The organism is Ewingella sp. C233, from assembly GCF_055407225.1.
This window is the reverse complement of sequence record NZ_JBUZRI010000001.1, coordinates 1092569-1150239: the sequence shown is the minus strand read 5'-3', so window position 1 is coordinate 1150239 and position 57671 is coordinate 1092569. Positions and strand designations below refer to the sequence as shown.

51 protein-coding genes and 1 other annotated feature (2 of these 52 running past the window's edge) are annotated in these 57671 nt (G+C 48.6%); of the genes, 11 read left to right on the top strand and 40 right to left on the bottom strand.

The genetic code is table 11. The features are described from left to right. Nucleotides 1-707, bottom strand: partial view of a flagellar biosynthesis protein FlhB gene (gene flhB / locus ACZRKO_RS05260; RefSeq protein WP_463736173.1) — the 5' portion only. 445 nt of this gene lie to the left of the window's left edge; only the first 707 of its 1152 coding nucleotides appear in the window; it begins with the start codon at nucleotides 705-707; its stop codon lies beyond the left edge, outside the window. 677 nt (nucleotides 708-1384) lie between these two features. On the opposite strand from flhB, the gene ACZRKO_RS05255 reads away from it, so the two are divergent. Further along, on the top strand, nucleotides 1385-1936 hold the full coding sequence (locus ACZRKO_RS05255) for a tyrosine-type DNA invertase (protein ID WP_463736172.1): 552 nt from the start codon (nucleotides 1385-1387) through the stop codon (nucleotides 1934-1936). A gap of 109 nt (nucleotides 1937-2045) precedes the next feature. Here ACZRKO_RS05255 and ACZRKO_RS05250 read toward each other — a convergent pair whose 3' ends face one another. From ACZRKO_RS05250 to ACZRKO_RS05095, 32 genes are all read right to left on the bottom strand, one after another. Next, nucleotides 2046-2729 carry a LuxR C-terminal-related transcriptional regulator gene (locus ACZRKO_RS05250; protein ID WP_463736171.1) on the bottom strand — a complete coding sequence of 228 codons (684 nt, stop codon included), beginning with the start codon at nucleotides 2727-2729 and terminating at the stop codon, nucleotides 2046-2048. Nucleotides 2730-2793: 64 nt separating this feature from the next. Next, complete coding sequence (locus ACZRKO_RS05245) at nucleotides 2794-3435, bottom strand: LuxR C-terminal-related transcriptional regulator (protein ID WP_463736170.1); 642 nt, start codon at nucleotides 3433-3435, stop codon at nucleotides 2794-2796. A 171-nt stretch (nucleotides 3436-3606) separates the two neighbouring features. Further along, nucleotides 3607-4128 (bottom strand): fimbrial protein, encoded by a 522-nt coding sequence (locus tag ACZRKO_RS05240; RefSeq protein ID WP_463736169.1) that lies wholly within the window; start codon nucleotides 4126-4128, stop codon nucleotides 3607-3609. Between the two features lie 91 nt (nucleotides 4129-4219). Further along, nucleotides 4220-4753: a fimbrial protein gene (locus tag ACZRKO_RS05235; RefSeq protein ID WP_463736168.1), complete on the bottom strand. Its 534-nt coding sequence runs from the start codon at nucleotides 4751-4753 to the stop codon at nucleotides 4220-4222. Nucleotides 4754-4825: 72 nt separating this feature from the next. Beyond that, nucleotides 4826-5944, bottom strand: a complete 1119-nt coding sequence (locus ACZRKO_RS05230; protein WP_463736167.1) for a fimbrial protein — start codon at nucleotides 5942-5944, stop codon at nucleotides 4826-4828. 8 nt (nucleotides 5945-5952) lie between these two features. Further along, the gene (locus tag ACZRKO_RS05225; protein ID WP_463736166.1) at nucleotides 5953-8508 is read right to left on the bottom strand and encodes a fimbria/pilus outer membrane usher protein; all 2556 of its coding nucleotides are present in this window, start codon (nucleotides 8506-8508) and stop codon (nucleotides 5953-5955) included. A 109-nt stretch (nucleotides 8509-8617) separates the two neighbouring features. Further along, the gene (locus ACZRKO_RS05220) at nucleotides 8618-9304 is read right to left on the bottom strand and encodes a fimbrial biogenesis chaperone (RefSeq protein ID WP_463736165.1); all 687 of its coding nucleotides are present in this window, start codon (nucleotides 9302-9304) and stop codon (nucleotides 8618-8620) included. A gap of 91 nt (nucleotides 9305-9395) precedes the next feature. After that, on the bottom strand, nucleotides 9396-9917 hold the full coding sequence (locus tag ACZRKO_RS05215; RefSeq protein WP_463736164.1) for a fimbrial protein: 522 nt from the start codon (nucleotides 9915-9917) through the stop codon (nucleotides 9396-9398). Nucleotides 9918-10418: 501 nt separating this feature from the next. Next, nucleotides 10419-10967: a tyrosine-type DNA invertase gene (locus tag ACZRKO_RS05210; protein ID WP_463736163.1), complete on the bottom strand. Its 549-nt coding sequence runs from the start codon at nucleotides 10965-10967 to the stop codon at nucleotides 10419-10421. A 761-nt stretch (nucleotides 10968-11728) separates the two neighbouring features. Then, the gene (locus tag ACZRKO_RS05205; RefSeq protein WP_463736162.1) at nucleotides 11729-12463 is read right to left on the bottom strand and encodes an SDR family NAD(P)-dependent oxidoreductase; all 735 of its coding nucleotides are present in this window, start codon (nucleotides 12461-12463) and stop codon (nucleotides 11729-11731) included. A gap of 3 nt (nucleotides 12464-12466) precedes the next feature. Next, the gene (locus ACZRKO_RS05200) at nucleotides 12467-12715 is read right to left on the bottom strand and encodes an acyl carrier protein (protein ID WP_463736161.1); all 249 of its coding nucleotides are present in this window, start codon (nucleotides 12713-12715) and stop codon (nucleotides 12467-12469) included. A 65-nt stretch (nucleotides 12716-12780) separates the two neighbouring features. Beyond that, on the bottom strand, nucleotides 12781-13629 hold the full coding sequence (locus tag ACZRKO_RS05195; protein ID WP_463736160.1) for a MaoC/PaaZ C-terminal domain-containing protein: 849 nt from the start codon (nucleotides 13627-13629) through the stop codon (nucleotides 12781-12783). Beyond that, nucleotides 13626-14882: a beta-ketoacyl-[acyl-carrier-protein] synthase family protein gene (locus ACZRKO_RS05190; protein ID WP_463736159.1), complete on the bottom strand. Its 1257-nt coding sequence runs from the start codon at nucleotides 14880-14882 to the stop codon at nucleotides 13626-13628. The genes ACZRKO_RS05195 and ACZRKO_RS05190 overlap by 4 nt, the downstream gene beginning before the upstream one ends. After that, the gene (locus ACZRKO_RS05185; RefSeq protein ID WP_463736158.1) at nucleotides 14869-16284 is read right to left on the bottom strand and encodes an efflux transporter outer membrane subunit; all 1416 of its coding nucleotides are present in this window, start codon (nucleotides 16282-16284) and stop codon (nucleotides 14869-14871) included. Before ACZRKO_RS05185 ends, ACZRKO_RS05190 begins: the two co-directional genes overlap by 14 nt. Next, nucleotides 16281-18230, bottom strand: coding sequence for a MacB family efflux pump subunit (locus ACZRKO_RS05180; RefSeq protein WP_463736157.1), 1950 nt, complete (start codon nucleotides 18228-18230; stop codon nucleotides 16281-16283). The genes ACZRKO_RS05185 and ACZRKO_RS05180 overlap by 4 nt, the downstream gene beginning before the upstream one ends. Then, entirely contained in the window at nucleotides 18223-19401 is a 1179-nt protein-coding gene (locus tag ACZRKO_RS05175) for an efflux RND transporter periplasmic adaptor subunit (protein ID WP_463737475.1), read from the bottom strand. The genes ACZRKO_RS05180 and ACZRKO_RS05175 overlap by 8 nt, the downstream gene beginning before the upstream one ends. 14 nt (nucleotides 19402-19415) lie before the next feature. Continuing rightward, nucleotides 19416-21560, bottom strand: a complete 2145-nt coding sequence (locus ACZRKO_RS05170) for a peptidase domain-containing ABC transporter (protein ID WP_463736156.1) — start codon at nucleotides 21558-21560, stop codon at nucleotides 19416-19418. An 80-nt stretch (nucleotides 21561-21640) separates the two neighbouring features. Beyond that, nucleotides 21641-22591 (bottom strand): lysophospholipid acyltransferase family protein, encoded by a 951-nt coding sequence (locus ACZRKO_RS05165; RefSeq protein WP_463736155.1) that lies wholly within the window; start codon nucleotides 22589-22591, stop codon nucleotides 21641-21643. Then, the gene (locus ACZRKO_RS05160; RefSeq protein WP_463736154.1) at nucleotides 22591-23265 is read right to left on the bottom strand and encodes a DsbA family protein; all 675 of its coding nucleotides are present in this window, start codon (nucleotides 23263-23265) and stop codon (nucleotides 22591-22593) included. The genes ACZRKO_RS05165 and ACZRKO_RS05160 overlap by 1 nt, the downstream gene beginning before the upstream one ends. A 191-nt stretch (nucleotides 23266-23456) precedes the next feature. Beyond that, complete coding sequence (locus ACZRKO_RS05155) at nucleotides 23457-23651, bottom strand: DUF4762 family protein (RefSeq protein WP_463736153.1); 195 nt, start codon at nucleotides 23649-23651, stop codon at nucleotides 23457-23459. A 510-nt stretch (nucleotides 23652-24161) separates the two neighbouring features. Further along, the gene (gene cheZ, locus ACZRKO_RS05150; RefSeq protein ID WP_463736152.1) at nucleotides 24162-24791 is read right to left on the bottom strand and encodes a protein phosphatase CheZ; all 630 of its coding nucleotides are present in this window, start codon (nucleotides 24789-24791) and stop codon (nucleotides 24162-24164) included. Nucleotides 24792-24829: 38 nt separating this feature from the next. After that, nucleotides 24830-25219, bottom strand: a complete 390-nt coding sequence (cheY, locus tag ACZRKO_RS05145; RefSeq protein WP_463736151.1) for a chemotaxis response regulator CheY — start codon at nucleotides 25217-25219, stop codon at nucleotides 24830-24832. A 49-nt stretch (nucleotides 25220-25268) separates the two neighbouring features. Beyond that, the gene (locus tag ACZRKO_RS05140; RefSeq protein ID WP_463736150.1) at nucleotides 25269-26318 is read right to left on the bottom strand and encodes a protein-glutamate methylesterase/protein-glutamine glutaminase; all 1050 of its coding nucleotides are present in this window, start codon (nucleotides 26316-26318) and stop codon (nucleotides 25269-25271) included. Then, entirely contained in the window at nucleotides 26318-27190 is an 873-nt protein-coding gene (gene cheR, locus ACZRKO_RS05135) for a protein-glutamate O-methyltransferase CheR (RefSeq protein WP_463736149.1), read from the bottom strand. Before cheR ends, ACZRKO_RS05140 begins: the two co-directional genes overlap by 1 nt. A 117-nt stretch (nucleotides 27191-27307) precedes the next feature. Then, nucleotides 27308-28984, bottom strand: coding sequence for a methyl-accepting chemotaxis protein (locus ACZRKO_RS05130; RefSeq protein WP_463736148.1), 1677 nt, complete (start codon nucleotides 28982-28984; stop codon nucleotides 27308-27310). Between the two features lie 728 nt (nucleotides 28985-29712). Continuing rightward, nucleotides 29713-30210: a chemotaxis protein CheW gene (gene cheW / locus ACZRKO_RS05125; protein ID WP_463736147.1), complete on the bottom strand. Its 498-nt coding sequence runs from the start codon at nucleotides 30208-30210 to the stop codon at nucleotides 29713-29715. 78 nt (nucleotides 30211-30288) lie between these two features. After that, nucleotides 30289-32304 carry a chemotaxis protein CheA gene (gene cheA / locus ACZRKO_RS05120; RefSeq protein WP_463736146.1) on the bottom strand — a complete coding sequence of 672 codons (2016 nt, stop codon included), beginning with the start codon at nucleotides 32302-32304 and terminating at the stop codon, nucleotides 30289-30291. Nucleotides 32305-32308: 4 nt separating this feature from the next. Next, complete coding sequence (gene motB / locus ACZRKO_RS05115) at nucleotides 32309-33487, bottom strand: flagellar motor protein MotB (RefSeq protein ID WP_463736145.1); 1179 nt, start codon at nucleotides 33485-33487, stop codon at nucleotides 32309-32311. After that, nucleotides 33484-34371 carry a flagellar motor stator protein MotA gene (gene motA / locus ACZRKO_RS05110; protein ID WP_463736144.1) on the bottom strand — a complete coding sequence of 296 codons (888 nt, stop codon included), beginning with the start codon at nucleotides 34369-34371 and terminating at the stop codon, nucleotides 33484-33486. The genes motB and motA overlap by 4 nt, the downstream gene beginning before the upstream one ends. Before the next feature lie 196 nt (nucleotides 34372-34567). After that, nucleotides 34568-35194 (bottom strand): flagellar transcriptional regulator FlhC, encoded by a 627-nt coding sequence (flhC, locus tag ACZRKO_RS05105; protein ID WP_463736143.1) that lies wholly within the window; start codon nucleotides 35192-35194, stop codon nucleotides 34568-34570. A 2-nt stretch (nucleotides 35195-35196) separates the two neighbouring features. After that, nucleotides 35197-35541, bottom strand: a complete 345-nt coding sequence (gene flhD, locus ACZRKO_RS05100; protein WP_463736142.1) for a flagellar transcriptional regulator FlhD — start codon at nucleotides 35539-35541, stop codon at nucleotides 35197-35199. Between the two features lie 1339 nt (nucleotides 35542-36880). Then, nucleotides 36881-37711 (bottom strand): SDR family oxidoreductase, encoded by an 831-nt coding sequence (locus ACZRKO_RS05095; protein ID WP_463737474.1) that lies wholly within the window; start codon nucleotides 37709-37711, stop codon nucleotides 36881-36883. 357 nt (nucleotides 37712-38068) lie between these two features. Beyond that, nucleotides 38069-38191: a sequence feature (His leader region), on the top strand. A gap of 65 nt (nucleotides 38192-38256) precedes the next feature. Here ACZRKO_RS05095 and hisG point away from each other — a divergent pair. The 8 genes from hisG to hisIE are packed head-to-tail and all read left to right on the top strand — an operon-like array spanning nucleotide 38257 to nucleotide 45415. Then, a complete protein-coding gene (gene hisG / locus ACZRKO_RS05090; protein ID WP_463736141.1) occupies nucleotides 38257-39156 on the top strand; it encodes an ATP phosphoribosyltransferase in 900 nt (299 codons plus the stop codon). Between the two features lie 4 nt (nucleotides 39157-39160). After that, nucleotides 39161-40477 (top strand): histidinol dehydrogenase, encoded by a 1317-nt coding sequence (hisD, locus tag ACZRKO_RS05085; protein WP_463736140.1) that lies wholly within the window; start codon nucleotides 39161-39163, stop codon nucleotides 40475-40477. Next, nucleotides 40474-41610, top strand: a complete 1137-nt coding sequence (gene hisC, locus ACZRKO_RS05080; RefSeq protein ID WP_463736139.1) for a histidinol-phosphate transaminase — start codon at nucleotides 40474-40476, stop codon at nucleotides 41608-41610. The genes hisD and hisC overlap by 4 nt, the downstream gene beginning before the upstream one ends. Beyond that, nucleotides 41607-42689, top strand: coding sequence for a bifunctional histidinol-phosphatase/imidazoleglycerol-phosphate dehydratase HisB (gene hisB, locus ACZRKO_RS05075; protein WP_463736138.1), 1083 nt, complete (start codon nucleotides 41607-41609; stop codon nucleotides 42687-42689). Before hisC ends, hisB begins: the two co-directional genes overlap by 4 nt. Continuing rightward, nucleotides 42689-43279 carry an imidazole glycerol phosphate synthase subunit HisH gene (gene hisH / locus ACZRKO_RS05070; protein WP_463736137.1) on the top strand — a complete coding sequence of 197 codons (591 nt, stop codon included), beginning with the start codon at nucleotides 42689-42691 and terminating at the stop codon, nucleotides 43277-43279. The genes hisB and hisH overlap by 1 nt, the downstream gene beginning before the upstream one ends. Before the next feature lie 5 nt (nucleotides 43280-43284). Next, nucleotides 43285-44022, top strand: a complete 738-nt coding sequence (hisA, locus tag ACZRKO_RS05065) for a 1-(5-phosphoribosyl)-5-[(5-phosphoribosylamino)methylideneamino]imidazole-4-carboxamide isomerase (protein WP_463736136.1) — start codon at nucleotides 43285-43287, stop codon at nucleotides 44020-44022. After that, a complete protein-coding gene (hisF, locus tag ACZRKO_RS05060) occupies nucleotides 44004-44777 on the top strand; it encodes an imidazole glycerol phosphate synthase subunit HisF (protein ID WP_463736135.1) in 774 nt (257 codons plus the stop codon). The genes hisA and hisF overlap by 19 nt, the downstream gene beginning before the upstream one ends. 26 nt (nucleotides 44778-44803) lie before the next feature. Then, on the top strand, nucleotides 44804-45415 hold the full coding sequence (hisIE, locus tag ACZRKO_RS05055) for a bifunctional phosphoribosyl-AMP cyclohydrolase/phosphoribosyl-ATP diphosphatase HisIE (protein ID WP_463737473.1): 612 nt from the start codon (nucleotides 44804-44806) through the stop codon (nucleotides 45413-45415). Nucleotides 45416-45511: 96 nt separating this feature from the next. On the opposite strand, the gene gndA is transcribed toward hisIE, so the two are convergent. Next, complete coding sequence (gene gndA, locus ACZRKO_RS05050) at nucleotides 45512-46921, bottom strand: NADP-dependent phosphogluconate dehydrogenase (RefSeq protein ID WP_463736134.1); 1410 nt, start codon at nucleotides 46919-46921, stop codon at nucleotides 45512-45514. A gap of 412 nt (nucleotides 46922-47333) precedes the next feature. Here gndA and rfbB point away from each other — a divergent pair, with 412 nt between their 5' ends. Together rfbB and rfbA are read left to right on the top strand one after the other, a co-directional pair. Continuing rightward, nucleotides 47334-48398 carry a dTDP-glucose 4,6-dehydratase gene (gene rfbB / locus ACZRKO_RS05045; protein WP_463736133.1) on the top strand — a complete coding sequence of 355 codons (1065 nt, stop codon included), beginning with the start codon at nucleotides 47334-47336 and terminating at the stop codon, nucleotides 48396-48398. 16 nt (nucleotides 48399-48414) lie between these two features. Further along, nucleotides 48415-49278 (top strand): glucose-1-phosphate thymidylyltransferase RfbA, encoded by an 864-nt coding sequence (gene rfbA, locus ACZRKO_RS05040; protein WP_463736132.1) that lies wholly within the window; start codon nucleotides 48415-48417, stop codon nucleotides 49276-49278. A gap of 71 nt (nucleotides 49279-49349) precedes the next feature. Here the strand turns inward: rfbA and ACZRKO_RS05035 are convergent, their stop codons facing one another. The 6 genes from ACZRKO_RS05035 to ACZRKO_RS05010 form a co-directional block, all read right to left on the bottom strand. Continuing rightward, nucleotides 49350-50462 (bottom strand): glycosyltransferase family 4 protein, encoded by a 1113-nt coding sequence (locus ACZRKO_RS05035; protein ID WP_463736131.1) that lies wholly within the window; start codon nucleotides 50460-50462, stop codon nucleotides 49350-49352. A gap of 51 nt (nucleotides 50463-50513) precedes the next feature. Then, nucleotides 50514-51656, bottom strand: a complete 1143-nt coding sequence (locus ACZRKO_RS05030; protein ID WP_463736130.1) for a glycosyltransferase family 4 protein — start codon at nucleotides 51654-51656, stop codon at nucleotides 50514-50516. A 52-nt stretch (nucleotides 51657-51708) separates the two neighbouring features. Continuing rightward, nucleotides 51709-52743, bottom strand: a complete 1035-nt coding sequence (gene gmd / locus ACZRKO_RS05025) for a GDP-mannose 4,6-dehydratase (RefSeq protein ID WP_463736129.1) — start codon at nucleotides 52741-52743, stop codon at nucleotides 51709-51711. 37 nt (nucleotides 52744-52780) lie between these two features. After that, complete coding sequence (locus ACZRKO_RS05020; RefSeq protein WP_463736128.1) at nucleotides 52781-53824, bottom strand: acyltransferase family protein; 1044 nt, start codon at nucleotides 53822-53824, stop codon at nucleotides 52781-52783. A 127-nt stretch (nucleotides 53825-53951) separates the two neighbouring features. Then, nucleotides 53952-54860 (bottom strand): NAD-dependent epimerase/dehydratase family protein, encoded by a 909-nt coding sequence (locus ACZRKO_RS05015; protein WP_463736127.1) that lies wholly within the window; start codon nucleotides 54858-54860, stop codon nucleotides 53952-53954. Next, nucleotides 54861-57671, bottom strand: partial view of a glycosyltransferase gene (locus ACZRKO_RS05010; RefSeq protein WP_463736126.1) — the 3' portion only. The gene runs 99 nt beyond the window's last position; only the last 2811 of its 2910 coding nucleotides appear in the window; its start codon lies off the right edge, out of view; the stop codon is at nucleotides 54861-54863.

Genomic DNA, 57671 nt, shown 5'->3' with positions numbered 1-57671 from the left:
CCCTCCTGACTTTTATGTTCGTCGCGGATGTCCTGCTTACTCATGCGCAGTTTTTTAATGTGCGTCCAGATCTGCCAGAAGACGTCAAAACCCACCATCGGCGTCAACCCGAGCACAATCATCAGTCCGCAAAACACAATCATATTCAGCGCTTCACCCAGCGCCGGAATGGTCGGTTGCGCCATCAGACGCATCATTTCCGGCCAGTGGTGCCACAGATAGAGGCCGCAAATCCAGCCGACAATGGTGGCTTTCAGTATGGCTTTGAGCAATTCGGCCAGTACCTGACCGGAGAACATACGCTTGAGCCCCGCAATCGGATCCATACGGCTTAATTTCGGTGCGAAGGATTTGCCGCTGAAATTCAGCCCCCCCAGCAGCAGCGGTGCGGCCAGCGCGACCAGAATCAGACCACCGATCACCGGAAACAGCGCCCAGACGGCGCGCCCAAGCAGAGAGGCCATCTGTTGCAGCATTTGTCGGTCATTACTGATGATGTCGTGATCGAAATTCAGCCCCTGAGCGATCATCACCGCCAACTGGCGTGCCATCGACTCACCGGACATCCACAGCAATGACAAACCGGCTCCCAGCATCAGCATGGAAGTCAGTTCGCGCGAACGCGGGATTTGCCCCTCTTCGCGGGCCTTTTCAAGCTTGTGGGGTGTGGGGGCTTCGCTTTTTTCGAGATCGCTTTCTTCAGCCACCGTGAGGTTCCTGTCAGCTCTAGGTACAAATTTTCATGCCTATAATGACAAAGGTTACCGATTGTCATGGTCTGAAAAGAGGTGGAAAATGCAGGCTATTTGACACATTGATTGGCAAGCAGAAGAATGGGTTAAGGGTCAGATGAAAGGGAGAGTAGCTCGGGAAAGCCAAATCGCGGTACAAGAAAGACTTGATAAGTCTTTTTTACATTCTGAAATTAATATCTCGCTAAATCGCACTTTAATACTCAGCTTTTCATGCGAAACATCTTATTTACACGTTTATGTGTCGTAAATTATTACTCTATTACCCCACCCCGTGACATAACACTCCGCGTCAGCACTTTATCCTTTTTTCACATAAAATCTACATTAATTAATTAGTTAAAGTCATAAAATAAATATTTTATGCTTTAAATCTCATGCCTTTCAGAATATCTTTACAGAATTGAATTTCATAGCAGAAGTATTGAAATTCTAATTCATTGTTATTCCTAGTAATTAAAATTAATATTAACTTTCATCCATGAAAAAGCACAAATTAACGTATAAGTTAAATGAAAGAAGAATAATCCTAAGTATTATTGATTACATTGATAGCTCAATGTTTAATGAGCACGATTTACGTGGATAGGTTCGACCATGGTAGGAATAGTTAACTCAAAGGATAGAGAACGATGCAAAGGAGAAAGTTTTTAAGTCAGGTTGAGATTGAAAGTCTGATTGCAGCGACGGCGCTGGGGAAAAATAACTCTCGTGATAAATGTATGCTATTGATGTGTTTTATTCATGGTTTACGAGTCAGTGAGTTAATAAATTTGCGTGTTAACGACATCGAACTTCAGACAAAGAGAATGCAAGTATCACGTTTGAAAAATGGATTTTCTGTTCAACATCCCCTGCAACCGAGAGAAATAACCGCCATTGTTGATTGGTTAAATGTACGATCCCAATATCTGGACTCAGACAGTAATTGGCTATTCCTCTCCAGGCACGGCGGGCAACTATCCCGGCAGCAACTTTACCGGCTCATAAGAAAATACGGTGAAACGGGAGGGATTAATATCAAAGTACATCCTCATATGCTCAGACATGCCTGTGGTTATGCATTAGCCGATAAAGGATTCGACACGCGCCTTATTCAGGATTATTTAGGGCACCGTAATATTCAAAACACGGTTATTTACACTGCCAGTAATGTAGAACGCTTTCGGGTGGTCAATATTTGATCTAATAGCTTGAGTTCCATTTTTTAATCGCGCATATTGCCCCCCAATATCTTGCCCCCATTAGCGGGAGCTATTAGGGGACAATACACTTTCATCAGGCACCGATATCTTAACTTCTTCCCATCACCGCGAAATCCATTACCGATAGGATATCGTTTTTCAGCATAAATAATCCGGCATCATTTTTTACTTCTAATTTTCGCATCGCGTTACATTTATGCGCACTGATCGTTTTAATACTGAGTTTTTTAAGTGCGGCTATCTCTCCCAGACTCATACCATTAAAGAGGTATTTCAGTACCTCATTTTCGCTAAGCGTTAAATGACGCGCCGTTGAATCCACCGAACTTTTGGGCTTGGCTAAATAGGTGCAGATTTTATGACTTAAAAAACGACGACCGGACAACACTTGCCGGAAACAATCGGCAACTTTAGTTAAAGGGTCATCGCGGGCAACCAGGCTGACGTTAGGCTCACAAAGAAGTGAGCGCATCTCCTCACCCGACTGGCAAGAGGTATAGACAATAACTGTTAAATCAGGGAATAACCGGCACAAGCGAAGGATTGTGTCCCGACACTCGTTCAGGTTTTCACTGTAGCTATAGAGGTCAGTAATCAGCACGTCAAATGACTGGTACATCAGCGCTTCAGCGATTTTTCTGAGCCCCGTCTCCTGCAACAGAATCTCCTGTTGCACGCCGAGCGATTGAACAAAATAAGAAAGACCTGCCAGCGCTAAAGGACTGCTGTCCATCAGTGCTATTTTTAGCGTTTTGTCAGTGGCGATATTCACGATATAACTCCTTGTTGTTCGTGGGGCGGACCTCTTAGATATCGGCTGAGTCAGGCCCTGGCAATCAGATTGCGACGTGCGGACCGGTTTTAGCCATCCATGTGCCCTGCACGAAGAGTTCGCTGTCATTGTGAAAGCCGAGCTTCGCCATGGCATTACGTTTGTGGGTACTGACAGTGCGAATGTCACGGTGCATAGTAGCGGCCACCGAGGTGACATTCATCCCTGAGAACAGGTGTGTCAGTACGTCCAGCTCACGGGTAGTCAGCGACGTACCTTCATGTTTTTGGCTGATCCCTAACACTTCAAGACATAAAAGCTGTCGGACTTTCGGGCTGAAACACTTGCTCCCCACCATTACCTGAGATACGCATTGTGCCAGCGCCAGTGTCGGTTCATTTTTCAATAAGAGCCCCTGTACTCCCGAAGAGGCAACCAGTTGCAATATGCGATAATCATGAAACGCCGTGCAGACAATCACACCCAGCTCAGGCCAAAGCGTACGGATCCGAGATAACAGACGTAAGCCATCAAGCACCGACTCTTTTTCACCACACAAGTCCATCACCAAAATCTCTGGCCTCAGGCTTTTCATCAATTGCATAGTCTCAGCCAACGTGCTGACGTGGGTTATCTCCTCGTGAATTCCACAGTCTTCAACTAAAACGCGGCGCATGCCCAGTGCGATCATTGGGCAGGTATCCATAATGATCACTCCACTTCTTTTCGTTTCCGGCGGGGAATAGCGAAATAAGGGAGAGAGTCGTAAGTTATTCATATTCTCGACCTTGTGCTGGATGAAAAAACACTTCTCATCCAATGGAGTTTATTTCTAATTTACCCCATCACGGTTTGCCGTGATGGGGTGATTTCCAGTTTATTGGTAGGTAAAGCTTGCCTGCACGGTTCCCACGATGGTGCCCGGCATGACACCGCCTTCAGCGGTGTATGCACGCGCTTGCAGGTTGTACACAGCCTGGTGAGTCGCCGAATCCACGTTGGTGGCATAAGTTTGGCCGTTGCTTAACACGGCACTGTTAACAGCGTTTTGCAGTTCGATCTCGATGTTGCTCGCCGTACCCGTATTGGCATACTTGGTAGCATCCGATACCGCCGGATTACCTGAGAAGGTAGCAGTGCTGATCGTGGTTGATGCCGGGCAATTGATCAGTTTCAGCGAAAATGTTTTCCATGCTCCGGATTGTCCCGCAGTCGTCATGTCAGTTGCAGCGATGGGGTCGAGTGGGACATTAACCGGTGTAGCACCGCTTTCAACGGTACACGCAGCGGCCGTCACCACACCGTTGATGTTAATTTGAGTCGGGTCCGCGAACGCGTTAGCACTGACACCTGCATAAATAACTGCAACCAGCGCTGAATATTTGAAAAATCCACTCATAGTCATTCCTTTTACATACGTTAGTTAATGGGACCATGCGTTATCTACATGGCCATAGTTACTGCTCAAATTATGCAAAATGCAGTGACGGCTACTGATAGACGAAGGTCGCCACAACAACACCAACCAAGGTTCCCGGCATGACTCCGCCTTGAGAAGTGTAGGCCCGCGCCTGCAAATTAAACGTGGTCGAATGGCTGCTAACATCCACGGGCTGAACGACAGTCGCCCCGTTTCCCAGCGTGCGGCTATCACTGACGTTTTGTAACTGAATCTGGGCATTTGTCGCCGTACCTGTATTGGCAAACATGCTGGTTTCCGTCCCGTCCTGCGTGCCACTCAGAGTCATCGTTACAGCCGTTGTAGCGGCGGGACACCCCGTCACACTGATTGGAAAGCCAACCCATGGAGATCCCATGCCGGCAGTGTTCAATGTGGTTGCCTGAATATTATTTCCCAACTCGACCTGAATGCCCCCGCCAGGTGAATTAACAGCACAAGGAGAAGCCTTAATATTCCCGGTGATATTCATAACCGTGTCTGCATATACCGCATTTGATGAAAACCCAAATATAATACCGAGTAAAAACACCGAGGGTAATAATCCTGTCATAGAGTTTTTCATGCTTACTATTCCTTTTTAATAATGCGCAGAGTTCACTGCGCATTAAATACCACTCTTTTATTGTGAATATTTTTACTGTATTTCAGCACGAATGGTCGCTGTGGCAGTAAAACTCCCTGTATCTGGTGTATTACCTGTAGTATTGATCGGGAACAGATTGATCTCAGAATTCCCTGTTTGCGTGCTGTAATTCATATTGACTGGCAGATTACCCGTCATCGGTGAAACAGACGCGCCAGTATTGTCCTGGATCCGTACACCAATATCTTTATTTGTGGTGGCAAGTGCGGTCGCATCATCGGCATCAGGCGTCCCCTGGAAGGACAGACTGATTTTTACGCCATCCGAAATATTGCTGCACGCCAGAGTAAGTTGCTGGTTTTTAGGGGTGAAGTTTTTCGCCATAGCCCCTTTGGTCGAAATATCTCCGGCCATAATGTCGCCAAATGGAATATTAATCACACCACCGCCATTGATGACACAGGACTGCGGTACCGTAACCGTACCACTCATATAAACAGTGGCTACCGGTGTTGCTGACTGCGTGCTGCTGTCAGTTGCCACATAAACATCCACCAGCTTAGTGGAAGGGATCGTTTGTACACCCACAAATGGCCGTCTAAAATATAAGGAAATCACGCCCTGCGATCCCGTGGAATAGACCCCACCGGTGCAATTTGCCGATGTGGTATTCCTGTTACTCATGCTGGTAAAGGGTGTGGCGACGTTTCTGCCGATTCCGCCACCAATAAATACGCTGCTCGCTACCCCGAGATACGGGTTTATACCGTAGTAATGCAAGGTTCCGTCGGTGTAGACCTCTCCACCGCTGGTAGGTACCACGGTAGTAATATAAGGCGCAGTATAACTGCCACTGCAACTACAGTTTACGCCATAGTTCTGACCTAACGACCAGGAATACGCCTCGGGGATCACTGTACCTGTCACGTTTTGCGAAGGCTGAGTTAAGTTGTATGTCATGGGAAAGTTAAAAATTTTAGTACCGGACGCAGGCGTGCAACTCGCCGCCTCAGCCCCCTGGCTTATTACATAAGCCGAAATACCCAATCCTAACAACATTAATTTCTTTATTAATCCGGACTTCATCATGCCCCCTGATTTAATATAGACGCCATGAGTGACCGACACAGATTCGCGTTTAGCCATACTCTTTTTATTGAATAACTTCATTTCCCACCTCAGCGGCATTCGCCATTTAAGAGTTGAATGCCTGACGCGACTTCGCCTTCTGGCAGGTTGTAATTAACCTGACAGGTTTCATTTGTCGCGTTGCCCCATTTAGCGGTTAATACTCCAGTCCCGGTCATACCGGACATATAAACTTGTCCACCGTCGCCTACAATATTGCCGTTATCATTCTTGTTTGTTGAATTGGAAACCATCGCGCCGAAGGGCACAGGATTCCCACCTTTCTGTAATAGCGTCATGAGGACACGCTGACCCACATTAGGCATAAAGTCGGCCCGCACCACGGCCCCACGGGTTGGGACCACCGTGGCATTGGTCATGGTCATATCCACATTATCCGGCAAGGTTTCCGTATCCAGAGCAATCTGGTTAGTCCTGTACGGGGTAGCGTAAGGCACCACGGCATAACCACGCCAGTCGGTCGTTACCCCGGTATTTCCGGTGATATTGACATCTTTTGCCCCCGGCGCTTTTACCAGAACCACGGTTTCATTCATTGGCTGAGAGAGTGTCAGACCATTTTCGTGCAGCAGGATCCCGCCTTGTAAGCCGTAGTTCAGACGATCCTGATTGTTGTCATAGCTGTATCCCACGTTGGCTTCGCCGAGGCCGCCTTTATAATCGGCGCTGGCATTACCACTGTAACCCTGCCCCTGACTACCGTAGCCCTCACCAATGCTGTAACTCAGGTTTTGGTCAGCTAAGGCCGTACCGCTCAGACCGAGGTTATTAGTCGTGTTGCCGTTTTTACTGCTACTCATGCTATGCGTGGCGTAAGCGCCCGGTAACCATTTGCTCAACGGAATACTCATGTTGAAAGCAAAGACCTGATCGGTGTAATAGGTACGAGCCCCGTAGCTGTCCGTGCCGTTTTTGTTGTAGGTATAGTTAATGCCGTAAGAGATCCCGTTCCAACTGTTGTTATAACCTAACGCTGCTGATTTATTCGTGCGGTTGTCATTCCAGTACTCCTGCTGAATCAGGCTCAGGGAAATAGCGCCAGCGCCTTCCCATAAGTTCTGGCTCATCGTCAGTTCGGCCCGGCTCTTTTTATGATCTGTATTATCGCTGTTGCTGCTGGTGTAGGTATCCAACGCCTCTTGCAAGGTATAGAAACCTGAAGTCGAATATCGATAACTTGCCAAACTGAAGTTAGTACCTGTCTGAACAAAGCTTTTACCGTAACGCAGACGATAAGATTGCCCGCTGTCTTTAGGGGCATCCTGCAACTTGGTCCAGGCCTGAGTGGCATCCGCAGACAAGGCGCCTATCTCACCCATGTTCTGGCCAAGGCCCGCTGACAGTGATTGGTATTTACTGGCTGTCTGCACGCCGCCATAAACAGTGGCACCGTGGGACAAACCGTAAATTGCCGTTCCCTGCGTAAAGGGCGTGTCATCCACATCATTGTTGTAAGAACGGTACTGACCGCTGGTGAAGCTGTATTTCAAACGCCCTTCACGTTGCAGTACCGGAACGGATGCGAAAGGTACTACCAGATTTTGCTCACTGCCATCAGCCTCTTTGATGGTGACATTCAGGTCACCGGAACCGGCCGTAGGAAAGAGATCAGAAATAGCAAATGGCCCTGGCGGCACGTAGCTTTGGTAAATTACGTATCCATTCTGTTTAATGGTGACCTGCGCATTACTTCGGGCGATACCTCGCACGACTGGCGAGTAACCTTTCATGCTGTCTGGCAGCATGTCGTCATCGGAAGCGATCTGAGCCCCCCTAAAAGGCACGGAGTCAAAAACATCAGAGGGAGAACTGCTGTCTCCCAGAACCAACTGACTCTTCAGCTGCTTAATGTCACGCTGCAAGAAGGTATTGATCGAATCCCAGTGAGTGCCACCATTACTATCCCGATTCCAGGTGGAATAATTACGCAGACGCCATTCACCAAGATTGGCCCCAGAGCGTAAATTTAAATAATAGGTATCGCTGTCTTGTGTGTTGTTATCACGGGCTTTACTGTTTGCTCCGCTAAAGTTGTAGTTCATCAATAATGCAGGAATACCCTCATCCCATTTTTCCGGGGAGACATACCCACGCGCCTGTGAATTCACAGCAACCTGAGGAACACTAATATCAAGGCGCTGCTGATTAAAGCGCAGTTTAGAAGAAGCCTGCGGAATAGCAGCGGGAAGATTTACGCATTTATCGGTCGCATTAATTCCCGGATAGAGGCCAATCTTAACACCCATATCCTGAAGCATTCCCGCACTCAGGCAGGGTTGCAGGCTTTTTTTACCCGTAGCGTCTTTTTCAATAGAGAACGCGATATCTCGGGAGTCAAATATTGAGCCATTAAGATAGATATCGACGCGATATGTTCCAGGTGCCTGGAGTTCTTTATCTTCAAACACCGTTAGATCTGCCTTACCCTGAACTGGATTATCAATTTCCAACAGAGCAGGGTCAAAATATTCGGCGGCATGTGCAGTTCCTGCAACGCCCATCAGCAATGCAACCTGGCATGAAATTAACCAGGCAAGCCGAGAATGTTTGAATCCAGGTGAGCGAGTACTCTTCAGGTTATTCATTCATGTAATTCCATTTTACAGAGCTACCAGCCAGAAACTGGCGTAACAGAAACCGCCCTTCCATATAATGTAGGCGTAACATTTTTCTTATTGACCAGCGTATTCAGGCTTAAAATGCGCCCGTTATTGGTTTGCTGGTTCCACCCCAGTCATTGATGTACTGCCAGCTCAAATTGCTACCATGTACGTTTGCAGGCAGTGCAAATGTCGCGGTAGATTTCGGTGCCACCATCGTTGCGTCTTTAATTAGGGTGCCATTCACGCTCACGTTGTAGAACGTGAAGTAATGGGGAGAGGGATTCGTCACTTGCAGATTGTCACCTGAGCGCTTCCAAGTGATGGTTTTCGCCGTATCTTCAAGCGTACTTTTCAACCCGGCCGGGCGATAAATCAGCTTGATACGTGTTTTAACCGCAATCAGCAGCGTGTTATCTTTTTTCTCAGCCGAAGGGATCGACTTGATATTCATCCAGTAAAGTGATTCTTTGTCCGTCGGCAGATCACCGCCAGCCCGCACAACGCGCAAAATGTTCTGCTGTTCACCATCGAGACGAAATAAAGGCGGCGTGACGATGAACGGCGCTTTATCTGCCTGGTTATGTCCGGACTCTAGTTGCCCATCAACCCAGGATTGAATCAGGTATGAACCTTTGTCCGGGTTATTAACGTTGATTGATGCTTCTTTTTTAGCCCCATCATAGATTACCCGCGTACCACCGATCACCACCCCAGCCTGCGCCGCAGTGCCGATAGTCATCAATAAAGTCGCTATGAATGTCGCTTGCCATGCTTTCATGTTTCATCTGCCCGTCTTGATTATTACCAAAAACCAAGGGCAAAAATCTGCCCTTGGTCTGACTTAACTGATTGACTTAAATCAGAAAGACTTACGGATAAATGATGGTGAACTGAGACACAGCATTTGCAGGACCAGCAGTAACCTTGGCTGCGGTAGAGATATAACGCGCAGTGAAGTCCAAGTTATTAGGACCGGTGCTAACCAGAGCATAAGAAGAAGAGTCGGTATAAAGTGGAACCACTTTATTTTGTGCATCAGAAATCTGAACACCAACACCTGTTGCGATGTTTGCGCCATCAGTCAATGCCAGAACAGTATTGTCGCCTGGAACTTGATTACCATCAAAACGCACGGCTGCGCTGGTTACAGCGGCAGGACAATCTTTAAGTACCAGAGTAAAATGGCTAGAAGAAGCTACGTCGCCTGCTGCTGCGAAAGCAGTGCTCGCGACATTACCCAATGGCACGTCTAAGTTTTTAGCGCTTGAGTCAACGGTACATGCGGTATCAGTGATACTACCTGTGAAGTTAACCTGACCATCAGCGGCAAAAGCAGAAGAGGCGAACGCAGTGGTAGCCAGCAGAGCAACAGCAATGAGATTCTTTTTCATGTAACTTTTCCTATGAACATATGAACATAGCGCTTATCGATTTGAATAAGTCACTATCAATTGTTTTTGACAAAACCTTCTGTCATTCCTTTTTATTTAGTTCGTCTGAGGTCCCCCTCATTAAATAAACACTTGGCTCTTTTACGAAACAAACCAAACGATTCATTTTGAACTAAAGTGACTCCTTTGGATTTAAATGCTGATTTTTGTTGTTTTTTATATTTAAAAGTTTAATTTATCTTCAAAAATCAGCATAAAAAACCAATTAATCGAGCTCGGGTGCAGGCATTAGATTTTCGAGTGAATTGAACGTAAGAAAATACTTAGAGGGGATTTGAGTTTTTTTGAGTAAAAAATAAATCTAAGATATTGATAATAATGATTTTTATTTGTTTTTTCAGCTTGGCAGGGAGGCGGTGTTGACAGAGGTTAGGTACGTCATTAAAGTATGTTCCACTTTAGTTCAAAATGACTCCATTGAAATAATTAATTACATTTTATTCACCAAACTTCTTTAAACCTTTGGGCGTTGCTTGCGGTATATAAAACGGTATTTTGAATATTGCGATGACCTAAATAATCTTGAATTAAGCGTGTATCAATTCCACGGTCAGCTAAAGCAAAACCACAGCCATGCCTTAACATATGGGGATGGGCATTCACGGTCAGATTAGCAATAAGGCTATAATTTCTAATTAACCAATAAATACGCTGTCGGGATAACCGGGTACCTCTGTTGGAGAGAAACAACCAGTCACTGTCAGCCCCACGACATTGTTTTCTTTTAGTGATCCAACGTTGTAGGGATTTCCTTTCTCTTTTATACAGTGGATGAACCGTTGAAAAACCATTTTTCAGGCGATGAATATAAATATTGCTGCCTTCCATATCGATGTCGGACAGCCTCCAGCTGTTGATTTCACTGACGCGGCAGCCATGGATAAAACACATCCAAATCAAGCAATAATCGCGCTCAGCGTTCTTGCTCAGTAGCGTTGCCTCAAGCAGTTTCTCAACTTCAGACGGGGTTAAATATTTACGATTTTTCATAGTGCCTCATCATGTTCACATGTTTCAGAATGTGATTATCAACCCCGGTCAGCCCTCCGCAGAAAACGCTTTTACACGTTTCCAATTGCATTCAAGATTGATAATCCGCATTGAGTATAACGTATTTACCGATCGGTAATAGCCACGTTTTAAATAAGGTTAATGGGGAGATAATTAAATATTGGAAGAATGGAATGAGCGCTAGCACTCGGGGGAATCACTCAATATATCACTCTGTTCATTATATATTTTTTGCTTGCACTGTATTCATTCTATAAAATCTGGTATTCACCATCATGGTAATAAAATAAATATTTATATATGAAACATATTTTTTCATGAAGATACCGCTTCACATAAGCGGAACGACTACTAATTTTTTAAGAAATCAGCCCTTTCCAAAAGGAAAAGGATTCATCAACTGATCATTAATAACTTATCAAGCCGTTATTTATTCTATTTTGTGATAAAATCTTTGAAATAACCTGATATTTTATGACTAAGATTTTTCCAAGACGCACCCTCGCCTTTTTGTGCTGTTATTTTCGATAGATATGCATCATAAAAAATAAAAATGATAAGAGGTGAGATCCCTGCCAAAAAACAGCCAGGGCCCGATGAGTGAGTTGCTGTTAAAGGATATTGACGCATTAAACAATGCGTTAAAGATACGTTGCGCTAGAGGAGTTGAGCGGAATTGGAAAATCAGGGCGCAGGGCGCGCCCTTTTGCATAGAGAAAGGATGACGAATTTACGAAGTATCAGGCTGACAGGCCACCGTCGAGGATCAGCGTCTGTCCGGTCATGTAAGCACTGGCATCGCTGACCAGCCAGGCGACAGCGCCTGCCACTTCGTCAGCCTTACCAAAACGCTTTAAGGGAATGTCTTTACGGATGGATTTTAATTTTTCTATCGGCACGGCCGCCAGCATATCACTTTCGATGTATCCCGGAAGCAGGCAATTAACCCGCACGCCAAACCGGCCCAGTTCGATGGATAACGAACGCCCCAGCCCAATCATTGCCGCTTTACTGGCACCATAAGCGCACTGTCCACTGTTTCCTTTAATACCGGTCACTGAGGACATCATGATTACGGCCCCCTCTCCCTGCTCCATCATTGAAGGCAGCAAGCAATGGTTCCAGTAATAAATAGCATTGAGATTGGTATCCATCACCCGTCGCCAATTATCAGCGTTTTGATAAATATGTAAGGCATCAAACGTCACTCCGGCGTTATGCACAATCGCATAAGGGGCACCATGTCGCTCAAGCAAACCCGCGGCCAGTTCGCTCACGGCCCTTTCGTTTCGCCCGTCACACTGATGACTTTCGACCCAGCCGGGAGAACCTTGACAGGCGAGATGCACGTCAAGGCTCTCTTTTTCGCCCTGATTCCAGGTGAAAACCACGTTCCACTCTTGTACCAGTCGCTGTACGGTGGCTCGCCCGATTCCCCTGCTGCCGCCGGTGACTAAAATCCATTTGTCAGACATGATTTATTTACTGTGCTCGCTGAGGTACTGGCACAATTCGCCAAGGGTGAGATTAGGGCGATCGGTAAACAAATCCGCCTCAACGGAGACGCCAAACTCTTTCTTGGCCAGTACCATCAGTTCGACATAATCCAGACTGTCGAGTTTAAGTTTAAACAGAGGCATTGACGGCGACAGGTCATCCATTTCCAGATCTTTAGCATCACAGAGCATCTCGCAAACTTTGCTGTAAACATTTTCGTATGGCGTCATTTTTTATTCCTTTAAATGATTTTGGTAATTGTGGTGAGTGAATTTTGCTGTTTTGAACCGCTAATTTATGGGTTAGCGCTCTGAATTTTTTCTGGAATTGGCCCGGTTTTCAGTGTGACCGCGGCGGTGAGTAGCGGCACCGCCCCCCGCCACGCCTGAAGGCGAGCACATAGAATCAGTCCTGACGGCTTATCTCCCATAATCAGCGTTGGCAAAATGGCATACCTCAGCGCGTCATAAGGGCGACAATCGTGGTCGATACCGATCAAACTGCGACAAAAATGTATTTCATGATGCGTCTGCACCACCTGCACCTGCGAGAAAATATCGCCCAAACCCATAGCGGGATTATCGCAAAAGAGTTCCGGCAAAATTTCACGCACGGTGTCCAGCGTGGCGGGTGCGTTTAGCAACTGCTGAAAGAGAACCGCATCAAGAAAACTCCACGGCTGAACATGACCGTTATTCACTGCCGGAAACGCAGCGCTCAGCGCTTGCAGAGTTTCACTGGATAAGCAATAAACGACACTCGCCGGTATCAGCTGGGGCATTTGTGCCATCGCCAATTTGCTGCTGATGCAACTCCGCCCCGTGGCAGAGTCGCGCAAGGTGCTGTTCAGTTGCAATTGCGCGTTACGTGTGGACGCGACAATCTTTAATTCGTAATCTGCTTCGCAAATCACCGGTTCGCGCAGTCTGCTGGAAAAAACAAACCCTCCAGACGGGGGCAATGTGTCGATCAAGCACGCGCCCAGCTCTGTCTTGATGTCCAGCAAGGCGCGCATTCCATGAACGCATAATCCGCTGATCCCAAGCTTGGCTGCGGCTTCCATCTCAAAATGAATCGGATTGAAATCGCCGGAAAACGCCGCCCATTGCTGCGCATCTTGCAGGTTATAAGTGAGTTGCATCATTTCCCCCGGCTTATCACCAATGCCGCATTGGCCCCGCCAAAACCAAAGCTGAGGTTTAGCGTGGTATCCAGTTGCCCTGGCCGATGCCTTTCTGCGATATAATCGAGGTCACAGGCAGGATCCGGGTTCTTCAGATGGCAGGTTGCCGGCATCATCTGATGTGCCAGCGCCTGCAAACAGACAATGGATTCGAAACTTCCCGCCGCTGCGATCAGATGACCAGAATAGGATTTCGTGCTTGAGCATGGTGTTGCATAAGCAGCTTCTTCACCGAATGCCAGCTTAATGGATTCGGTTTCGTTGAGGTCATTAAGCGACGTCGAGGTGCCGTGCGCATTGATGTAATCCACGTCTTTTGCCGTAATGCCGGCCTGCTCCAGCGCGCGCTGAATTGTTTTCACCCGGGCGATTTTGTCTTCTGCGGGTGCCGTGAAATCGTAGGCATCGGAGAAATTACCGTATCCGCGGATTTCGCCGAGAATCGTTGCGCCGCGCGCCAGCGCGGATTCGCGCTCTTCCAGACACAAGACTGCTGCACCCTCGCTTAATACAAAACCATTACGCCCCATGCTGAAAGGACAGCAGGCCTGAGTGATATCCTGCTGCTCACTGGCCAACGCGCCGAGCACGTCGATATTCCATACTGCCGAGTCAGACAGCAGTGATTCTCCCGCGCCCGCCAGCATCATTTTTGCCCGGCCGTCACGGATGAGTTCGAACGCATCCCCAATGGCGATGGTGCCCGTCGCGCAGGCGGCAATGGGCGTGTTTTGATAGCCGCGCAGCCCCCATAACAGGCTGACTGCTGCCGTTGCCGAGTTAGGCATTGAAAAAAAGCAGCCAAAGGGTGAACCGACGCCGGTACGGATGAAATCGTCGTAATGCCGTTGAGTCTCGTCCTGCCCGGCCCAACCGGTGCCCATGATCGCGCCACAGTCGAGCAAATCGTAATGTTGTTGCGGATGCCCGTCCCCAAAGGCCATTCGCATCGCTTCCATCGCAGAAGCCAGCGTCAGACGCGCAAAGCGCGGCAGGCGACGACGAATAGCCGCTGGTACAGATTTCAAGTTGGGTTCAATGTCGATAAGCCCGTAAAAACGCGACTTGATCCCGGCGGCGGATTTATCGCAATACCGGTATCCCAGTTGATAATCCATAATCGCCGCCCAGCTTTCAGCTGCCGTCATTCCGAGCGGTGTGACGGCACCATAGCCGGTCACCACCACGCGATGCGGTTGATTATTGTTTTTCATGCGTTATCCCTTTTGCATCATTAATATTGTCTTCTCCACCGCCCAGCGCCAGCCAGAGTTTCATGGTTGAGTTCAGATAGTTGTACTGCGTCTGAACCAGGGCATTTTCGCTGGACAGCAACGAATCCTGTGCATCAAGCAGTGTCTGGAATGAAACATCTCCATAACGGTACTGACTCTGCACCAGTTGAAGCCGCTGTTGGCTCAATTGCAGGTTTTGTAATTGGCTCTGCTTTTCCTGCTGATAGGTCAGGCGTTGTGACATCGCATTATCGATATCCTGAAGTGCGCTATATACCTTGCCGCGAAACTGAATAGCGGCCGTTTGCACGTCGAGTTTTGATTTATCAACCGTCAGCTGCACCGTATTCCATTCGATAAACGGCAAGGACAGCGTCGATCCCAGCGTCCGTACCGGATTGCTAAACCACTGCTGGAAGATGGATGCGCCTGCGCCCAGACTGGCGCTGAGCGTCAGTGATGGATAGAAATTCAGCCGCGCGGCATCGGATCCCGCCAGCGCGGCGCGAAGATTGGCTTCGGCTGACTGCACATCGGGCCGTTTAGCGATAACCTCAAGCGGCAAACGCCGGGCAACAGGAACCGTCTGCTGAATATCCAGCGTGGTCAGCTCAGCCTGACGCTGATTGGGTGAGCGATTAAACAAAATGGCTAATGCGTTACGGGCCTCTTCGCGCTGCTGCTGTAAATCACGCATTCCGTTTTCACGGGTTATCACAGTTTGCTGAGCCTGTAAGTAATCCAGCTTGCCCAGATCGCCCGCATTCCAGCGAGACGTCACCATCTCCAGAGTTTGCCGCGCAATGACCAGACTTTGTTGCTGGTTGGTAATTTGCTGATTGAGGCTGGCTATCTGCCAGTACAACTGCGCAGCGGTGCCAATAATGGTCAACGCCGTTGCCTGCCGGTCCTGCTCGGACGCTTGGACTAACCATTCGGACTGCTCCCGGGTGCGGGCCAGCCGCCCCCAAAGATCCAGTTCGTAAGAGGCCCCAACACTGCTGCTATAAGCCTCAATTGGCGTGGTGGACTGCCGTAGATTTTTGGTGTTCGTGGCCGTACCGGACACAGCAAAATCCGGTGTCATATTGGTATTCGTCAGCCCTGCGGTCAGGCGCGCCTGTTGCAGCGTGATCCCGGCCAGTGCCAGATCGTTATTCGTCTGCAATACCGCGTTAATCATTCGGGACAATTGCGGGTCGCTAAAGTTGTCCCACCAGTGCGGGGAAAATTTCACATAGCCGGTGCCGGTCATCTCCCCCGCCGCCTGCACGCGCCAGGCGGCGGGCACGGACAACATGGGCTGCTGATAATCACTTTTCAATGCTGATCCGCAACCGGTCAGCAAAAGACTCATCATGATAAGCGTTGGGGTTTTCATTCGCGGGCCAGTGCCTCGGTTGGATGAAGGCGCGCCGCGTTGCGGGCCGGGAAGAATCCAAAACCCAACCCGATGAGTGCTGAAAATCCGCACGCCAAAATGATCGGGGGCCAGGTAAAGATCATGGTGAATTGCTGAGTAAACTGAGCAAATATCAGCCCGGCAATACCGGAACCGATGATGCCTATCAGGCCACCAAGTGTGCATATCACCATCGCTTCAATCAGGAATTGCCGCATGATATCGCCCGGACGCGCGCCGACAGAGAGACGAATACCGATTTCATGCGTTCGTTCTGTGACCGAGACCAGCATAATGTTCATGACGCCTACGCCGCCCACCAGCAGGGAGATCCCGGCAATTGCGGTGATCAACAACGTCATGGAATCCGAAGCTTTACGAATGGTTTGAGTCATCTGATCATTGGTCATAGTGAAGAAGTCACGCTGCCCGTGGGCACTATCCAGAAGGCGTTCTACCTGCTTTTGCGCTTCATCAATCGGGTAACCGTCACGAACGCGTAGCGTGATCGATTGCAGCGGAGTATCGCCAGACATACGTTCGCGCAGCGACGTGTAAGGTACCCATGCTTTGAGCATGTCGCCGACGTATTTCGGCCCTTTTTTGTCAGCCACACCAATCACCCTGAATGGCACACCCGACAGCTGAATAATCTCCCCCGCCGGATCTCCGCTGTCAGGGAACAAGGTGCTGCGGATATTCGGGTCGATGATCACCACCGGTTCGCGGTCATCGAGATCGCGCTGAATAAACGCATTGCCCGAGTTGAACGTCAGCCCCTGAACGCGGAAGTAACCGTTGCTCACCCCATAAAGAGAAACCAAAACCTGCTTCCCGCCACGGATCCCCCTGACCGTTTGATTGATCACCGGTGAAAGGCTGTCAACAAAGGGCTGACGCTCAAGCAGCGTCACGTCGTACAACGTTAATGAACGTTCAAAGTCGGGGCGCGGTTTATCCCACCCCTGGCCGGGCTGAATCTCAATGGTACTGGTACCGAGCTGGCTAATCTGGCTGAGAATACTTTGTCTGGCGCCTTCGCCCACTGCCATGGAAGAGACAACCGAAGAGATGCCGATAATAATGCCCAGCATCGATAAAAAGGCGCGGGCGCGATGCCCGAGCAGTGAACGCCACGCCATGCGCACCGCTTCTTTGATACTTTGCCAGGCCGGTGAGCGCCCGGTCGCGACGGCTTTCGGTAACGCCTGCGGGTGGTTCTCCTGCATCACAGCAATATTGGTGCTGTCGGCCAGAATTTCGCCGTCGCGGATCTCCACAATGCGCTGGCATTGTTCCGCAATGCTGCGGTCATGCGTCACAATGATAATGGTGTGCCCGGACTGATGCAGGCCATGCAATATCGCCATTAACTCTTTGCCACTGTTGCTGTCGAGCGCTCCGGTCGGTTCATCGGCCAGAATAATACTGGCCCCGTTCATCAGCGCGCGGGCAATACTGACCCGCTGCTGCTGACCGCCAGAAAGCTGAGACGGGCGGTAGTGCAAACGGCTTTCTAACCCAAGACGGGTCAGCAGTTCTGTCGCCCGCGCCTCGCGCTCAGCAGTTGGCATCGCGGTATAGAGAGCCGGAATGGAGACATTCTCCAGCGCCGTCAGATAGGGCATCAGGTGATAACGCTGGAAAATGAAGCCGATATACTGGCTGCGCAGCTGTGCCAGCTGATCGCTGGTCGCCGTTTGGGTGGGCACGCCCATGATGTGCATTTCGCCCTCTGAAGGCGTATCAAGGCAACCGATGATGTTCATCAGCGTGGACTTTCCGGACCCCGATGCGCCGATGATTGCCAGCATTTCTCCGGCCTGCACGCTGAGCGAAATGTCCTTCAGCACGGTGACGGAAGCATTGCCTGAACCGAAACGGCGCGAAATATGTTTGAGTTCGATGAGAGCCTGACTAGCCATTGCTGACACCCGCCGCGCCATTTTGCTGGGTGACGACCCTATCGCCCTCGTTCAACCCCTCAATGACTTCGGCAAATTGCCGGTCATTAATACCTGTACGTACCCAGCGCTGCTCAATGTTATTGCCACTGAGCACCTGAACCTGATAACGGTCACTGCCCTGTTGCTGCCCCAGGGCAACCACTGGCAGACGCAGGACATTTTTAGCCTGCGCGGTGACGATAAATACCTGAGCAGTCATTGAGGTGCGCAACACATGTTCATGGTTCGGGACAGTGAATACACCGTTGTAATAAATGGCGGAAGGCTGCTGCGAAGAGGAAGCGCTTACAGTGTCATCCTGAAGCGCTTCATTCGGTGCATCCTGCAAGGTTCCCATCTGGCTGTCATAACGATGTTTGGGATCGGCCACCACGTAAAACCACAAAGGCTGACCGACCCGAACCTTGAGGATATCGGTTTCTGAAATACGGGTGTGGACTGCCATCGTATCGACGTCGGCAAGCACGAGGATCGTTGGCGCGGTTTGTGAGGAAACAACGGTTTGCCCTTCTTTGGTCACAATCCCCAGCACCTGACCATCGATAGGCGCCACAATCCGGGTATACCCCAAATTGGCTTTGGCTGTTTCCAGCGCCATTTGCGACTGGACAATCTGTGCTTCGTTGACGTTGATTTGGGCTTTCTGCGTATCAACCTTAGCTTGCGCCTGTTCAAGCGTGCTTTTAGTACCCGAACCCTCGCGGTCCATGCGGAGTTGACGGGTCAGTTCCAATTGATACTGCTTGAGCGTGACGACAGCCGCCTGTGCCTGTGCCACAGCGCTGCGCAGTTCGGCCTCAGATTTACTGAGTTCGCTTTGCTGCAACGTCGGATCAATTTCAGCCAGCAACTGACCTTTCAGTACCCTGTCACCCTGGCGAACATAGAGTTTCTTCAGCTGGCCGTTTACCTGCGCACCAACGTTGACCTGAACAGAGGGCTTGAGAATGCCGGTCGCCAGCACCGTTTTCTCGATATTCCCGCGACTAATCACTTCAGACGCTACAGGCTCATTCCCAGCGCTCATCCGGCTTTGCAGCAAAAAAGCCGCTGCCGCTAACAGAATCACGGCCAACACGATCAGCGCGAACAGAAAAGTACGGCGCGCCGGTTTCCATGACCATTTCATATTGTTGAATAACATCAGGCAGGCTCCCCTTCATTCAGCGGTTCGACCGCCAGAGTGCTCTCGCAGAGTTCCACACGGTACTGGCTCATGCGATAAACATGATCAAACAGCGCCAGCGTGTTTTCACTGTGCGTGACAGTGATAAGAGACTTTTTATACTCACGGCAGTGAGTAATCAGGGTTGTCATTACCTGCCGGGCCATCTCTTCATCAAGATTGGCTGTGGGCTCATCCAACACCAGCACCGGACGGTCACTGTACATGGCACGAGCCAATAGCAGGCGTTGACGCTGCCCTAATGACAATGCGGCGTGGCTTTCACGGATCAGCGCATTTTGCTTACCGGGCAACTGATCAATGACCTCAGCAAGTTTCAGACCTTGCAGAGATTTATCGACACGGGCCTGTTTTTGCGGGTCAAAAGTGGCGTCAAACAGCGTGATGTTTTGCAAGACCGACGCGTTAAACAGGATGTCCTCCTGGCTTTGCAGGAAGAACAGTTTTTGCGCTATCTGGCTGCTGATCATTTTACCGTCAGCCAGAATCTCACCGGTTTTAGGCGCAATCAGTCCCGCAATTACCTTCAACAGCGTGCTTTTACCCGCCCCCGACTCCCCCACAATGGCAATGCACTCGCCCCGTAGCAGCGACACTGACACCCCCTGCAAAACAGGCTTTTGTGGTTCATAGTAAAAACTGATATCTCGATAGGTCAGTTGCCGTGTGAACTGAACGGCAGGCAACAGCGCAGGATGTTGCTCCTCATGGCTGGCCGCTACCGGGAACAGATCGTTAGCTCGGGTGTCGATGACGTGCAGTTGGTTCTTCTGCAAAATAGAAAAGAAAATCTGCGTGATGTAAGCGGTGAAAATCTGGCGAACAAAACTGTAGGCGAAGAATTCTCCCAGAGAAATCACCTCTTCTTTTAAAAGAGGTAATGCCAGCAGCATGAAGAACACCATTTCAAGGCTGCCAATTAACTGGTAAATGCTGCTTTTGACTTGTTCATAGATTTTCTGTTTCTGGCGACATTCAAACAATGACAGTGCATAAGCCGCGAAAATCCCCTGACGCTGACTGCTGAGACCGGCTGATTTAATCGTTGAAAAACCCTGAATGGTTTCCAGAAGGAAGTCGCTCTGCTCCGCGCTTTTTACCTGCATCTGCTGGGTATAAAAACGGTCACGGTATATGGCCCAAACGCTGACCAACCCCATCAAGGTCACGCCGACCGCAGAGACCATCGCCAACAGCGGACTGATGTAGCACATCACGCCCAGAGCAATGGCACCCACGACCCAGTTAGTACGCAGACCGTTATCCAGTTCAATCTTAGCGGCGGCGGCCAACTGCCAGTTGGAGAAACGGCTGTAGATTTCTCCTGGGCTACGTTTATCGAAAAAGGAGAGAGAGTTACTGAGCAGGCGCGAAAAACCGGCGACACTTTGCAATACCACAAATCGTTTGATAAACCGCTCTGTAATGCTGCGCACCGCAAAAGCCAACCCGGTGGAGATAACAAAGGCCAACAAATAGTAGAAGTAAGGGAAGTCGGTTTTCCCCCCCGACGAAAACACATTATTGATGGCGCTGCTGACCATCACCGGCATGATAAACAGCGTCAGCGATACCAGAAATGCCAACATCATCAGGCTATAAATCCCTTTGATACCCGCCGTCTGTTTCATACTCATGCATTCGAGCGCGCGAAAGCGCCGGGTGCGCTTCATTGCCGCCAGCGCCTGAGGGTCGGGTTGGGTATCAGGATCAACCACCAGCGCATAACCGCTGATTTCAGATTTGAGCGCCGCAATCGGCAATATTTGTTCGCCAATGGCGGGGTTCATCAGGCAGACGTAGCTGCCCTGCCGACGGGTCAGCAGCACATAGTGACTTGCACCGTAATGCAGGATCGCAGGTAAAGGCAGCTCAGATAATTCATCGTGGTCAAACGCCACCGGATACACCGGGATCGCCAACTCAGATAAGATTTCACACAATGTTGATAAGGCTGTGCCGTAAGCAGATGCGGGATATCTTTCGCGCAAGACGTCCAGCGGAGCGCTGATACCCTGTGTTTCTGCCAGCATGGAAATACATGCCAGGCCGCACTCATTCGTCTCGCCCTGATAAACTAACTTGGGAATGATATTGTCCATAATCTACTGCCTTACCTTCCTGTTTAACTTCTTTGGTGTTTGACTTCTTCGGTGTTGGAGTACCGTCCTTTATTAATTCATTACTCATTAATAAAAAACAGAGAGTGGGCATGCCAGAGCATCCAGTCAGTAGAATGTTCACTAATAGATTGCTCAATAATTCCCGGCATCATTTCTTTGACTTTTTTTGCCGACACGGGAGGATAGATTTTTATTCTTATTCCGCCATCAAAATAAAGATGATAAAAAACCACCTGCGCTGACATTACGCGTGAAAGGCGAATGATCCCGCTGTGTAATTTTGCCGGTAGCCCGAATATCCTGCATGAGAATTTAGCGGCAGAATCCTTATTGGCCGTATGAGTGAAATCCGGCGTGATATCTGGAAACAATATGATATTGCGTTTCCTTTCGGCCGCCTCCATCACTGCCGACATAAGATTTCCGGCCATGCTTTTATTGTCATCGTGAATAGAGCAGTAAGAGAGGTCCAGCCCCCCTAACGTCCTGCGTTCCTCTTCCGGGTGCGCATTGGCACTGATGGAGGTAATGACCGTCGCTTTATACGGGTAAACGCCCGCCGCGACCATGGTAGTCAATACGTCAGATACCATATGCAACGGCGCCAGCATCACGGCGTGGCCTTGCTGGTGCAGCGGTTCCACCACCGCATTTAACTGCGCGGTGCATTCTGCGAGTTCCCGTAAAGCACGCGGGTTTTGACCGTAAGTCACCGCTTTTACCAACCACTTTCGCCGTTGCGTCTGCCAGGTGTAATTCAGTTTTTTTCCATCATCCAATAAACACTTTTTATTGGCATGAGCCACCGCCGTCCGCATTCTGGTATCGTGACTTGTCAGCCGCAAAAAGCGGCCAACATGCGCAAGATAAAAGATCCGTCGATAATCAATACGTCGCAGAAGTAAACATGATGCCCTGCTGCTCATCAGTCGAAGTTTATCTAATAAGACCAGCAGTCTGATGAACACATTTTCCCATCCCAGCAATAACCACAGGGTAATGGATTTCATTATTTCTCCAGCGGCTTATCATTTTCTAACAGAGACAGCAGTTGGTCTGAGAAATCCGGGAATGGGCGGTCCTGAATCGCAACCCATTTCTTGTTAATAATGAAAGTGGGCGTCGCGGTGATATTATATTGTTGCGTCACACGGGTCATATAATTTAACAAGGATTTCACGTCTTGCGACTGACTGATTTTGTCGTACTGCGCAATATCAATATTGTTTTCTTTTAGCCACAGATCACGTTGGGTTTTATCGCTTAAGTCGACGCTGTTCTTCATCACTGCCTCATAGGCACTTTCGCGATGTTCAGCTTCAATACCCATGATTTGTAAAGTGGCAAAAACCGGAGCGTAACGGGCCAGACCGCCCTGCCCATCAAGGCTCATATGCAGATGGACCAGTTTTTTACCTGCGGGTAAACGTTTCTCAAGTTCCTGAATATCTTTTTCATGCAGCGCACAAAAGTGGCAACCGTATGAGAAGATCTCAACAATATCGTCCCCGTCTTTTACCGTACTGCTGGCGGCTTGTTCTGCGGTGAGAGAGGCTAACGTTTTCTCCGGTGGCTCAACGTGTTGGTTCAAAATAAAGTAATGAAACCAGGCCGTCGTGATTAGTGCCGAAATAGTCGCCACAAAGACAGTATAAGCGAGGATATGAGTTATTTTTTTGCGCATGGGATAATAGCGTCCTTGCAAGCGAAGCGGAATATTACATCATCACCCTTAGTGTTAATCATGCTATTGCAGGAATACATGAAACGGCAGGAGGACGAGAGTACGAAGAAATTCTGATAGGCAGGTGTTGTATAATTAAATACAACACCTGCCATTATAGTTAACTTTTGTTAGCTATAACTCACGTTTAATCAGTTAGCTGAACCACAGTTAATGATATTAGTCGCTGTGTAAGTCTTCGTCACAACACCGCATTTGTCAGTACAGGTTTTAACTGCGCTACACACTGTGTTGCCGCCAACCAGAGTCATTTCAAAGCTATTAACGCAAGTATTACAAGTGCCGCCAACGATGGTAGAAGCTTCTGACAAATTGATTTTTTTCATGTGTAATATCCTTATAGAAAACAATTTAATTGATTACTGCCATAGGCCATATAAGACCCGATCTGTATTCCCCAATGGCTTTAAAAGCCAGAGGAAAACATTTATTTACGGATTCGCTACAAATTATTAAATAATTATCGAATCACGTAATGCGGCGCAGTATAGCGATCGAGTTTTCAGGGATCAATAGTATTTTCTCTCGAATAATTGTGAAAAATCATTAATACAGGGATCTCAAAGAAGGATATTTCTTATGTTTAATTAAGCATAAGAAACATCTTTTTTTAGAGCACTGAAATAATTGGGAGTCATCTGGAAAAAACACCAAGGAATATTCTCATTAACACATGGGATCACAGGATCCTACTGAAGAATTTATTTTACCGCGGAGGGAGGAAAGAGAGGGATTACGCCATCCGCTTGGGTGGTACATGCAAACGGATGGCGCAAAAATCAGCGGTGGTGAGCATAGAGACGCTCACCTTTAACCGGGAAAGCCTGTTATTTGAATCAGAAACCAAGGCTGTCGAGCAAGTCATCCACCTGTTCCTGACTGGCAACAACGCCCACGCCTGCCGTATTGAGTTGCGGACCATTGAGCAGACCGTCGCTCTCTTTTTTGATTCGGGTCTGCTGTTCCGGGATGTTCTCCATCAGCACCATCAGGAGCTGGTTTTCAATTTCCTGCACCACGGTCATCATGCGTTTGATCACCTGACCGGTGAGGTCCTGGAAATCCTGCGCCATCATAATTTCCAGCAACTGTGCATTCGTGAAGCTGGTGTGTTCCGGCACTTCTTTGAGGTAGCTGCGGGTATCAGTCACCAGTTCGCGGGCATCCGACAGTTCGATAGGATTTTCGAACCACAGGTCCCAGCGTGCGTCGAGCTTTTTGGCCGCCGATTCCAGTTTATTCTGGCGCGGCTGCGCGGCTTCCACGCAGTTGAGTGCACGCTCGGCCGCCTGAGCGGTCATGGTCACCACGTAGTCCAGACGATCGCGCGCATCGGGGATGGCTTCCGCCGCCTGAGCGATGGCCTGATCCAGCCCCAGTTCACGCATACTGTCGCGCAGCATACGGGTCAGTTGCCCGATGCGGGCGATAATCTCGCCCGCGGTTGCCGCATCATTTGCGGGCATTATTATTCCCGGAGAATTTAAGTCAGCCATATCTGCTCCTACATGCCCAATTTTTCAAAAATTTTGCCGAGCTTCTCTTCCAGCGTTGCCGCTGTAAATGGTTTCACAACGTAGCCGCTGGCTCCGGCCTGCGCTGCCGCCACGATATTTTCTTTCTTGGCTTCGGCAGTCACCATCAGCACCGGCAATTTCGCCAGCGCGGCATCACCACGAATGGTTTTCAGCAGGTCCAGACCATCCATGTTAGGCATGTTCCAGTCGGATACCACGAAGTCAAAACCACCACCGCGCAATTTGTTCAGCGCATCAACGCCGTCTTCCGCTTCTTCTACGTTCTGAAACCCCAGCTCTTTAAGCAGGTTGCGCACGATGCGACGCATGGTAGAAAAGTCGTCTACAACCAAAAATCGCAGGTTTGGATCGGCCATTTTATGCTCCTAAAATTCTGTTTTCGTTCAGCCCTGTACGGTCTGAAAATTAAATACGTAACGCCTGTCCGGCTGATATTTGTGCCAGCATGCGCTGGCTAATTTGGCTGAGGTCGATCACTTCATTGACCCCGCCGGTGGCAATGGCCTCGCGAGGCATTCCAAACACCACACAACTGGCTTCGTTCTGCGCCAGGGTATAAGCCCCGGCGCGATGCATCTCCAGCATGCCGGCGGCGCCGTCATTGCCCATTCCCGTCAGGATCACCCCGACGGCATTGCGTCCGGCGAACTGCGCCACCGAACGGAATAACACGTCAACCGACGGGCGATGGCGGTTAACCGCCGGGCCGTCGTTCAACTTAACCTGATAGTTTGCCCCGCTGCGGGTCAGCTCCATATGCCGGTCACCTGGCGCAATATAGGCATGGCCTGGCAATACGCGCTCGCCGTCTTCCGCTTCTTTCACCGTGATCTGACACAATTTGTTCAGCCGGTCGGCGAACGAACGGGTGAATCCCGGCGGCATATGCTGGGTGATCATCAGCGCCGGGCAGGTCGGTGGCAAAGGCTGCAATACGTGGCGGATAGCCTCAGTACCGCCGGTCGACGAGCCAATCGCGATCAGCTTTTCGCTGCTGAGCAGCGGCGTATGGCTTAGCATGCGGGGCTGGTCGAGATTGACGCTTTTATTCAGCCGCGCTTTAGACGCAGTGCGGATTTTGTCGGCAATCAGTTCGCTGTAGGCCAGCATCCCTTCGCGGATCCCGAGCTGCGGCTTGGTCACAAAATCAATCGCGCCCAGTTCCAGCGCGCGCAGGGTAATTTCCGAGCCCTTACCGGTCAACGAGGAGACCATGACGACCGGCATCGGACGCAGACGCATCAGTTTTTCGAGGAAATCCAGCCCATCCATGCGTGGCATTTCGACGTCCAGCGTCAGCACCTGAGGGTTGAATTTCTTAATCAGGTCACGCGCAACCAGCGGATCCGGCGCGGTGGCGACCATTTCCATGTCGGGATGGCTGTTGATGATCTCTGTCATCAGCTGACGCATCAGCGCCGAGTCATCGACACTCAACACTCTGATTTTATTCATTACCTCTCCTTGGCGAGGCCGTAAACTGTTTGGCCGCGCAAATAAAATTCCCTGCTGATCTGACTGAAATTCTCGGAATGCCCGGCAAACATCAGGCCGCCCGGTTTAAGTAACGGAACAAATCGGCGCAAAATGGCTTCCTGTGTCTCTTTATCAAAGTAGATCATCACGTTACGGCAAAAAATGGCGTCAAAGGGGCCGTTGAGTTGCCACTGGCTTGCCAATAAATTGAGCTGCTGGAAAGCCACCATCTGCGCCAGTTCCGGACGGATACGCACCAAACCCGAGTGCGGACCGGTGCCTTTGAAAAAGAATTTCTGCATCTGCTGCGCGCTCAGCGTGCGCAACTCTTCCTGACGGTAAACACCGGCGGTCGCCTTTTCCAACACCTGCGTATCAATGTCGCTGGCCTGAATTTTACAGGTCGCCATGCGCGGTCCGAGGGCTTCGCTCAGCGTCATCGCGATGGAATATGGCTCTTCTCCGGTGGAGGCCGCCGTACTCCATACGCTGTAATTATTCGGGCGTGAACGGGCATGTTCAGCCAGAATCGGGAAGTGATGAGCTTCGCGAAAGAACGCCGTCAGGTTGGTGGTCAGCGCATTGATAAACGCCTGCCATTCCGCACTGTTGGCATCACTTTCCAGCATCACCAGATACTGCCCGAAATCATTGATCCCTAATAACCGCAGGCGGCGCACCAGACGGTTATAAACCATCTCCCTTTTGTGGTTTGCCAGCACAATACCGGCACGCTGATAAATCAGTTCACTGATGCGGCGGAAATGGGTATCCGACAGCGGTAAACGCTGGATCATCTGCGCCATAATCGACGCAGTGTCGGCACTCTGACTTGGATTAGGAGCACTCATACGGCGGACCCCTTAAACGGACAGACTCTGTTGTTGTTACCCAATTGGCTTTCTTCCTTCACTGACTCACCAGAGGCAGAAGCTGCCTCTGTCATACCGTTTTGCTCACTGCATCGATCAGAATGTTTCCCAGTTCTCCGTCATGTTGCTTTCTGCCGGACGTGTTCCCGACAGATTAGGGCTCAGTAATGGCGCACGCGCTGAACTTGAACCAGGGCGCACCACGTTGACCTGATGTTTGCCGAGGGTAAATACCGCGACGGATTGGGTCAGTAAACTGGCTTGTTCTTCCAGCGCAGCAGAGGCCGAGGCGGACTCTTCCACCAGCGAGGCGTTCTGCTGGGTGACGCGGTCCATTTCTGTAATGGCCTGCGCAACCTGCTCGATTCCACGGCTCTGCTCGTCAGAAGCGGAGGTGATTTCACCCATGATGTCGGTCACGCGGGTGACAGCGCTGACCATATCACTCATGGTCTCACCGGCGCTTTCGGCCAGAACGGAACCGGTATTAATGCGGCTGACGGAGTCATCGATCAGGCCTTTGATCTCTTTGGCGGCCTGAGCACTGCGCTGTGCCAAACTGCGCACTTCACCTGCGACCACGGCAAAACCGCGTCCTTGCTCACCGGCACGGGCGGCTTCTACCGCAGCGTTCAGCGCCAGAATGTTAGTCTGGAAGGCAATGCCGTCGATAACGCCAGTGATGTCGGTAATTTTCTTCGAGCTGGCGGCAATATCGCTCATGGTCTGCACCACGTTCGACACCACTTTCCCACCCTTCTGTGCCGTTTCCGAGGCGCTCAACGCCAGCTGGCTGGCCTGACGGGCATTTTCGGCGTTCTGTTTCACGGTTGCGGTCAGCTGTTCCATACTGGCAGCGGTCTCTTCCAGAGAAGAGGCCTGCTGTTCGGTACGGGAAGACAGGTCATTGTTACCGGCTGAGATTTCGCTCGCACCGCTGTAGATCGCATCTGCACCCTGACGGACACCAGAAACGGTGCGGATCAGTTCGTCCTGCATATCGCGCAGACTTTCCGCCAACTGGCCGATTTCGTTACGGCTGGTGACAGTGATCTCCTGCGTCAGGTCACCACGGGCGATGTGGCGGATGTTCTCAACCAGTGAACGCAGCGGATGGACCAGAATGCGTTGCACACCAAGCCATGCCAGTGCGATGAACAGAATCAGTATGGCCAGAATCACACCCAGCACCCACACTGCGTGGTTAAAGGAGTTTTCGCTGACGTGTACCGCAACGTTGTACAACTGGTCGTTCTGATTAATGTAATTGACGAAGGCTTTTTCGAATCCGTCCTGATATTTCTGGGTCGGTTGCTCGAAGAAGTCATTGATACGGCCGATGCCGATCAGGCTAATCAACTCACTCAGCGCGCCATTCAATACTTCGTATTGCTTTTTAACGTCTGCCGCATACGCCGGATTCTGGCTGGCATCAGCAGGAATTTTCAGGTAGTTGGCATAGTGTTCCGCGGCCACCTTCAGATCTTTCTGCGCGGCTTCGGTCAGTTCTTTTACCGTCGCCCCGCTGCCCATCTGATTGGCATCGAGCATGAAACGGATACCCGCACGGTTAAGCGTGTTACGGGTCTGCAATAGGTAAACCCAGCTGGCATTCAGCTCGGCCTGTTGTAAACGAATTTGTTGAGAGGTAGAGAAGTTGTCTTTATCGGTTTTCAGCGACTTGAAGAACAGTCCGCCAGAAATCAACTGTAAGGCACCGAATACCACCAGTAAGATCACGATGGCCGTGACCACTTTCATACGGTTAAACATGTTGTTCCTTTTTCAATGTGATTCATCTAGAAGGGTTATCGGCAGGGGAAGTGAGAACTTCATACCGCTTTTGAAAAAGCGGTGGAAAACTTTGGTTCAGCTTTGGGAAAGCTGGCAAACTTCTTTTGAATTCAAATTCAAATTCAAGGTCAAGACCTTGGGCTGCCGCCCAAACTGGCCTTAAGGCCCGCAGTCGCTCGGGCCTTAAGAATCCGAGCTTTTTTAACTGCGCGCTATCGCTGAATCGGGATGGCCGTGTTTCAGGTATCTCAGCGATAGCCGCAAAATGTCAGCCCTAGCGGGCTTCCCGGCTGCGGGTTTGAGCCAACGGTAAAGACGTTGTCTCGCCACCGACTTGCTGGTGACATTTTTGAACGCGGCCGAAGCTTCTTTAAATTCAAAACCAGCACGATGCTTGTCTTTAAAAATGTCGAAGCCGCATTCAAAACGACGTCGAGTGAGAGGCGCAAAACCGCGAGTCTTTTTACGCGGGTTGAAGCCCGAAATGAGAGGACCGCGAAGCGGCGGAGTTTGCGGCTATAACCGCGGTACCTGAAACACGGCCATTGTGACCAGCGCAGCTGCTGTTTTTGAAGAGCTCGGAGTCCAGAGGGCCGAGCGACTGCGGCCCTCTGGTCGGTGTGGGCCGACGCCCACGACCTAGAAGTTGAAGTTGAAGTTGAAGTTGAATTTAAAAGCGTCAGTGGGCCGCCGCCCACAAACAAAAGTTATGCTTTTGCCACGCTTTCAATCAACTCCATTTCTTCGCTGCTCAGCAACTTCTCGATATCAACCAGGATCAGCATACGGTCACCCAGTGAGCCGAGGCCGGTCAGGTATTCGGTGGATAACGTCACGGCGAATTCCGGCGCCGGGCGGATCTGTTCCTGGGTCAGTGACAGCACGTCGGAAACGCCGTCAACCACGATACCGACTACGCGATTTTCAAAATTCAGTACGATAACCACGGTATTTTCGTTGTAGACCACGTTCTTCTGGGCGAATTTCACCCGCAGATCGATGATCGGCACAATCACACCGCGCAGGTTGGTAACACCTTTGATGAAAGCCGGGGTATTGGCAATCCGGGTGACCTGATCATAACCACGGATCTCCTGCACTTTGAGGATATCAATGCCATATTCTTCGTCGCCCAGTGTAAAAATAAGGAATTCCTGTCCTACTGTTTCACCCGCCATTTTCGCCACGGTTGCAAGTCCTGCCATGTTGTTCACCCTTCAATCGGTCGGATAGTGTTCTGCCTCACTGCTAACATGAGTGAGGCTATCTCTGAGATTATTTTATTAAGCCGCCGTCGCATCCACTGCGCGTTTATCGCGGTTCAGCGCCTGCAGGGCCGACACATCAACAATCAGCGCCACGCTGCCGTCACCCAAAATGGTTGCGGCGGAAATACCCGGTACTTTTCGGTAGTTACTTTCGAGGTTCTTCACCACCACCTGATGCTGACCAATCAGCTGATCCACCAGCAAGGCGTAGCGGCGACCGGCACTTTGCAGGATAACCACGATCCCCTGCGTCGCTTCCGTCTTGGCTTCGGTCACATCAAAGACGTTATAAAGTTCGACCAGCGGCAGGTATTCGCCACGCACCTGAAGAACGCGCTCGCCACCGGCCAGCGGATGCAAATCTTCAGCCAGCGGTTGCAGGGATTCCATTACCGCGTTCAGCGGCAGGATAAACACCTCTTCACCCACTTTGACCGACATACCATCCAGAATCGCCAGCGTCAGCGGCAGCAGGATGCGGATTGTGGTGCCCTTGCCCTGCTGGGAGCGGATTTCGACGTGACCGCCCATCTCCTGAATATTTCGTTTCACGACGTCCATGCCAACACCGCGGCCAGAAACGTCGGTCACTTTCTCGGCGGTTGAGAAACCGGCTGCGAAAATCAACATACCGACCTCTTCGTCGCTCATGTTGTCGCTGACATTCATGCCCTGCGACGCGGCTTTGGCGAGGATCTTCTCACGGTTCAGACCGGCACCGTCGTCGATGACTTCGATACAGATATTCCCGCCCTGATGTTCAGCTGACAGGGTCAGATTACCGGTGGCCGGCTTGCCGTTGGCGATGCGTACATCCGCCGTTTCAACGCCGTGATCGAGACTGTTACGCACGAGGTGCGTCAGCGGATCGATAATGCGTTCAATCAGGCTTTTATCCAGTTCGGTTGAGCTGCCAAGCAGGGTCAGTTCAATTTGCTTATTAAGCTTACTGGCGAGATCGCGCACCAGACGCGGGAAGCGGCTGAAGACGAACTCCATCGGCATCATACGAATCGACATCACCGATTCTTGCAGATCACGGGCGTTACGCTCGAGCTGCCCCATGCTGTTGAGCAGGTCACTGTGCGCAACCGGGTCCAGCAGGTCAGAACGCTGCGCCAGCATTGACTGGGTGATCACCAGTTCGCCTACCAGATTAATCAGCTGATCCACCTTCTCGACCGCAACCCGAATACTGGTCGATTCCGGTGCTTTCGGTGCTCGCGCTTTTGGCGGAGCAGCATCCGGTACGGCGGTCAGAACCGGCGCGGCGCGGGGGGCAGCCGCGGCGGTTTCCGCCACAGGCGCGACGGCGGATGTTTCTGCTGCTTCATCAGGCGCATCATTGGCAGCGCTGCGGCTAAAGCTTATCTGCTCCGGTTCAATCACAAAGCACAACACCGCACTGATATCGTCTTCACTCAGCGTGGTGATGAGCGTGGCTTCGACGCTGCTCGGTGTTTGCAGCGGGTCATGGACGTCGCCTAAGTTACCCAGCTCTTCGAGCATCAGCGGAATTTCCGCCTCTTTCAGCCCGGTAAGACAAATTCGCATTCCGCCACTGGCTGCCGTTGTGGCAGTGCTCAAGCACGGGGCGTCAGACACCACGTGGAGATCCGCTGCCGGTGCGCCCTGCTGCTGAACTTCCAGTGCGAGTTGGCGTAAGGCGGCACAGATGTATTCAAAACTCTCGGCATCGGGATCCCGGGTGGATTTATACGCGTCCAGTTGCTCCTGCATAATGTCTTTCGTTTCCAGAAACAGGTTAATAATGTCGGTGCTCAGGCTCATTTCTGCGCGTCGTGCACCGTCGAGCAGGTTCTCAAGTAAATGGGTGGTTTCCTGCAAAACCGAGAATCCAAACGTTGCGGCCCCGCCTTTTATCGAGTGCGCTGCGCGAAAGATCGCGTTGAGCTGCTCGATGTCAGGTGCCAGCGGGTCGAGTAACAGCAGGTGCTGTTCCATGTCCGCCAGCAGTTCATCTGCTTCATCGAAAAACGTTTGGTAAAAATCACTAATATCCATGCTCACGTGATCACCTCTGCTGTGAATCGCGGCTTGTCGATGAAGCCGGTTGCGCCGTAACGTCAGCGGCGGCAGGAATTGCCGTCGTCGGTCTGTCTGGCGTGGAAGTAACGACCGGGTTCAGCGTCTCACTCTTCGGTTGTTGTTCTTTCGGTTGTTGTTCATTTAATTGTTGAACATCAGTCGGTGGTAAAGATTGTTCTGGCACTGAAGCGGCAGGCACCGGCTCTTTGGACGTCAGATGCGGCGCCAGTGCAGACGACGCTTTGGCACTCGGCACGTCAGGTGCTGCATTCGCATTACCCGGCAGCATTTTTTGCAGCTCACCGGCGTCGCTGATATTGATGGCTTCGCCTTCGCTGTTTTCACGTTCAATCGCCTGTTCGGCGTGTTTATTCAGTACCAGAATGCTGATTCGGCGGTTGATAGCATCCCCTGAGGGATGGTTTTTCAACTGCATGGTCGATCCCATACCCATCACCCGCAGTACTTTGCCTTCACTCAGCCCACCGGAGATCATTTCACGGCGCGAGGCGTTGGCACGGTCCGTCGACAGTTCCCAGTTGCTGTAACCACGTTCGCCCATGGCATACGGCATGTCATCGGTGTGACCGGCCAGGCTTATCTTGTTCGGGAAGTCATCCAGAACCGGCGCAATCGCGCGCAGGATATAGCGCATATACGGCTCGACTGTCGCACTCCCGAGCTGAAACATCGGGCGGTTCTGGCTGTCAATAATCTGGATGCGCAACCCTTCTTCGGTCAGGTTGATCATCAAATGCGGGCGCAAATCTTTCAGGCGCGGGTCTGAAATCAGCATCTGCTCCAGTTTCTCCTGCAAACGCTGAAGGTCACCGGTTTCCCGCATGTCACCCTGGGACTGAATCATTTTGTGCACTTCGCCGTCTTGTTGCAGCGGGTCCTCGCCACCGCCGGGGATGGGGCTTGTGGCGTCACTGCTGCGCGGACCATTAGTAATAGCCACCGACAGCGGGGTACGAAAATACTCGGCAATTTGCACCAGCTCTTTCGGGCTGGAGATTGAAATCAGCCACATCACCAGGAAAAACGCCATCATGGCGGTCATGAAGTCTGCATACGCAATCTTCCACGACCCGCCGTGATGCCCGCCGCCGTGCTTGCCCTTTTTCTTTCGCACCACAACGATGGGATGACTCTGATGCTTCATACTTTCTCTTCTTCCGCTTGCTTGTTAGGCGATTTGACCTGGCGAACATGTTCTTCCAGCTCAACGAAGGACGGACGTTCTGAGGTGTAGAGCGTCTTACGACCAAACTCCACCGCAATTTGCGGCGCATACCCGTTCAGGCTGGACAGCAGCGTCACTTTGATGCACTGCATCATCTTGGTATTTTCAGCACATTTCTGTCGCAGCACCGACGCCAGCGGAGAGACGAATCCGTAGGCCAGTAAAATACCGAGGAAAGTCCCGACCATCGCATGTGCAATCAGGGCACCCAACTCAGCAGCTGGCCGGTCTGCGGCTGCCAGCGTATGCACGATCCCCATGACTGCCGCCACGATACCGAAAGCGGGCAGTGAATCCCCCACCAGCGCAAGGCTGTTGGCGGGCACTTCGCTCTCCTGCTCGTAGGTCTCGATCTCTTCATCCATCAGGGCTTCGATTTCAAAGGCATTCATGTTGCCGCTGACCATCAGGCGCAGATAATCTGTTAAAAATTCCACTAAGTGTTTATCGGCAAGGATCCGCGGATAATTAGCGAAAATATCGCTCTCCTGAGGATTATCGATATCATTTTCCAGCGACAGCATCCCCTGCTGACGGGATTTAGCCAGCAGCCGGTAAAGCAGCGCCATTAAATCCATATACAGGGCTTTGTTGTAACGGGAAGCTCGAAACAGTTTCGGCAGTGCACGCATCGTCGATTTAATGGCTTTGCCGTTGTTACCGACCAGAAACGCACCAATGCCCGCACCGGCGATGATCACCAGTTCTGCCGGTTGATATAACGCGCCCATCTCACCGCCGACCATCATGAAGCCGCCAAAGACTGAGCCCAGGACCACGATGTAACCTATTATCACTAGCACGATGATTCCTTAATTCCATGTGGCTTTTTTGGTATAGGGCAAGGCGGGTCAAACGCGAGGTGTGGTTGTTTCGTGTCAGATTGCCGCCAGGGAGGCGTCAGTGACAAACCAGAATGCTGAGGGAGGAGCTCAGGAGCGGCAGTGCTGCCACTCCTGGTCATCATTTCACATGAAATATAGTGCAGCCCACATCATCTCAAACCGCGCGCTTGACCTTTTCGTCCAGCTCTTGAGATGTAATATCGGCAACTTGCGGGGAAAGTTTACGTTTTTTTACCGCTCGTGATGGCGGCTGGCAAAGACTGCAGACAAAACCGTGTCTCGGCTGATGTGCGTGGGTAATAAATGACCCGTCACAGCTGTTGCAGGAATTGAGTTGCAGCATACCGCTGTCAACAAAACGCACCAGAGTCCAGGCGCGGGTTAATGCCAAAATGGGTGCTTCGCCAGGCTGTTCCGGACACTGCTCGAGATACAGACGATAAGCTTTGATCACCGCTTCGACGCCATTACAGTGCCCGCTCTTCATGAGGAAGGAGTAAGCATTGTAGAACATCGATGAGTGAATATTTTGTTCCCAAGTCATGAACCAGTCCGTCGAAAACGGCAACATGCCTTTCGGTGGCGGACTGCCACGCAGCTCTTTATAGAGTTTAATTAACCGGCCCCGACTAAGCTGTGTTTCGCTTTCCAGCATCTGTAAGCGAGCACCCAGCGTGATCAGTTCCATGGCCAGCTGAATATCACGGGCTTCCTGAACGATACTTTTCACCACCGGTTTGGCCGTGGCGTCTTTTGGCGCAGGGGCTTTAATCAGAGACATAGTTATGCCCTTTTCTTAGGAGCACTGTTGTCCCTGGAAGAAAGACCCTTCAGCAGATGGCTGGATAAAAGAATACCCGTATGGATCTGCTGTAGGTCGTCTACGCGTGATTCTTGCGTCAGACGTTCAATGGTTTTGCTGTCGTCAAACCGGAACTGACACAGCAACTGATTCGTTTCAGCTAACTTCACCATTTGCGGCAAGGTCAGCTGGCCTAATGCGTCAGCCATGACATCATCAATTCCCAGGCGGAACATCGCCGAGGCTTTTTCGTCGTTAATTAACCGTTGTGCTAAGAGCAAATATGACAGGTTGATGTCATAGATGTGTTTAAGCAATTCAGACATGCTTCTTTACCCCATACCGTCAGCCATGAATTCATAGCTGGTTGATAGACATAATCCGCGCCGCGGAAGTTAATCCGGCATAACAGGGATATTTTTTACTATCAAAACAATTGGATCATTGGACGATGAACTGTGCATTTCTTTTTTCAAAGAAATGTTCTGCGACGACAAACAGGTTTATCCCGCGGATTTAACTCACCGCCAATACAAAGTAGTTCCTGATGTAAATTAAATAAAAAGTGACAATTTCACGGCTAACTAAATTTAATAATTTATCAATTGAATCGTACAGGCAGGGTCCGTTGCTATAGCTTGCGTCTCTTTCTGTGAAACGCTTTTACATACATTATTAGGATTAATCTTAATACGACGCAAATGTAACCCCGAACCATTAGCACATACAATCTTGCCACTAACGCATTTTAGATAAAGTGTGACGCAAGTCACAATAATAAAATATATTTTTGTCAGAAAAGTGTAATTAAGTCGAATATTGCGTTCAAATTATAACCAAAAGTAAAAAAGCGTCTTAAAATCACCTCCTCAGACCTCTTTTTACCCTGTTTTTAGATCATTTTGTACAACAGCCATTTAAAGCAAAACTAACAGCCAGTAACACGCAATTAACTGTCTTGATCTAGATTAAAATTCTGATTATTTAACTTAGCAAGCACAATTAACCAAAAACACCAGAAAGGGCCCTCAGTCTATGCTTCAGGCGGATGTAGCGTGATTTAGGATAAATTCGCGGGATAAATTCAGAGCAAAAAGCAGACAAAGCGTGAGGAACTGCGGCTTTTACGAAGCATAAAGTCAATGAATGTAACAAAAAATGTAGACATGCAAAAACCTTCTGTCCTGGGGAAGGATACAGAAGCAATAGTTATGTAATGGCCAGCATAGAGCGGCAATGTGACTATCGGCACAGATGTGCAAAACTTTAGGGATTGGGCTTAGAAAAGAGATAAATGTTGTGCAAAGGCTAATAACCAGATGTCTTTTAGGATTTTTATTAAAAACTCACGATAAGACGCAGGTTTGATGTCAAAATGCACTGTTATATACCGCCCTGGAATTTTTCAGAGGCTTATATTCCCATGTCATTATCATAATGTGTTAATCACCACGCCATTAAAATGTCATGGTTAATAGAACAGAAGTTGATCAGTTTATGGATGAACGCGTTGTATATAAGGAAGGATTTCTTAAATTTGGCCCGCTGAATGAAATAGCCTGCTATTAATCGTCAATTATGACTAACAAAATAATCTGCCAAACCCATCATCGTTAACGCTGTACATCATGATGAGTTCGGCATTCATTGATCATGCCTTTTTAATCAACTGACGGGCATCCGCTCAGGGTCAGCGTGCTGATACTCAAATCCCAGCTCTTTGCAGATACGGCTACCGTCGATGATTTTGCCCCCTTCATCACCTTGTGCAACGTCTGCAAACTGTGGTTCAGGTAAATTAAGCTGGCGGGCCAGCGCCGGATAGAAGTGCCGTTTCTCAGGATGCGCAGGCGCGCACAGGTTATAAGTGTGCCCCCCTTTCGGCAGACTCAACAGCAAAGTGATGGCCGCAATGACGTCATCCTGGTGTACCAGGTTGACGCCGGAGTTGCCGCCTTGCACACCGGTTTTGCCGGCCATAAAGCGGCCGGGATGGCGATCGGCACCGACCAGCCCCGCCAGACGTAACACATCGACCGACGTATTAGGCAAGCGGTGGAACCAGTTTTCCAGCTCTTCGAGGACTTTTCCGCTGGGCGTTACCGGATTTAAGGGAGAATCCTCACGCATCGTACCGCTGCCTTCGCCATACACGGAGGTCGATGAGGTAAAGATAATGCGCTGAACATTGTGCGCCAGCGCGCTGTCCACCAACTGCTGAACTGCCTGAAAATAGAGTTCACTGCCCTCGACTGTGCGGCGGGCCGGTAAAGTGATGATCAAGGCATCAACATTGAGCAGCACATCGAGATCGGCAGCGTCACATTGCATTTCCGGCAAAAATACCAGCGGGTAGCAGTCGATGCCGCACATCCGCGCTGCTTCAACACCGTCCGGCGTGGTTTTGCTGCCAACCACCTGATAGCCCCTGGAGGCGAGCGCCATAGCCAGAGGCATTCCCAGCCAGCCCAATCCTACTATTGCGACTTTCTTCATCATTAACTCCATCCTTTGCCCGTCATACGTTCCTGCATAAACACTGCTCAATTGCTTTAGTTTAGCAAATTCGGACGTTGAGGACGTTCAGAGAACGTCTTAACCCGTCAGCTTTTCTGCGTAACTGTTAGCGACGTTGTCTGCCCACAACATTATTCACAGAAATGATGAAAACCCTGCTCCGGATAAGAATAATTTATCATCGGATAAAAAAGGTTGCGCTGCGGCTACAGGATAGTTTAATTTTATCCGCACAAGACTTGATGAAGGCCCTGCGTTTCGCGCCCATCAAATGACGAATTGATTCTTTATTTAGAAATTACAGAGAAAACCTATGAACAACGTTCTGATCAACCACCATCATCACCATCACCCTGACTAGTCTTGCAGGCGATTGGTGCTGGGAGACTGTTAAGATCTTCCAGTGGCGCAGAACGTAGAGAGAGCCCTCGGAAGATTTTCTTCCGAGGGTTTTTTTTTACCTGAAATTTGAAGCAAACATTTAGCCATTACAGCTAACAAACATAAGAAAGGTTGAGGTCATCATGTTAGATAAATCACGTTTACGGATAGCAATGCAGAAGTCAGGTCGCCTGAGTGATGATTCACGCGAACTGCTGGCGCGCTGTGGGATCAAAATCAATTTGCAGGAGCAACGTCTGATTGCCTTCGCGGAAAACATGCCTATCGACATCCTGCGTGTGCGTGATGACGATATTCCGGGGCTGGTCATGGACGGCGTGGTGGATTTGGGCATTATCGGTGAGAACGTTCTGGAAGAAGAGTTACTGAACCGCCGCGCACAGGGTGAAGACCCGCGCTATTTCACACTGCGCCGCCTCGATTTCGGTGGTTGCCGCCTGTCGCTTGCAACGCCACTGGACTGTGAATACACCGGTCCGCAAAGTTTGCAAAAAGCCCGCATCGCCACCTCTTACCCGCACATCCTCAAGCAATATCTCGATAAACAAGGCGTAGAGTTCAAATCTTGCCTGCTCAACGGTTCTGTCGAAGTGGCTCCTCGTGCCGGTCTTTCTGATGCGATTTGTGATCTGGTTTCCACCGGCGCCACCCTTGAAGCCAATGGCCTGCGCGAAGTCGAAGTGATTTACCGCTCGAAAGCCTGTCTGATTCAGCGCGATGGCGAAATGCCGCAGGAAAAACAGCTGCTGATTGACCGCCTCATGACCCGTATTCAGGGTGTCATTCAGGCGCGCGAGTCCAAATACATTATGTTGCACGCGCCAAGCGAGCGACTGGACGAAATCATTGCCCTGCTGCCGGGCGCTGAACGCCCTACTATTCTGCCACTGGCAGGCGATCAGCAACGCGTCGCCATGCACATGGTCAGCAGCGAAACCCTGTTCTGGGAAACCATGGAAAAACTGAAAGCGCTGGGTGCCAGTTCGATTCTGGTCCTGCCAATCGAAAAAATGATGGAGTAAGGTCATGCAACCAAACGCGTTCTCCACCCCGATTGACTGGCAGCAGTGCGACGAGCAGCAACGCCGTGAGCTGCTGACCCGCCCGGCGATCTCGGCCTCTGACCGTATCACCGAGTCGGTCACTGAGATCCTGCGCCGCGTGCGCACCGAGGGCGACAGCGCCCTGCGCGAGTTCTGTACAACCTTTGATAAGACTGACGTGGCAGATATCCGCGTCACGGCGCAGCAGATTGAAGCGGCATCCGCGCGTTTGGGCGATGACGTAAAACAGGCAATGGCGCACGCAGTGCGTAACATCACCACCTTCCACGAAGCGCAGAAACTGGAGGTGGTCGATATTGAAACCCAGCCGGGTGTGCGTTGTCAGCAATTGACTCGCCCGATTCAGTCGGTCGGCCTCTATATTCCGGGCGGCTCTGCACCGCTGGTTTCAACCGTATTAATGTTAGCGACTCCGGCGCACATTGCCGGTTGTCAGCGAGTGACATTATGTTCACCTCCACCTATTGCCGACGAAATTCTGTATGCGGCCAAACTGTGCGGCGTGACCGAGGTGTATCAGTTAGGCGGTGCGCAGGCGATTGCTGCGCTGGCGTTCGGTACCGAAAGCGTGCCCAAAGTGGCGAAAATCTTCGGACCGGGCAATACCTATGTGACGGAAGCGAAACGTCAGGTAAGCCAGAGTCTTAATGGCGCGGCCATCGATATGCCGGCGGGTCCGTCCGAAGTGCTGGTGATTGCTGATAGCGGCGCGACACCAGACTTTGTGGCCTCTGATTTGCTGTCACAAGCGGAACACGGCCCGGACTCTCAGGTGATTTTACTGACGCCAAGCCTCGAGATGGCGAACGCCGTCGCTGAAGCGGTAGAGCGCCAGCTGGCCCTGCTGTCACGCAAAGAGATTGCCCGCCAGGCGCTGGAAAGCAGCCGTCTGATTGTGGCCAAAGATCTCGTGCAGTGTATTGAAATCAGCAATGCCTATGGCCCTGAGCATTTAATCCTGCAAATCCGTGAGCCCGAAGCGCTGGTTGACAGCATTACCAGCGCTGGCTCGGTGTTTCTCGGTGACTGGTCACCGGAATCTGCCGGCGACTACGCGTCAGGGACGAACCACGTCCTGCCGACCTACGGTTATACCGCTACCTGTTCAAGCCTCGGTCTGGCGGATTTCCAGAAACGTATGACAGTCCAGCAGCTCACCCCGCAGGGTCTGCTCGGTCTGGCGACGACGATTGAAACACTGGCACAGGCTGAACAGCTGACGGCACACAAAAATGCCGTGACAGTGCGCGTGAATGCGCTGAGGGAGCAAGGGTTATGAGCAACGAAAAAAATCTGAGCATTCAGTCGCTGGCGCGTCAGAACGTGCGCGATCTGACACCCTACCAGTCTGCCCGCCGTCTGGGCGGCAACGGTGACGTGTGGCTGAACGCCAATGAATACCCGATTGCACCGCAATTTGAACTGACCGCCCAGACCTTCAACCGTTACCCGGAGTGTCAGCCCGCGTTGGTGATTGAGCGCTATGCCGCCTATGCCGGACTGGAGAAGGAGCAAGTGCTCGTCAGTCGTGGTGCAGATGAAGGGATTGAGCTGCTGATCCGCGCTTTCTGCGAACCGGGCAAAGACGCTATCCTTTATTGCCCGCCGACTTACGGCATGTACAGTGTGAGCGCCGAAACCATCGGCGTCGAAAGCCGTACCGTGCCGGCCAAAGAGGATTGGTCGCTGGATTTACCGGCCATTGAAGCCGCGCTGGATGGCGTCAAGCTGGTCTATGTGTGCAGCCCGAATAACCCGACCGGCAATCTGATTGACCCGCAAGAGCTGCGTGCAGTTCTTGAGATGACCCGTGGCCGCGCGATTGTGGCCATCGACGAAGCCTATATCGAGTTCTGCCCGCAGGCTTCAATTACCGGCTGGCTTAAAGAGTATCCGCATCTCGCTATTTTACGCACGCTGTCAAAAGCCTTCGCGCTGGCCGGTTTACGTTGCGGTTTCACGCTGGCGAACAGCGAACTGATCGCCCTGCTGCTGAAAGTGATCGCACCTTATCCGCTCTCGACGCCGGTGGCTGATATCGCCGCACAGGCGTTAAGCGATAAAGGCCTGGCCGTAATGCGTGCACGTGTCGCCGAGATTCGCGAAACCCGCAGTGGGTTAACACAGCAACTCAGCCGTTGCAGCTGTGTTGAACAGGTATTCACCAGCGAGACCAACTACGTGCTGGCGCGTTTTACCGCATCAAGCCAGGTATTTAAAACCCTCTGGGATCAGGGCATTATCTTACGTGACCAGAACAAACAACCGGGACTTTCCGGCTGTTTACGCATTACTGTCGGCACACGTGAAGAGTGCCAGCGGGTGATCGACGCGCTGCTACCGTTGCCCGGTACAAATCTGTCCGCCACCAACACAAATAATGAAACCGCCTCAAGCAAGGAGCCGATGTGAGCCAGAGCCCGTTAGTACAAAAGATTTTATTCATCGACCGCGACGGTACGCTGATTTCCGAGCCGCCTGAAGATTTTCAGGTAGACCGTCTGGATAAACTGGCACTCGAGCCGGGTGTCATTCCCGCGCTGCTGGCATTACAGAATGCAGGTTTCAAACTGGTGATGATCACCAATCAGGATGGTCTGGGCACCGCCAGTTTCCCGCAGGAGACCTTCGACCCGCCGCACAACCTGATGATGCAGATCCTGACCTCGCAGGGTGTGATATTCGACGAAGTGCTGATCTGCCCTCACCTGCCTGCTGACCACTGCGCCTGTCGCAAGCCAAAAACCGAACTGGTGAAAGGCTATCTGGAGAGCGGCCTGATGGATGTCGCGAACAGTTATGTGATTGGTGACCGGGATACCGACATTCAGCTGGCGGCCAATATGGGCATCGCCGGATTGCGCTATCAGCGCGACACGCTGCACTGGCCGGCGATTGCCGCCCAACTGACACAACGCGACCGCCACGCACACATTAAACGGGTCACGCGTGAAACCTCCATCGACGTAGACGTCTGGCTGGACCGCGAAGGTGAAAGCACAATCCGCACCGGCGTGGGTTTCTTCGACCATATGTTGGATCAGATCGCCACGCACGGCGGTTTGCGCATGAACATCGAAGTCAAAGGCGATCTTTATATCGACGACCACCACACAGTAGAAGATACCGGTCTGGCGCTGGGCGAAGCCCTGAACAAAGCGCTGGGTGACAAACGCGGGATTGGCCGTTTCGGTTTTGTGCTGCCGATGGACGAATGTCTGGCACGCTGCGCACTGGATATTTCAGGCCGTCCGCACCTCGAATATAAAGCGGAGTTCAACTACCAGCGCGTCGGCGATTTAAGCACGGAGATGGTCGAACACTTCTTCCGTTCTCTCTCCTATGCCATGGGCTGTACGTTGCATTTACGCACCAAAGGCAAGAACGACCATCACCGTGTTGAGAGCCTGTTCAAAGCCTTTGGCCGAACCTTGCGTCAGGCGATCCGCGTGGACGGCAATACCCTGCCGAGTTCGAAAGGAGTGCTGTGATGAACGTCGTTATCCTTGATACCGGCTGTGCCAATCTCTCCTCGGTGAAATATGCGGTCCAGCGTCTGGGTTATGAACCCGACGTGAGCCGTGACCCAGAGATTGTGCTGCGGGCCGACAAACTGTTTTTACCGGGCGTCGGGACAGCACGGGCGGCTATGGAACAGCTCGAACAGCGCGAACTTATCGAACTGATTAAAGCCTGCACGCAGCCGGTGCTGGGCATTTGCCTCGGAATGCAGTTGCTGGGGTCCGGCAGCGATGAGAGCGGCGGCATTAAAACGCTTGGCATTATCGATGAGCCAGTACTGCGTATGCAGGATCTCGGATTACCTCTTCCCCACATGGGCTGGAACCAGGTGATCGCTAACGCGGACAGCCATCTGTTCCGCGGTATCGACGAGAACGCGTATTTCTATTTCGTCCACGGATATGCGATGCCGATATGCGAAAACACCATTGCTCAAACGCTGTACGGCGAGCCGTTCACCGCCGCCGTGGCAAAAGACAACTTCTTCGGCGTGCAATTTCATCCGGAGCGTTCCGGTGCCGCTGGCGCGCGGTTGTTGAAAAATTTTCTGGAGATGTAAGCACCATGATTATTCCCGCTTTGGATTTGATCGACGGCAGCGTGGTGCGTTTGCATCAGGGTGACTACGGCCAGCAGCGCGACTATGGCAGCGATCCGCTGCCACGCTTACAGGATTATCAGCGTCAGGGCGCAGAAGTACTGCATCTGGTGGATTTGACCGGTGCCAAAGACCCGGCTGCGCGCCAGATCCCTCTGCTGCAAAAACTGCTGGCGGGTGTCACTGTTCCTGTGCAGGTTGGCGGCGGCATCCGTAATGAACAGGACGTAGAAGCTTTGCTATCCGCGGGTGCAACCCGCGTCGTCGTTGGCTCAACGGCGGTTAAAGATCCTGACACCGTACAGAATTGGTTCAACCGTTTCGGTGCTGACGCGCTGGTGTTGGCGCTCGATGTACGCATTGATGCCAATGGCATTAAAAATGTTGCCATCAGCGGCTGGCAGGAGAACTCCAACGCGACGCTGGAGCAGGTCGTCGAACAGTATTTACCGTTCGGCCTGAAACACGTGCTTTGTACCGATATTTCACGCGATGGCACACTGGCGGGGTCGAACGTCGAACTTTACCGTGAAGTGACTGCACGCTATCCGCAGATCGCTTTTCAGGCTTCAGGCGGTATCGGTTCACTGGATGATATCGCACAGTTGCGTGACAGCGGCGTAGAAGGCGTAATTGTCGGGCGCGCACTGCTCGACGGTAAATTTAGCGTGACGGAGGCAATCTCATGCTGGCAAAACGGATAATTCCTTGCCTGGACGTTAAAAACGGCCAGGTCGTGAAAGGCGTGCAGTTCCGCAATCATGAGATCATTGGCGACATCGTGCCACTGGCAAAACGCTACGCCGAAGAAGGCGCAGATGAACTGGTGTTTTATGATATTACCGCCTCGTCTGACGGGCGCGTGGTAGATAAAAGCTGGGTGTCCCGCGTGGCAGAAGTGATCGATATTCCCTTCTGTGTGGCGGGCGGAATTAAAAGCGCGGAAGACGCAGCGCAAATCCTGCAGTTTGGTGCAGATAAAATTTCTATTAACTCGCCAGCACTGGCTGATCCGACGTTGATAAGCCGTCTGGCCGATCGCTTCGGCGTACAGTGCATCGTAGTCGGTATCGACACCTGGCATGATGCAGAGTCTGGCACTTACCAGGTTCACCAGTTTACAGGCGATGAAGCGCGTACCAAAATCACCACCTGGCAGACGCTGGATTGGGTGAAGGAAGTTCAGGAGCGCGGCGCCGGTGAAATTGTGCTGAATATGATGAATCAGGACGGCGTACGTAACGGCTATGATTTGCAGCAGTTGCAGATGATACGTGAAGTGTGTCGTGTGCCACTGATTGCGTCCGGCGGCGCGGGAACGCCTCAGCATTTCCTCGACGCATTCCAGCAGGCGAATGTCGATGGCGCCCTGGCGGCATCCGTGTTCCACAAACAAATTATTAATATCGGCGAGCTGAAAAGCTTCCTGGCCGAAAATGGCGTGGAGATCCGCTTGTGAGCAATGAAATTTTGAACAACAGCCGACTGACTGAACAGCAGATTAATCAGCTGGACTGGGAAAAAGTGGATAACCTGATGCCCGTTGTCGTGCAGCATGCGGTGTCTGGTGAAGTATTGATGATGGGTTATATGAATCAGGAAGCGCTGGGTGTCACGCAATCATCCGGTAAAGTGACTTTCTATTCGCGCACTAAACAGCGCCTGTGGACCAAAGGCGAAAGCTCAGGCAATTACCTCGATTTGGTAAGCATTTACCCGGATTGCGATAACGACACCCTGCTGGCTCTGGTCAATCCAATTGGCCCAACCTGCCACAAAGGCAATAACAGCTGCTTCCACCCCGCGGCTACCGACTGGGGATTCTTATTCCAGCTGGAAGAGTTACTGGCGTCACGCAAAAATGCCGATCCGGAAAGCTCGTATACCGCAAAACTCTACGCCAGCGGTACAAAGCGTATTGCGCAGAAAGTCGGTGAAGAAGGCGTAGAAACCGCGCTGGCCGCCACTGTTAACGACCGTTTCGAACTCACCAATGAAGCTTCAGATTTGATGTATCACCTGCTGGTGTTACTGCAGGATCAAGACTTGAACTTCAGTGCAGTGATTGAGAATTTGCGTCAGAGGCACAAGAAGTAATTCTCTCATCCCTGAATCACAGATGAAAAAAAACCGCCAATGCGTCAGCAAAGGCGGTTTTTTTTATGGGCGCACAGACCGTACGCCGTCAGCTGATTAATCCAACCATTCGGTGTGGAAAACGCCATCTTTGTCAGTGCGTTTATAAGTATGCGCACCAAAGTAGTCACGCTGTGCCTGGATCAGGTTAGCAGGCAGTACCGCTGAACGGTAGCTGTCGTAGTAGTTGATCGCAGCTGAGAATGTTGGGGTCGGGATACCGTTCTGAACGGCATAAGAGACCACATCACGCAGCGCTTGCTGATATTCGTCAGCGATGTTTTTGAAGTACGGCGCTAGCAGCAGGTTAGCGATAGACGCGTTTTCAGCGTAGGCATCGGTGATTTTCTGCAAGAACTGAGCGCGGATAATACAACCGGCGCGAAAAATCTTAGCGATTTCGCCGTAATGCAGATCCCAGTTGTTTTCTTCTGATGCAGCCTTCAGCTGTGAGAAGCCCTGAGCATAAGAGACGATCTTACCCAGATACAACGCACGACGGATTTTTTCGATGAATTCCGCTTTGTCACCAGTGAAAGGTTTAACCGTTGGGCCAGTCAGAACTTTAGAAGCCGCAACGCGCTGGTCTTTCAACGAGGAGAGGTAACGGGCAAACACAGACTCGGTTATCAGGGTCAGAGGTTCACCGAGATCTAAGGAGCTCTGGCTGGTCCATTTGCCGGTGCCTTTGTTGGCTGCTTCATCCAAAATCACATCAACCAGGTATTTACCTTCTTCGTCTTTCTTGGTGAAGATATCTTTGGTGATGTCGATGAGGTAGCTGTTCAACTCGCCTTTGTTCCAGTCAACGAAGGTGCTAGCCAGCTCTTCATTGCTAAGGCCCAGAGACTGTTTCAACAGGGAATAGGCTTCAGCGATAAGCTGCATGTCACCGTATTCGATACCGTTGTGAACCATCTTAACGTAATGACCAGCACCATCAGCGCCGATGTAAGCCACACAAGCTTCGCCATCTTCTGCACGGGCTGCAATTTGTTCGAGGATTGGCGCAACCAGTGCGTAAGCTTCTTTCTGACCGCCAGGCATGATGGATGGGCCTTTCAATGCGCCCTCTTCACCGCCGGAAACGCCGGTACCGATGAAGTTAAAACCTTGTTCAGACAGTTCGCGGTTACGTCGAATAGTGTCTTTGTAGTAAGTGTTGCCACCATCGATGAGGATGTCACCTTTATCCAGGTGCGGAGTCAATGATGCGATGGTTTTGTCTGTCGCTTCGCCTGCTTTCACCATTAGCAGGATACGGCGTGGTTTTTCCAGCGAGTCAACAAACTCTTCGACGCTGTAGTGCGGGACCAGATTTTTACCCGGGTTTTCAGCGATCACTTCATCAGTCTTATCGCCTGAACGGTTAAAAATGGAAACGGAATAACCACGGCTTTCAATGTTAAGCGCGAGGTTACGGCCCATGACCGCCATACCGACAACGCCGATCTGTTGTTTGGACATTAGCAACTCCTGTCTGAAATAGTTGATTGCCCAGTTTATGAGCTAAACCCCTGTTATAAGTAGGTTTAAGCCCACTGAGCTATACAAATGAACACCAGCATTGTACATGAGTTTTCGAGAGGGTGAACCTATCGCATCCATAACAATCTTCCGAAGAAGTGATACGAAGCGTTACCCTCTCAGGACTCACCAAGCTAGATTACTTTACCGGTAACATGCCCTTAGTGCAGGTAAAAAAGAGCTTTTCTGCACAGTGATAATCATTTCGGCCTATTCGCTGAGCAAACAAATAGGGCTGATTCGCAAATTACGCCGAGGTGATACAACATTGCGGCTAAAAATTATATCCTGACGGCATTATGAACCTGCTTTGCCAACGCAGAACAATCAATTCTATAAGTGAGTAGTATAAATGAAGATTATGGTGACGGGAGGAGCGGGCTTTATTGGCTCTGCTGTTGTTCGCTATCTGATTGAAAATACATCAGATACAGTGCTGGTAGTTGATAGCCTAACCTATGCTGGCAACCTCTCTACTCTGGAAGCCGTCTCAGCCAGTCCGCGCTATCAATTCACCAAAGTTAACATTTGCGACCATCAGGCTATCAATGCGCTGTTTAACGATTTTCAGCCCGACGCTGTCATGCATCTTGCCGCTGAAAGCCATGTGGATCGTTCTATCGATGGGCCTGCGGCTTTCATAGAAACCAACATCGTGGGGACTTACGTCTTACTCGAAGCCGCGCGGAAATTTTGGTCTGCATTGAATCAGGACCAAAAGCTCGCTTTTCGTTTTCATCACATTTCGACTGATGAAGTTTTCGGGGACCTGGAGGATGAACACTCGCTTTTTACTGAACAGACGCCTTACGCGCCAAGTAGCCCCTACTCTGCATCAAAGGCATCAAGCGACCATTTAGTTCGAGCCTGGCAGAGAACCTACGGCTTACCAACAATAATCACTAATTGCTCCAACAATTACGGTCCTTACCATTTCCCTGAAAAGCTGATCCCACTGGTGATTCTCAATGCTCTGGCCGGCAAACCTCTGCCAGTGTATGGCGACGGTGGCCAGATTCGTGACTGGCTTTATGTTGATGACCATGCAAGAGCGCTTTATGAGGTGGTAACCAAAGGCCGGGTCGGTGAAACCTATAATGTAGGTGGCCATAATGAACAGAAAAATATCGATGTGGTAAAAACGATTTGCGGCCTGCTCGATGAGCTTCACCCTGTAAAACCGGCAGGTATTCAAGAATATCAGCAGCTCATTACATTTGTTGCTGACCGCCCGGGGCACGATGAACGTTATGCCATTGATGCCAGTAAAATCGAGCGTGAACTCGGCTGGAGACCACAAGAAACCTTCGAGTCAGGCATCCGCAAAACCGTCGAATGGTATCTTGCCAATCAAGAGTGGTGCGACACAATAAGAGCCGGTGCCTATCAAGGCGAGCGTTTGGGCTTGAACCGTTAAATTAAGGAAATAAATAATGAAAGGCATTGTTCTCGCTGGCGGTTCTGGCACCCGGTTGTATCCCCTCACGCTCGGTGTATCAAAGCAGCTGCTGCCTGTTTATGATAAACCGATGATTTATTATCCTCTTTCCACCCTGATGCTCGCGGGAATTAGGGACATCCTCATTATCACCACTCCTGAGGATATGTCCGCATTCCAACGCCTGCTTGGTGACGGCTCGCAATTTGGTATTTCACTCTCCTATAAGGTACAACCCTCTCCAGATGGCTTGGCCCAAGCTTTTCTAATTGGGGAAGAGTTTATCGACGGAGATAGTTGCGCATTGGTACTCGGTGACAACGTCTACTTTGGCCAAGGTTTTGGCCCGAAGCTAGAACAAGCCGCAAATAAAAACGAAGGCGCAACCATATTTGGTTATCAGGTCACTGACCCTGAACGCTTTGGCGTAATTGAGTTTGATGAAAACTACAATGCACTCTCTATTGAGGAGAAGCCTTCAAAACCAAAGTCCAAATGGGCTATCACCGGGCTTTATTTCTTCGACAAGAATGTGGTTGAGATAGCCAAAAAAGTTAAACCCTCCCCACGTGGCGAACTGGAAATCACCAGTGTAATAAATAGCTACCTCGAAAAGAAAGATCTTAAGGTTGAGCTATTAGGGCGCGGCTATGCCTGGTTAGATACAGGTACCCACGATAGTCTAATTGAAGCCTCGCAGTTCATTCATACCATTGAAAAACGTCAGGGATTTAAAGTGGCGTGTTTGGAGGAGATTGCTTTTAGGAAGGGTTGGTTGAGTAAATCTCGATTAGCGGAGCATGCTGAAAAACTTGCAAAATCTCCATATGGGATCTATCTGAAGGGCCTACTAGGATAAGAATCGGAAATATAATTTATTTAAAACGCCGGTAAATCCGGCGCGTTAACTTGGTGAGATTACTCAAGTTTTCATTGAATAAGGCTGTGGTAAAGCTGACTGTATTTTTCGACCATCTGTTTTGAGGTGAATACAGCTTCATACCTGAGCCTTGCGTTGGCTCCGTATTCTTTAGCCAACTCTGGACTATCCCACAGTACTTCCATGGCCTTGCCAAGAGCATCAGTATCACAAGGCGGTACAGCTATTCCCGTGACTTTATCAATGTTGATAAATGTTGTCCCAGTACCTATTTCACATGAAATAAGTGGCTTTCGATACATAGCACCTTCAAGCAAGGATATCCCAAAAGCCTCAGAGCGCAAATGAGAAGGGAAAACTACTGCATAACATAGTTCGAGCAAAACGTTTTTATCTTCGTTTTCTAGCGCACCAACGAAATGAACATTGGTGAGCCCCAATTCTTCGACCTGTTTCTTTAAATCATTTTCTGCTGGCCCCGAACCGACGATAACGATGGGATAGTCGCGTCCTTGAGATGCCTCAAGCAGAATATGCAACCCCTTATAATAGCGGAATGCACCAATAAATAAGAAAAATTTAGAGGGGAGAATTTTACGCCACTTTTCTAAATTATATTCTGAGGAATCTGGATAAGAGTGCTCATCAAGGCCATAGGGTATGACACTTACCTTACTTTTAAACTTCTGCAAAACATGACTAGTCTCAACATAGTTTGGCGAGGCTGCAACTATTCTATCGACCCTTGAAAGAAAGGCTTCCATCAGTGGCGTATAGACTTTAAGAAGAGACTTTTGCTTAACTATGTCGGAGTGATAACTCACAACCGTCGGTTTTTTGACTCCACTAATAAAATGCACCATATCCATAAAAGGAAAAGGGAAATGATAGTGGATAATATCGGCTTGTTCAGCTAGTTGCTTAAAGCGTTTCAGCGCTGTCCAAGAAAATGGTGTAGAGGCTACGACAAAGTTGATACTTTCACAGTGGGAAATATGTTTTGAAATAGATGAACCTTCAATTTTCCCACGAGGGCTCAATGAGAGTACCTCTGACTGAAAATCAAAATCACTTCCGCCTTCGCTTAATTGGTATATGACTTGTTCAATTCCACCGAAGGTATCAGGATAATAGGTCTTATAAAAATGAAGGATTTTTAGCATAAATGCAATGTCCTATGGAGCTAATAAAGCTTTAAAAGTCATTAAATAAAATTAACGCATGATTTTATCATATACATTTTTGGTATCATTGGCACACTTTGACCACGAAAATTTCTTAGAGTGCTGCATTCCCTCAATTGCTAGTTTATCTAACAAATCACAATCTTGTATCGAGTCTGAAATAACTTTCGTCAAATCATCTATATCATTAGGATCGAAGTATAAAGCGGCATTTCCAGCAACTTCCGGCAAACATGATGCTGAAGAGCAAATAACCGGCACGCCAGAACTCATAGCCTCAAGAATGGGCAAACCAAAACCTTCATAGATCGAAGGGAAAATGAAAGCTTTAGCGGAAGAATACACAATAGGTAATTCTTTATTATCTACAAAATCCAGATAATATAGCCAACCTTCATGCTTGTATTTTTCAATTAGTTTATGCGAATCCTCGCTACACCACCCTTTGTGCCCAACTAAAACTAATGGATATTTTTTTTTAACATTAGAGTCCAGTTTTGTATAAGCCAAAATTAAATTATTGATATTTTTTCTTGGTTCAATAGTACTCACACATAACACATACTCTTTAAACTTGAGACCGAATTTAGACATTATTGATGAGGAAACATCAAAAGCTGAGGGCTTAAACTCATCCGAACAGGCCAAGTGAACAGCATGTACTCTGCTTTCATGGATATTAAAATAATCAATGAATTCTTTGCGAGTATATTCTGTATCAGTTATAAAATGATTCGAGTTTTCAATAGTCTTTAATAACTGCTTACGTAAATATCTGGCTCTTGAGGGTTCAATACAATGGGACATTGTAAAGGGCGACAGATCGTGAAAAGTTGAAACACTCATCCCATCAAATTTCGGAACATGAAAATTTGTACCATGGAAAAGATACTCTTCATATTTGGAAAGTGTATGAGATTTCAATAAAGGGGAAACAATGCGATACAAGTCAACTAGTGGTGTCTTTTTTAGGCGATTAATTAGACCCGAAACAGAACTATGAATGGGAGCACCAGGCAAATAGTAAAAATCATCGAGCAATTTATAACCACTCAAAAATTTCAAATCATCAAAGCACTCATGAGTTTTAAATGCCATAATTAACTCATAAGTATAACGACCTATTCCTGTTAGAGGATATTTAACTGAGTCAGTAGATATTATTACTTTCACTTGATTACCCCGTTTCGGCCCAGCACTAAGGCTGGGCCGAAATTTTCTAATATTAGAAGGTCATGCCATTACGATTTCGTTTAATGTCAGCTTCAATCATCATCGAGCACAGCTGCTCCAGTGTTGTGGATGGCTCCCAACCTAATGCTTCTTTAGCCTTAGCCGGATTACCAATCAACAATTCAACTTCTGCTGGCCGATAGAATTTCGGATTGACCTTAACTAACACTTTATTGGTAGCAATATCAATCCCAATTTCCTTCTCATCTTTTCCTTCAAAACGAAGCTCATACCCTGCTGCTTTAAACGCCATGCTTACGAAATCACGTACTGTTTCTGTACGGTTGGTGGCAAGCACATAGCTGTCAGCAATATCGGCCTGAAGCATTCGCCACATACCTTCAACGTATTCTTTAGCAAAACCCCAATCGCGTTTGGCATCCATATTACCAAGCTCTAACACTTCCGCTTTGCCTAACTTAATTTTAGCGACTGTGTCTGTGATCTTTCTAGTAACAAATTCTTTACCACGTAATGGGGATTCGTGATTAAAGAGAATGCCGCTACAAGCAAAAATATCGTAGCTTTCACGATAGTTGATTGTAATCCAATGAGCATAAAGCTTAGCCACACCATAAGGACTACGAGGATAAAATGGTGTAGTTTCAGTTTGAGGAATTTCTTGTACTTTGCCAAACATTTCAGAAGTAGATGCTTGATAAAAGCGAATCTTAGGATTAATAATACGGATCGCTTCGAGTATATTAAGTGCCCCTACACCAGTTATTTCAGCAGTGGTATGAGGCTGGTCAAAAGACACACCGACGAAACTTTGAGCGGCCAAATTGTATACTTCATCAGGCGATGATTTTTCAATTAAGCGAAGTGTTGATGGGAAATCAGTCAAATCATACTCAACCAACTCTAAATTCGGATGATTAAGAATATTGAGTTCCTCGGCTCTCCAGAAGTTAACAGAACTTGTACGGCGGTAAGTGCCAAATACCTTATAACCTTTTTCAAGTAAAAGCTCAGCCAAATATGCGCCATCTTGTCCAGTAATACCAGTAACAACTGCAGTTTTCATTATTAACCTCATATTCGAAACATATTCATAACAACAACTATATCATTCGATTTTCATTTAATGTCTTTGCTTTCTTAAGGAAAAATTCCTCAATATACTTATAAGAAGCAAATGATATAAATAAAGATATCATGACAAAAAACAAACCCAAAAGAACATAATTGAACGTACTAGCGAAAAAAACATCTTCATGTGTGACAAATAATCTCTTAACAATCTTAATACCATAATAGTTGATACTAAGGTGCCACAGATAAAAAGAATAACTTACTTTACCTAACTGTTGTAGTGTTGAGGAAATAAAACCACGAACATTTAACCTAGCGTTTAAAAAATAAATAAAAATAAAATATGATGAAACAGTGCACCACAACGATTTATATTGAACGCCAACTCCCTCGCCATGATAGATATATATCGCTGTGATTCCGACACCCATGAATAAACTGATATTTGCGACCCACTTTTTCATGTGTATTGAACCATCCAGCCGCTTCTTTATATATACTGCATGAGCACCGAGATAAAATGCAAAAAGAAATACGAAATCCGAACTTCCGCTAAAAATTTCATTTATATCAGTAAAAAGGACTGTAAAGAAAAGAAGAAAACCCAAAAGAACTATCTTTCTCGGAAACACAGCAAGAACTGGTAAAAACAAATATAATGACCACTCCCATTTGAGCGTCCAAATGGTATTGATTCGAAGGTACATATTTGTAGTAAATATATCATTCACACCACCAAAACCAAATGATAAATTTTTAATATAGTTTATTATATTTAATCTTGTAGGTATGCCACGATATGAAATAAAATAGTCCGCCAATGTAATAACTGTAATTACTAAGACGGCCAAAGGGACTAACCTATAAATTCGCTTCTTTAAAAAAGTATTAAAGTCAATCCTTCTTTCTACAACTTGCGTCCAAAAAAGATACGCCGTAAGCATGAAAAAAACATTCACACCTGCGGCACCGGAGTAGGTTGATATAAGATATTTTGGAGCCAGATAACCAAAGTACATAGATGTATGCGCTAGAAATACAAGAAAAGCAGCGCATCCTCTTAAGATTTCCAAATTAGGTTCAAATTTAAGATCATAGTAGGTTGTACATTATAAAAAAAACCGAACACTCTACATAACACTAATGCGAACCCAAGAACGCCTATAGCACCAATAACCAGATATAGTTCACCCATATCGTCTATTCACCTTTATAAGAAATGTACATATCTTTTAAAATCTTATTAAAGTTATCATTGATAAAGCTCTTACCAACATCAATGGATTTCAGTTTGGTTGTATCCCCAACTAAACGCCACACTTCGTTTTTACGTACAAAGGTATTATTTATTTGATAATCCATTCGATAAGATGCTATTTCCTCTAATATTGAAATAGCCTCTCTTGCACTGTGGCCTGTACCGGAGCATATATTCAAGGCACCGTCATAACTGTGCCCTGAAAGAATAAGATGGTTATATACCGAGACACAATCTTCGACTGAAATGTAGTCTCTTACCGAATCTATATTACCTAAAGAGATTGAATTTTCTCCCGATGCAAATCTAGAAACAAGTTTGGGTATTAAAAAGTTAATACTTTGGCCTTTCCCTATTATATTGAAAGGTCGAACAATTCTAATATTGAGCTCATCCCTAAAATTATCACATAATGATTCCATAATCATTTTGCTATAAGAATAATGATTATTTGGATAGGGCCTGAGTTCTTCGTGTAAGTGTTGAGCAGCATTATTCCCATAAACACCTGCAGTACTTGTCATGATAACAGACGTCCCCTTAGGGCAGATCTCGGAAACTGCACTTAATAAATTTTCGCTAAATAAAACATTTACACGATAAATCTCACTGACATCCCCATGCATTACATTTGTAATAGCGGCCAAATGAATTACATCCGTTGGATAAAACTCACCGACCCAACGTTTCAATGCATTGAGATCATTAAAATTTATATTCTGAATATCTTGATCAGTGCTAGTAGCAGATGTTGTCGAACCCGTTACAGTTATTCCAGCCGCTTTGAGGCTGGAATAAATTCGAGAGCCAATAAAGCCAGTAGCACCCGTAATAAGTACACGCCGTTCCATTTAACTCTCCTTATTATTTAACGCATTGATTTTTATCATTATGTCACTAGCAAAATCGTTCCAAGTTATTATTTTCCAGCTTTGTTTAATTTTCTTTTCTGCTATTTCTAACTCTGTGCGATTTGCATAATAATACATGATCTTTTCAGCCCACATATTAACATCCCATGGGTGAATATAATCCACTAGATCTCTGCCAACTTCTCTTAAAGGTTCTACATCAGAGGTCAAACATAATTTTCCGTATGAAAGACTCTCTGGGAGTGTTAAACTCCAACCTTCATACATACTTGGAAGTAAAGTAAATAAGCAATTGCGATATAAAGCATCTAACTCAGTGTCCGATGGAGATAGGCGGATTATATAATCTTTAATCCTTTCATCATTATCAAAAGATTCTATAAATCCAGAAATTTTCCATCCTACACGGCCAATTATAATCAGCTTCGGTGGACATTTACCGTCTTCTAATATTTTCAAATATGCTTTATAGAGAGACTCATGATTTTTTCTAATTTCAATAGTACCAACTGTCAATACAAAATCACCATCGCCCCCTAAACGTTTAAGGATTTCTTTATCAGTTTCACCCTGATCACTTTTAATTGAAGGAGATGAAATGTCCGACCCAAAACGTACATAATCAGATTCTGGGCTTTTCCAACCATTTTGTGACTGATATTTCAATCCATCTCGCATTGCTGTGGCCCCACCATATAAAATATGGTCGGCAACCTCAGATACCTCTTTCAAAAAATTATGATAAGCTTTTTGATTGTGTTCAGAATGTAGATGAGGGGTGATCACTGGAGTTAAATCATAAATTAATTGACAGAACTTATACCCAACCCCTCCTTTAGTGCTTTTAATAAGCTTTAATAATTCCGTGGTCCAGTCCAGACCGACTGATAAGACCATATCATTTTTATTAAACGGTACAATATTTTTACTAAATGCTGCATCTGAAATTGACGCTGGCGTTTTAATATCAACGTTAATTTTTCTTTTAAATATTCTATTTTTCAAACGGTATAAAACGTCTAATGCCTTATTACCTAGACTGAATGGCAGCAAACTACTAAATAATATTAGTGAATGCAAAAGCCGCGATTTCCGTGAAAGTGAATAATTATAAGCATGTTGCAACTCTGGGTAAATAATTGGATTATCACTTATCTTTAAAAGATTTGATGGAATGCGACTCCCAATACCATGTGATTCCATATGATTCCAGTGACTCTGAAATTTCGCATAACCTTCATCAATTGTTTCAGCCTCAAAAATAAGTTCTAACTGTTCCTCTTCGATTATAAAAACCTCACCTGATGCATAGGCAAAAAATATTACATCGACTCCATTTTTATAGAGTTCTTTTGCAAGTACTAACTCTGTTCGTATAATCCCGCTGACCCCTCCTCTCCATACTGCATAAGATGTCGTCAAGTCGAACCAGAGACTATCACTATTTTTTTTCTCGACTAGAATATTATCGGTATAGATTCGATTAATTTGTGCAGCGCAATTGTTCCAAGTTGTATTAATCCAATTAGAAGCGATAATTTTTTCTTTTTCTACCAATAGATTTTTATTAGTGGCGTAAAAGTGAATTTTTTCAGCCCAAGCAAACGGATCATGTTTATCTAAAAAATCAACTAATCCTGTCCCTATCTCTCTTAAGGGTGCCACATCCGAGCAAAGGCAGAATTTCCCATACCCCAAACTTTCCGGTAATGTTAGGCTCCACCCTTCATACAAACTGGGCAGCAAAGTAAAACTACAATTCCGATATAGACAGTCTAGTTCAATATCAGTAGGAGACATACGTATGATGTTTTTATTAACTGTTGGATCTCGTACAATATTATCTACTATTTCTTCACTACGGTAGCTTGGTTTACCGATAATAACTAATAATGGTATATCGTCATTATACTTAGAATTCATTATTGAATAAGACTTGTATAGAACATCGTGATTTTTGCGACCTTCTATCGAACCGACGGTAATGATAAAATCGCGTTTAATGCCTAAACGCTGCAGTATTCTTTCATCATCTTCTTTAGATACCTGAAGATCACTAACAATATCTGACCCAAATTTAACCGACATACCTGGTGGGGTCTTGTACCCGTGTTCACGTTGATACTTTAAAGCATCCGCCTTTGCAGTTTCACCACCAAAGAGCAGAAAATCACAATTATTAGAAGCCCATCTAAAATATTTTTTAAATTTTTCAGAACCGATTTTATGATAGAGATGTGATGTCTGAGAATTGATAAGAATAAGATCATACACGAGGTAAACTAAATTGAAATTAATTTCTCTTTTGAGCCGCTTTAAGACATCTTCTTTATTTGAATCCATCCATCCCATGCTAACAAAAATATCATCTTTAGCAAAAGGTGATAACGGATGCTGAGGAGCTTTTTCTATAACAGTGGTATCCTTTTTTCTTCCAAATATTTTCAAACGAGAATAAAAATATGACAATAGCTCGCTAAATTTAAGTGGGATATATGCAAGGATAAGACTTAAACCCTGTAGGGGTTTGGGCAATACACTTATGAAAAAATAGGTGGCATTCCTTAACCTATTTAACTTCCCATCGTGCCCTTTCTTTATAGCATTCTTGATATTAATCGCATTATTAATTTCTGCATCTTTGTTATTTTTAACACTGACTTTTCTATTCTCAAGGTATGCATCAGCTACATTATTACTTTCCCATAGCCATGAAATTGCCTCTTTATTAATCTCGACGAAGTTCCCGTTCTCTTCCATACAAAATTTAATATCGCTATTTAGTTTTCT

Bases quoted from the DNA above. Each gene is read 5' to 3' on its own strand.
- cheY (WP_463736151.1), bottom strand. From the start codon at position 25,219: ATGGCCGATCCAAACCTGCGATTTTTGGTTGTAGACGACTTTTCTACC.
- ACZRKO_RS05225 (WP_463736166.1), bottom strand. From the start codon at position 8,508: ATGAATAACCTGAAGAGTACTCGCTCACCTGGATTCAAACATTCTCGG.
- ACZRKO_RS05210 (WP_463736163.1), bottom strand. From the start codon at position 10,967: ATGAAAAATCGTAAATATTTAACCCCGTCTGAAGTTGAGAAACTGCTT.
- ACZRKO_RS05195 (WP_463736160.1), bottom strand. From the start codon at position 13,629: ATGATGCAACTCACTTATAACCTGCAAGATGCGCAGCAATGGGCGGCG.
- ACZRKO_RS05095 (WP_463737474.1), bottom strand. From the start codon at position 37,711: ATGAAGAAAGTCGCAATAGTAGGATTGGGCTGGCTGGGAATGCCTCTG.
- ACZRKO_RS05170 (WP_463736156.1), bottom strand. From the start codon at position 21,560: ATGGACAATATCATTCCCAAGTTAGTTTATCAGGGCGAGACGAATGAG.
- ACZRKO_RS05160 (WP_463736154.1), bottom strand. From the start codon at position 23,265: ATGCGCAAAAAAATAACTCATATCCTCGCTTATACTGTCTTTGTGGCG.
- hisC (WP_463736139.1), top strand. From the start codon at position 40,474: ATGAGCAACGAAAAAAATCTGAGCATTCAGTCGCTGGCGCGTCAGAAC.
- ACZRKO_RS05245 (WP_463736170.1), bottom strand. From the start codon at position 3,435: ATGGATACCTGCCCAATGATCGCACTGGGCATGCGCCGCGTTTTAGTT.
- hisD (WP_463736140.1), top strand. From the start codon at position 39,161: ATGCAACCAAACGCGTTCTCCACCCCGATTGACTGGCAGCAGTGCGAC.
- rfbB (WP_463736133.1), top strand. From the start codon at position 47,334: ATGAAGATTATGGTGACGGGAGGAGCGGGCTTTATTGGCTCTGCTGTT.
- ACZRKO_RS05215 (WP_463736164.1), bottom strand. From the start codon at position 9,917: ATGAAAAAGAATCTCATTGCTGTTGCTCTGCTGGCTACCACTGCGTTC.
- ACZRKO_RS05255 (WP_463736172.1), top strand. From the start codon at position 1,385: ATGCAAAGGAGAAAGTTTTTAAGTCAGGTTGAGATTGAAAGTCTGATT.
- ACZRKO_RS05175 (WP_463737475.1), bottom strand. From the start codon at position 19,401: ATGAAATGGTCATGGAAACCGGCGCGCCGTACTTTTCTGTTCGCGCTG.
- ACZRKO_RS05205 (WP_463736162.1), bottom strand. From the start codon at position 12,463: ATGTCTGACAAATGGATTTTAGTCACCGGCGGCAGCAGGGGAATCGGG.
- hisG (WP_463736141.1), top strand. From the start codon at position 38,257: ATGTTAGATAAATCACGTTTACGGATAGCAATGCAGAAGTCAGGTCGC.
- ACZRKO_RS05200 (WP_463736161.1), bottom strand. From the start codon at position 12,715: ATGACGCCATACGAAAATGTTTACAGCAAAGTTTGCGAGATGCTCTGT.
- gndA (WP_463736134.1), bottom strand. From the start codon at position 46,921: ATGTCCAAACAACAGATCGGCGTTGTCGGTATGGCGGTCATGGGCCGT.
- cheW (WP_463736147.1), bottom strand. From the start codon at position 30,210: ATGGCAGGACTTGCAACCGTGGCGAAAATGGCGGGTGAAACAGTAGGA.
- ACZRKO_RS05130 (WP_463736148.1), bottom strand. From the start codon at position 28,984: ATGTTTAACCGTATGAAAGTGGTCACGGCCATCGTGATCTTACTGGTG.
- rfbA (WP_463736132.1), top strand. From the start codon at position 48,415: ATGAAAGGCATTGTTCTCGCTGGCGGTTCTGGCACCCGGTTGTATCCC.
- ACZRKO_RS05155 (WP_463736153.1), bottom strand. From the start codon at position 23,651: ATGAAAAAAATCAATTTGTCAGAAGCTTCTACCATCGTTGGCGGCACT.
- ACZRKO_RS05165 (WP_463736155.1), bottom strand. From the start codon at position 22,591: ATGAAATCCATTACCCTGTGGTTATTGCTGGGATGGGAAAATGTGTTC.
- ACZRKO_RS05230 (WP_463736167.1), bottom strand. From the start codon at position 5,944: ATGAAGTTATTCAATAAAAAGAGTATGGCTAAACGCGAATCTGTGTCG.
- hisH (WP_463736137.1), top strand. From the start codon at position 42,689: ATGAACGTCGTTATCCTTGATACCGGCTGTGCCAATCTCTCCTCGGTG.
- flhC (WP_463736143.1), bottom strand. From the start codon at position 35,194: ATGTCTCTGATTAAAGCCCCTGCGCCAAAAGACGCCACGGCCAAACCG.
- hisF (WP_463736135.1), top strand. From the start codon at position 44,004: ATGCTGGCAAAACGGATAATTCCTTGCCTGGACGTTAAAAACGGCCAG.
- ACZRKO_RS05035 (WP_463736131.1), bottom strand. From the start codon at position 50,462: ATGCTAAAAATCCTTCATTTTTATAAGACCTATTATCCTGATACCTTC.
- ACZRKO_RS05140 (WP_463736150.1), bottom strand. From the start codon at position 26,318: ATGAATAAAATCAGAGTGTTGAGTGTCGATGACTCGGCGCTGATGCGT.
- hisA (WP_463736136.1), top strand. From the start codon at position 43,285: ATGATTATTCCCGCTTTGGATTTGATCGACGGCAGCGTGGTGCGTTTG.
- cheZ (WP_463736152.1), bottom strand. From the start codon at position 24,791: ATGCCCGCAAATGATGCGGCAACCGCGGGCGAGATTATCGCCCGCATC.
- cheR (WP_463736149.1), bottom strand. From the start codon at position 27,190: ATGAGTGCTCCTAATCCAAGTCAGAGTGCCGACACTGCGTCGATTATG.
- ACZRKO_RS05220 (WP_463736165.1), bottom strand. From the start codon at position 9,304: ATGAAAGCATGGCAAGCGACATTCATAGCGACTTTATTGATGACTATC.
- gmd (WP_463736129.1), bottom strand. From the start codon at position 52,743: ATGAAAACTGCAGTTGTTACTGGTATTACTGGACAAGATGGCGCATAT.
- ACZRKO_RS05190 (WP_463736159.1), bottom strand. From the start codon at position 14,882: ATGAAAAACAATAATCAACCGCATCGCGTGGTGGTGACCGGCTATGGT.
- ACZRKO_RS05180 (WP_463736157.1), bottom strand. From the start codon at position 18,230: ATGGCTAGTCAGGCTCTCATCGAACTCAAACATATTTCGCGCCGTTTC.
- ACZRKO_RS05235 (WP_463736168.1), bottom strand. From the start codon at position 4,753: ATGAAAAACTCTATGACAGGATTATTACCCTCGGTGTTTTTACTCGGT.
- ACZRKO_RS05185 (WP_463736158.1), bottom strand. From the start codon at position 16,284: ATGAAAACCCCAACGCTTATCATGATGAGTCTTTTGCTGACCGGTTGC.
- motB (WP_463736145.1), bottom strand. From the start codon at position 33,487: ATGAAGCATCAGAGTCATCCCATCGTTGTGGTGCGAAAGAAAAAGGGC.
- flhD (WP_463736142.1), bottom strand. From the start codon at position 35,541: ATGTCTGAATTGCTTAAACACATCTATGACATCAACCTGTCATATTTG.
- ACZRKO_RS05240 (WP_463736169.1), bottom strand. From the start codon at position 4,128: ATGAGTGGATTTTTCAAATATTCAGCGCTGGTTGCAGTTATTTATGCA.
- ACZRKO_RS05015 (WP_463736127.1), bottom strand. From the start codon at position 54,860: ATGGAACGGCGTGTACTTATTACGGGTGCTACTGGCTTTATTGGCTCT.